This is a genomic window from Comamonas testosteroni, from assembly GCF_014076415.1.
Lineage (GTDB): Bacteria > Pseudomonadota > Gammaproteobacteria > Burkholderiales > Burkholderiaceae_C > Comamonas > Comamonas testosteroni_F.
Genome location: NZ_CP043568.1, coordinates 282799 through 339206 on the forward strand (window position 1 = coordinate 282799; position 56408 = coordinate 339206).

50 protein-coding genes and 1 pseudogene (2 of these 51 only partly in view) are annotated in these 56408 nt (G+C 64.9%); 30 read left to right on the top strand and 21 right to left on the bottom strand.

Annotated elements, in window-relative coordinates; translation table 11 throughout:
• A protein-coding gene (locus F0P97_RS01215; protein WP_182287064.1) for a MaoC family dehydratase crosses the window boundary here: on the bottom strand, positions 1 to 316 show its 5' portion. The gene continues 578 nt to the left of window position 1, outside the view; only the first 316 of its 894 coding nucleotides appear in the window; it begins with the start codon at positions 314 to 316; its stop codon lies beyond the left edge, outside the window.
• 171 nt (positions 317 to 487) lie between these two features.
• Complete coding sequence (locus tag F0P97_RS01220) at positions 488 to 1405, bottom strand: SDR family NAD(P)-dependent oxidoreductase (RefSeq protein ID WP_182287065.1); 918 nt, start codon at positions 1403 to 1405, stop codon at positions 488 to 490.
• A 284-nt stretch (positions 1406 to 1689) separates the two neighbouring features.
• Here F0P97_RS01220 and F0P97_RS01225 point away from each other — a divergent pair.
• Positions 1690 to 1926, top strand: a pseudogene (locus F0P97_RS01225) (nitronate monooxygenase); the annotation flags it as partial.
• Positions 1927 to 2022: 96 nt separating this feature from the next.
• On the opposite strand, the gene F0P97_RS01230 reads toward F0P97_RS01225, so the two are convergent.
• The 4 genes from F0P97_RS01230 to F0P97_RS01245 are packed head-to-tail and all read right to left on the bottom strand — an operon-like array spanning position 2023 to position 6987.
• On the bottom strand, positions 2023 to 3828 hold the full coding sequence (locus tag F0P97_RS01230) for a feruloyl-CoA synthase (protein ID WP_182285315.1): 1806 nt from the start codon (positions 3826 to 3828) through the stop codon (positions 2023 to 2025).
• 20 nt (positions 3829 to 3848) lie between these two features.
• Positions 3849 to 4796 (bottom strand): 3-hydroxyacyl-CoA dehydrogenase NAD-binding domain-containing protein, encoded by a 948-nt coding sequence (locus F0P97_RS01235; protein WP_182285316.1) that lies wholly within the window; start codon positions 4794 to 4796, stop codon positions 3849 to 3851.
• On the bottom strand, positions 4793 to 6001 hold the full coding sequence (locus F0P97_RS01240; protein WP_182285317.1) for an ABC transporter substrate-binding protein: 1209 nt from the start codon (positions 5999 to 6001) through the stop codon (positions 4793 to 4795). Before F0P97_RS01240 ends, F0P97_RS01235 begins: the two co-directional genes overlap by 4 nt.
• 47 nt (positions 6002 to 6048) lie before the next feature.
• Positions 6049 to 6987, bottom strand: a complete 939-nt coding sequence (locus F0P97_RS01245; RefSeq protein WP_182285318.1) for a 3-keto-5-aminohexanoate cleavage protein — start codon at positions 6985 to 6987, stop codon at positions 6049 to 6051.
• Positions 6988 to 7100: 113 nt separating this feature from the next.
• On the opposite strand from F0P97_RS01245, the gene F0P97_RS01250 reads away from it, so the two are divergent.
• Entirely contained in the window at positions 7101 to 7823 is a 723-nt protein-coding gene (locus tag F0P97_RS01250; protein ID WP_182287066.1) for a Crp/Fnr family transcriptional regulator, read from the top strand.
• Positions 7824 to 7842: 19 nt separating this feature from the next.
• On the opposite strand, the gene F0P97_RS01255 is transcribed toward F0P97_RS01250, so the two are convergent.
• A complete protein-coding gene (locus tag F0P97_RS01255) occupies positions 7843 to 8748 on the bottom strand; it encodes a LysR substrate-binding domain-containing protein (protein WP_182285319.1) in 906 nt (301 codons plus the stop codon).
• Between the two features lie 134 nt (positions 8749 to 8882).
• On the opposite strand from F0P97_RS01255, the gene F0P97_RS01260 reads away from it, so the two are divergent.
• From F0P97_RS01260 to F0P97_RS01305, 10 genes are all read left to right on the top strand, one after another.
• On the top strand, positions 8883 to 9896 hold the full coding sequence (locus F0P97_RS01260) for a Bug family tripartite tricarboxylate transporter substrate binding protein (RefSeq protein WP_182285320.1): 1014 nt from the start codon (positions 8883 to 8885) through the stop codon (positions 9894 to 9896).
• A gap of 21 nt (positions 9897 to 9917) precedes the next feature.
• Positions 9918 to 10808 carry an FAS1-like dehydratase domain-containing protein gene (locus F0P97_RS01265; protein ID WP_182285321.1) on the top strand — a complete coding sequence of 297 codons (891 nt, stop codon included), beginning with the start codon at positions 9918 to 9920 and terminating at the stop codon, positions 10806 to 10808.
• A gap of 62 nt (positions 10809 to 10870) precedes the next feature.
• Positions 10871 to 12121 (top strand): acyl-CoA dehydrogenase family protein, encoded by a 1251-nt coding sequence (locus F0P97_RS01270; RefSeq protein ID WP_182285322.1) that lies wholly within the window; start codon positions 10871 to 10873, stop codon positions 12119 to 12121.
• A 176-nt stretch (positions 12122 to 12297) separates the two neighbouring features.
• Positions 12298 to 13494, top strand: coding sequence for a CaiB/BaiF CoA transferase family protein (locus tag F0P97_RS01275; protein WP_182285323.1), 1197 nt, complete (start codon positions 12298 to 12300; stop codon positions 13492 to 13494).
• A gap of 34 nt (positions 13495 to 13528) precedes the next feature.
• Positions 13529 to 14893: an MmgE/PrpD family protein gene (locus F0P97_RS01280; RefSeq protein ID WP_182285324.1), complete on the top strand. Its 1365-nt coding sequence runs from the start codon at positions 13529 to 13531 to the stop codon at positions 14891 to 14893.
• 182 nt (positions 14894 to 15075) lie between these two features.
• Complete coding sequence (locus F0P97_RS01285; protein WP_182285325.1) at positions 15076 to 16071, top strand: tripartite tricarboxylate transporter substrate binding protein BugD; 996 nt, start codon at positions 15076 to 15078, stop codon at positions 16069 to 16071.
• Between the two features lie 79 nt (positions 16072 to 16150).
• A complete protein-coding gene (locus F0P97_RS01290; RefSeq protein WP_182285326.1) occupies positions 16151 to 17023 on the top strand; it encodes an HpcH/HpaI aldolase/citrate lyase family protein in 873 nt (290 codons plus the stop codon).
• A gap of 69 nt (positions 17024 to 17092) precedes the next feature.
• Positions 17093 to 17950 (top strand): SDR family NAD(P)-dependent oxidoreductase, encoded by an 858-nt coding sequence (locus tag F0P97_RS01295; protein ID WP_182285327.1) that lies wholly within the window; start codon positions 17093 to 17095, stop codon positions 17948 to 17950.
• A gap of 82 nt (positions 17951 to 18032) precedes the next feature.
• Positions 18033 to 18461: a DUF4878 domain-containing protein gene (locus F0P97_RS01300; protein WP_182285328.1), complete on the top strand. Its 429-nt coding sequence runs from the start codon at positions 18033 to 18035 to the stop codon at positions 18459 to 18461.
• A complete protein-coding gene (locus F0P97_RS01305) occupies positions 18458 to 18784 on the top strand; it encodes a hypothetical protein (RefSeq protein WP_232538086.1) in 327 nt (108 codons plus the stop codon). Before F0P97_RS01300 ends, F0P97_RS01305 begins: the two co-directional genes overlap by 4 nt.
• A 32-nt stretch (positions 18785 to 18816) precedes the next feature.
• Here F0P97_RS01305 and F0P97_RS01310 read toward each other — a convergent pair whose 3' ends face one another.
• From F0P97_RS01310 to F0P97_RS01325, 4 genes are all read right to left on the bottom strand, one after another.
• Positions 18817 to 19587, bottom strand: coding sequence for an ABC transporter ATP-binding protein (locus tag F0P97_RS01310; RefSeq protein WP_182285329.1), 771 nt, complete (start codon positions 19585 to 19587; stop codon positions 18817 to 18819).
• Positions 19584 to 20345, bottom strand: coding sequence for an ABC transporter ATP-binding protein (locus tag F0P97_RS01315; protein ID WP_182285330.1), 762 nt, complete (start codon positions 20343 to 20345; stop codon positions 19584 to 19586). The genes F0P97_RS01310 and F0P97_RS01315 overlap by 4 nt, the downstream gene beginning before the upstream one ends.
• Positions 20342 to 22267: an ABC transporter permease gene (locus F0P97_RS01320; protein ID WP_182285331.1), complete on the bottom strand. Its 1926-nt coding sequence runs from the start codon at positions 22265 to 22267 to the stop codon at positions 20342 to 20344. Before F0P97_RS01320 ends, F0P97_RS01315 begins: the two co-directional genes overlap by 4 nt.
• A gap of 94 nt (positions 22268 to 22361) precedes the next feature.
• Entirely contained in the window at positions 22362 to 23564 is a 1203-nt protein-coding gene (locus tag F0P97_RS01325) for an ABC transporter substrate-binding protein (RefSeq protein ID WP_182285332.1), read from the bottom strand.
• Positions 23565 to 23962: 398 nt separating this feature from the next.
• Between F0P97_RS01325 and F0P97_RS01330 the strand changes: the two genes are divergently transcribed.
• Entirely contained in the window at positions 23963 to 24736 is a 774-nt protein-coding gene (locus F0P97_RS01330) for a ferredoxin--NADP reductase (RefSeq protein ID WP_003059561.1), read from the top strand.
• 105 nt (positions 24737 to 24841) lie between these two features.
• On the opposite strand, the gene F0P97_RS01335 is transcribed toward F0P97_RS01330, so the two are convergent.
• Positions 24842 to 25822 carry a YihY/virulence factor BrkB family protein gene (locus F0P97_RS01335; protein WP_182285333.1) on the bottom strand — a complete coding sequence of 327 codons (981 nt, stop codon included), beginning with the start codon at positions 25820 to 25822 and terminating at the stop codon, positions 24842 to 24844.
• Positions 25823 to 26184: 362 nt separating this feature from the next.
• Between F0P97_RS01335 and F0P97_RS01340 the strand changes: the two genes are divergently transcribed.
• Entirely contained in the window at positions 26185 to 27723 is a 1539-nt protein-coding gene (locus F0P97_RS01340; RefSeq protein WP_182285334.1) for an acetyl-CoA hydrolase/transferase family protein, read from the top strand.
• 233 nt (positions 27724 to 27956) lie between these two features.
• On the opposite strand, the gene F0P97_RS01345 is transcribed toward F0P97_RS01340, so the two are convergent.
• The gene (locus F0P97_RS01345) at positions 27957 to 28739 is read right to left on the bottom strand and encodes an IclR family transcriptional regulator (RefSeq protein ID WP_182285335.1); all 783 of its coding nucleotides are present in this window, start codon (positions 28737 to 28739) and stop codon (positions 27957 to 27959) included.
• 93 nt (positions 28740 to 28832) lie between these two features.
• Between F0P97_RS01345 and F0P97_RS01350 the strand changes: the two genes are divergently transcribed.
• The 5 genes from F0P97_RS01350 to F0P97_RS01370 all read left to right on the top strand — a co-directional run bounded on the left by F0P97_RS01350 (position 28833) and on the right by F0P97_RS01370 (position 35123).
• Positions 28833 to 29633 (top strand): enoyl-CoA hydratase, encoded by an 801-nt coding sequence (locus F0P97_RS01350; RefSeq protein ID WP_182285336.1) that lies wholly within the window; start codon positions 28833 to 28835, stop codon positions 29631 to 29633.
• Positions 29634 to 29636: 3 nt separating this feature from the next.
• On the top strand, positions 29637 to 31760 hold the full coding sequence (locus F0P97_RS01355) for an acetate--CoA ligase family protein (protein WP_182285337.1): 2124 nt from the start codon (positions 29637 to 29639) through the stop codon (positions 31758 to 31760).
• Between the two features lie 32 nt (positions 31761 to 31792).
• Positions 31793 to 32761, top strand: coding sequence for a tripartite tricarboxylate transporter substrate binding protein (locus F0P97_RS01360; RefSeq protein WP_182285338.1), 969 nt, complete (start codon positions 31793 to 31795; stop codon positions 32759 to 32761).
• Positions 32762 to 32890: 129 nt separating this feature from the next.
• Complete coding sequence (locus F0P97_RS01365) at positions 32891 to 34090, top strand: acyl-CoA dehydrogenase family protein (protein WP_182285339.1); 1200 nt, start codon at positions 32891 to 32893, stop codon at positions 34088 to 34090.
• A 4-nt stretch (positions 34091 to 34094) separates the two neighbouring features.
• A complete protein-coding gene (locus tag F0P97_RS01370) occupies positions 34095 to 35123 on the top strand; it encodes an acyl-CoA dehydrogenase family protein (protein ID WP_182285340.1) in 1029 nt (342 codons plus the stop codon).
• A 2-nt stretch (positions 35124 to 35125) separates the two neighbouring features.
• Here F0P97_RS01370 and garD read toward each other — a convergent pair whose 3' ends face one another.
• The 3 genes from garD to F0P97_RS01385 form a co-directional block, all read right to left on the bottom strand.
• Positions 35126 to 36691, bottom strand: coding sequence for a galactarate dehydratase (gene garD / locus F0P97_RS01375; RefSeq protein ID WP_182285341.1), 1566 nt, complete (start codon positions 36689 to 36691; stop codon positions 35126 to 35128).
• A 176-nt stretch (positions 36692 to 36867) separates the two neighbouring features.
• Positions 36868 to 37869: a Bug family tripartite tricarboxylate transporter substrate binding protein gene (locus F0P97_RS01380; RefSeq protein WP_182285342.1), complete on the bottom strand. Its 1002-nt coding sequence runs from the start codon at positions 37867 to 37869 to the stop codon at positions 36868 to 36870.
• Positions 37870 to 37987: 118 nt separating this feature from the next.
• Positions 37988 to 39283 (bottom strand): glucarate dehydratase family protein, encoded by a 1296-nt coding sequence (locus F0P97_RS01385; RefSeq protein ID WP_182285343.1) that lies wholly within the window; start codon positions 39281 to 39283, stop codon positions 37988 to 37990.
• A 143-nt stretch (positions 39284 to 39426) separates the two neighbouring features.
• Between F0P97_RS01385 and F0P97_RS01390 the strand changes: the two genes are divergently transcribed.
• The 7 genes from F0P97_RS01390 to F0P97_RS01420 all read left to right on the top strand — a co-directional run bounded on the left by F0P97_RS01390 (position 39427) and on the right by F0P97_RS01420 (position 47728).
• Positions 39427 to 40182: a FadR/GntR family transcriptional regulator gene (locus tag F0P97_RS01390; RefSeq protein ID WP_182287067.1), complete on the top strand. Its 756-nt coding sequence runs from the start codon at positions 39427 to 39429 to the stop codon at positions 40180 to 40182.
• A gap of 295 nt (positions 40183 to 40477) precedes the next feature.
• The gene (locus F0P97_RS01395; RefSeq protein ID WP_063662772.1) at positions 40478 to 41455 is read left to right on the top strand and encodes a Bug family tripartite tricarboxylate transporter substrate binding protein; all 978 of its coding nucleotides are present in this window, start codon (positions 40478 to 40480) and stop codon (positions 41453 to 41455) included.
• Positions 41456 to 41495: 40 nt separating this feature from the next.
• On the top strand, positions 41496 to 42407 hold the full coding sequence (kdgD, locus tag F0P97_RS01400; protein ID WP_182285344.1) for a 5-dehydro-4-deoxyglucarate dehydratase: 912 nt from the start codon (positions 41496 to 41498) through the stop codon (positions 42405 to 42407).
• Positions 42408 to 42463: 56 nt separating this feature from the next.
• On the top strand, positions 42464 to 43423 hold the full coding sequence (locus F0P97_RS01405) for a Bug family tripartite tricarboxylate transporter substrate binding protein (protein WP_182285345.1): 960 nt from the start codon (positions 42464 to 42466) through the stop codon (positions 43421 to 43423).
• A 294-nt stretch (positions 43424 to 43717) separates the two neighbouring features.
• Positions 43718 to 44683, top strand: coding sequence for a 2-hydroxyacid dehydrogenase (locus F0P97_RS01410; RefSeq protein WP_182285346.1), 966 nt, complete (start codon positions 43718 to 43720; stop codon positions 44681 to 44683).
• Positions 44684 to 44731: 48 nt separating this feature from the next.
• The gene (locus F0P97_RS01415; protein WP_182285347.1) at positions 44732 to 46069 is read left to right on the top strand and encodes an enolase C-terminal domain-like protein; all 1338 of its coding nucleotides are present in this window, start codon (positions 44732 to 44734) and stop codon (positions 46067 to 46069) included.
• Positions 46070 to 46279: 210 nt separating this feature from the next.
• Complete coding sequence (locus tag F0P97_RS01420) at positions 46280 to 47728, top strand: aldehyde dehydrogenase family protein (protein WP_182285348.1); 1449 nt, start codon at positions 46280 to 46282, stop codon at positions 47726 to 47728.
• A 109-nt stretch (positions 47729 to 47837) separates the two neighbouring features.
• Here F0P97_RS01420 and F0P97_RS01425 read toward each other — a convergent pair whose 3' ends face one another.
• Positions 47838 to 48533: an LrgB family protein gene (locus F0P97_RS01425; protein ID WP_182285349.1), complete on the bottom strand. Its 696-nt coding sequence runs from the start codon at positions 48531 to 48533 to the stop codon at positions 47838 to 47840.
• Positions 48534 to 48536: 3 nt separating this feature from the next.
• Positions 48537 to 49013 carry a CidA/LrgA family protein gene (locus tag F0P97_RS01430; RefSeq protein ID WP_003070342.1) on the bottom strand — a complete coding sequence of 159 codons (477 nt, stop codon included), beginning with the start codon at positions 49011 to 49013 and terminating at the stop codon, positions 48537 to 48539.
• A 77-nt stretch (positions 49014 to 49090) separates the two neighbouring features.
• On the opposite strand from F0P97_RS01430, the gene F0P97_RS01435 reads away from it, so the two are divergent.
• Together F0P97_RS01435 and F0P97_RS01440 are read left to right on the top strand one after the other, a co-directional pair.
• A complete protein-coding gene (locus F0P97_RS01435) occupies positions 49091 to 50005 on the top strand; it encodes a LysR family transcriptional regulator (RefSeq protein WP_182285350.1) in 915 nt (304 codons plus the stop codon).
• Positions 50006 to 50054: 49 nt separating this feature from the next.
• Positions 50055 to 50726 carry a pseudouridine synthase gene (locus tag F0P97_RS01440; protein WP_182285351.1) on the top strand — a complete coding sequence of 224 codons (672 nt, stop codon included), beginning with the start codon at positions 50055 to 50057 and terminating at the stop codon, positions 50724 to 50726.
• Here the strand turns inward: F0P97_RS01440 and F0P97_RS01445 are convergent.
• The 3 genes from F0P97_RS01445 to F0P97_RS01455 all read right to left on the bottom strand — a co-directional run bounded on the left by F0P97_RS01445 (position 50723) and on the right by F0P97_RS01455 (position 53145).
• The gene (locus F0P97_RS01445) at positions 50723 to 51808 is read right to left on the bottom strand and encodes a hypothetical protein (RefSeq protein WP_182285352.1); all 1086 of its coding nucleotides are present in this window, start codon (positions 51806 to 51808) and stop codon (positions 50723 to 50725) included. The genes F0P97_RS01440 and F0P97_RS01445 overlap by 4 nt on opposite strands.
• 124 nt (positions 51809 to 51932) lie before the next feature.
• A complete protein-coding gene (locus F0P97_RS01450) occupies positions 51933 to 52415 on the bottom strand; it encodes a hypothetical protein (protein WP_232538087.1) in 483 nt (160 codons plus the stop codon).
• Between the two features lie 91 nt (positions 52416 to 52506).
• Entirely contained in the window at positions 52507 to 53145 is a 639-nt protein-coding gene (locus tag F0P97_RS01455) for an MBL fold metallo-hydrolase (RefSeq protein ID WP_182285353.1), read from the bottom strand.
• Between the two features lie 342 nt (positions 53146 to 53487).
• On the opposite strand from F0P97_RS01455, the gene F0P97_RS01460 reads away from it, so the two are divergent.
• Positions 53488 to 55146 carry a Re/Si-specific NAD(P)(+) transhydrogenase subunit alpha gene (locus F0P97_RS01460; RefSeq protein ID WP_256495484.1) on the top strand — a complete coding sequence of 553 codons (1659 nt, stop codon included), beginning with the start codon at positions 53488 to 53490 and terminating at the stop codon, positions 55144 to 55146.
• 27 nt (positions 55147 to 55173) lie between these two features.
• A protein-coding gene (pntB, locus tag F0P97_RS01465; RefSeq protein WP_182285354.1) for a Re/Si-specific NAD(P)(+) transhydrogenase subunit beta crosses the window boundary here: on the top strand, positions 55174 to 56408 show its 5' portion. 181 nt of this gene lie beyond the right edge of the window; 1235 of the gene's 1416 nt are visible here — the first part of the coding sequence; the start codon lies at positions 55174 to 55176; its stop codon lies beyond the right edge, outside the window.

Consider the following 56408-nt stretch of genomic DNA (forward strand, 5'->3'; position numbering starts at 1 on the left):
GGCCCACCACGTCGGCGCTGGCCGGCAAGGGTCGGTGAAGCCGCATGCGCTGCTCGCCATGCAGCAGCTTCACCCAGTCGATGCCCGTATCGGCCTCGCGTGCCCAGAAACCCGGGTAGCCCAGCACCACGGCCTGCGAGGGCAGGGCGCGCAGCCCGCCCGGCGTCCCTTCGTAGAAGAAGGGCAGGGCTGCATCCGACAGCGGATCGCTGCCCAGGCCCAGGCTCAATGCATAGAGCATGGTGTCGCGCTCGCCATAGTGCTGGCGCACGGGCTCGAAGGGGCGCTGTTTCAGGTGGTCGTAGCGAATGGTCATGGAACGGGTCATCTCGGTAATTGATTGCGCTGGCGCAATACCAACAGCCTTCAAAACCGGCGCACCCCAACCCAGGGTCGCCGAGCAAGAGCCGCCTCGCGGCGAGGGCGCCGTCCCCCTCCCGCGAAGCGAGAGAGGGGGAAGCGGCGCAGCCGCTCAGGGGGTGCTTTTCTAGACAGGATCCCAGCTGAAAACGTCGGCGGATCGGTCCAGCGGCACGAACGAGGCCTTGAGCGCGGGCATGCCGTGCTCGGCAATGAACTCGGGTGTCCAGCCTTCGCTGCGATGCACCGATCGCAGCGGCCGGGGCTGGCTCATCAGAAACAGCTCGTTGTTGCGTACGGCAAAGACCTGGGCGTTCACATCCCTGGCCTGGTCGGACAGCAGATAGACCGCCAGCGGCGCGATCTTGTTGGGCGTCATCTGCTGGATCTTGGCCACACGTGCCTGCTGCTCGGGGGTATCGGTGGGAATGGAGCCGATCATGCGGCTCCAGGCAAAGGGCGCGATGCAGTTGGAGCGCACATTGAACTTGGCCATGTCCAACGCAATGGATTTGGACAGGGCGGTCAGGCCCAGCTTGGCAGCGCTGTAGTTTGCCTGGCCCAGGTTGCCGATCAGGCCGGAGGTGGAAGTCATGTGGACCAGGGCGCCGCTTTCCTGCTCCTTGAAGTGGTTGGCGGCGGCGCGGCTCATGAAGTAGCTGCCGTAGAGATGAACCTTGATGACGGCGTCCCACTCTTCCAGGCTCATCTTGTGGAAGAACCGGTCGCGCAGGATGCCGGCGTTGTTGACCACGCCGTCGATGCGGCCGAAGCTGTCCACGGCGCACTGCACGATGCGGGCCGCGCTGGCGGCCTCGGCCACGCTGTCGGTGTTGGCCACGGCCTGGCCGCCTGCGGCCTTGATCTCATCGACCACCTTCTGCGCCGGGCCGGCGTCCGTGCCCTCGCCCGTGGTGGAGGTGCCGATGTCGTTGACCACCACCTTGGCGCCCTCGGCCGCCATGGCCAGCGCCATGTCGCGCCCGATGCCGCCGCCGGCACCCGTCACCACCACTACCTTGTCCTGCATCATTTTCTGCGCCATGGCTTGCCGTTCCCGTTCAGTGTTCGTTGGAAAGAAGTCGGAACCAAGCATGCCGGCAAACGCCGGGCCGCGCCATTCGGCAATCGCAAGGGCGGACTTCGCGGGAATGAAAGCGGCGGCGGCCAGCATGCGCCAGCCCAGCCTTCAGCGGGGCCAAAGGCATGCCTAAGAAAACGCGGATTGCGGGCCGCTGCGCTTGTCCCGACCATGATGGCCATGACAGAAAAGCAAGCTACCGACACCATCGACGCCGCAGCGCTGGCGCAACTTAAGTCCTGGCAGGCCACCGCGCCGAGTTGCAAAGCGACAGCGCGCAGCACACGGCCATTACCGCCGCCATTTCCGGGCGTCCTGCGCGCGGCATGTTCAACCGCCTGCACCAGCTGGGGCGGGACTATGCGGGAGCACTGCCCGCCTATCCCATGGTGTATGACGCAGGCAAGGCGCTGCACCAGGCCGCCAGCGCGCAGGGCAGCAGCGACTATGCCGCGCACTGGGCCGGCCAGGGTGCGCCTGCAGCGATCATCTGATCTGATAGCTGTCATCGCTTGTGATGCATCAAATTTGGAATGTCTTAGTCAATTTTTGATTACTGACTTGCGATGATTGCTATGGTTTCAGTTGTTCCAGCGAATGACCGATGCATCCTTTGACGCGAACAGACGTCGCACCGCATCGGCGCGCCGCGCCAGCACCGCGCGCTGGTTGACGTAGCCCTTGTCGGTGATCTCTCCGGCCTCTGCATCCGGCGGCTCGGCCAGCACCAGCGCGCAGCCGGGGCTTTGCGAGCTGCCCGCGCCTGCGTCGCGCTGCTCGTGCATCACGCGGCGCAGTGCCTGTGCCAGGGTTTCGGGGGCGGCAGCGCCCGCGGGCGTGGCAAACACCAGCAGACCCAGCTCGTCGCGGTCGTGGCCTGCGATGACGATGTCCTGCACCCAGGGTGCCAGGCGTGACACCAGTTCCACGCGCAACGTTCCCACCGAGACCCAGGTGCCGCTGGAGAGCTTGAAGTCCTCGGCCACCCGGCCGTTGAAGATGACGCCTCGTTCAGGGCGCAGCTCGTCGACCATGAAGCCAGCGTCGCCTATGCGGTAGTAGCCTTCTTCGTCGAAGGCTGCGGCCGTTTCGCGCGCTGCATCGCGGTAGCCGGGAAACACCGAAACGCCCTTGACGCGCATTTCCTGCTTGTTGCCGTTGGGCACGAACTTGAGCTCCAGTCCGGGCAGCGGCGCACCTATGCAGCCTGCGCCGTCGAGCTGCCAGTGGGCCGAGGTGATCGCGGGCGAGGTCTCGGTGCAACCCCAGGACGTGGTCAGCCACAGGGGGCGGCCCGGGCGCACGCGCAGGGCTACCGCCTCCAGCCGCTTCCAGGTCGAGGGGGCCAGCGCCGCAGCCGCGTAGAAGGCCAGGCGAAGGCGCGAGAGCATGTCCGCCGCCAGCTTGTCGTCGGCCTCCATCAGCGGCAACACCATATCGAAGCCGCGCGGCACGTTGAACCACAGCGTGGGCCGAACTTCACGCAGATTGCGCACCGTCTTCTCGATCAGACCCGGTGCGGGCCGGCCCTCGTCGATGTAGAGCGTGCCGCCGTGCGCCAGCACCAGATGCAGGTTGTGGTTGCCGCCGAAGGTGTGGCTCCAGGGAAGCCAGTCCACGAGCACGGGTTTTTCCTGCTCGAGGAAGCGCCAGGTCTGCGCCATTTGCTGCTGGTTGGCGCACAGCATGCGGTGCGTGTTGATGACCACCTTTGGCGTGCCTGTGGAGCCCGAGGTCAGCAGGTATTTGGCATGCGTGTCGGGGGCGATGGCCTCATAGGCGGTGCGCACGGCGGCCGTCTCGGGTCTGGCCATGAGCGACTCGAAATCCTGCCCGCCAGGCCAGTGCTGCGCATGTGCGCTGAAGACGCAGGGCGCGTGGGTTTCGCAGGCCGCCAGCGCTGGTCCGTAAAGGCGCGCGTCCGCTGCGTAGATCAGCGCAGGCTGCAGCGCCTGGAGCATCTGGCGCAGCCGCCCGAAGTCGCGCGCCGTGCGCGAGTAGGCACTGGACAGCGAGCAGGCTGCCCGGCCCACGTGCATGGCGGCCAGCATCAGCACCGCGTGATCGATGGCGTTGTCCGACAGGATGACCACAGGGCCGGGGGGCAGATCCAGGTCCAGCAGCCCCTGCGCCGTGCGTCCCACGGCCTCGCGCAGCTCGCCCCAGCGGAGCATGCGCCAGCCGCAGCCGTCGGGCGTGCGTTCGGCCAGGGCCGGGGCCTCGGGTGTTTCGCACGCCCAACGTTCCAGCCACTCGCCCACGCAACGTGCATAGGGCTTGAGCGCCACGGGCGATCGCAGTACGAAGCTGCCGTCGTCGAGATTGATGCGCAGGCTTCGCGGCGGGGCGACCTGCTGCGGATCGGACAGGAAGTCTATGGCTTGCATGGGTGCTCCTCCATGTGGGCTCAGAACAGCGAGCCCTGGGCCTTGGCGCGTATCAGGTCGGTCAGCAGTTCGTCGCGCGTGCGCTCCAGCTCCTCCTCGCGGCGCATGCCGCGCGCCTCTGCCACGCCCTGCACCACTCTGTCCTTGAGCGCCGCTGTCATGGCCGGATTGCCAAGATCGCGCCACCAGCTTTCGATGGGGCCGCCCAGGTGCTCCAGCAGATGCTGCATGCCGCCCTGTCCACCAGACAGATGCAGGTTCATGAATGGCCCCATCAGCGCCCAGCGCAGGCCGGGGCCGTGGGCGATGGCCGTGTCGATGTCGCTGACGCTGGCCACCCCCTGGTCAACAAGGTGAAAAGCCTCGCGCCACAGCGCGGCCTGCAGACGGTTGGCAATGTGGCCAGCGATTTCGCGCCGCACATGAATGGGGCGCTTGCCCAGCGCTGCATAGAAGTCCATGGCGCGCTGGATGCTGCCTGGCGAGGTGGACTCTCCTCCGCCCACTTCCACCAGCGGAATCAGGTGCGGCGGATTGAAGGGATGACCCAGAACCACGCGCTGCGGCGTCTTGCAGCGTACCTGCATGCCGCTGACCGGCAGGCCCGAGCTGCTGCTGGCCAGCAGTACCTGCGGCGGCGTGGAAGCGTCCATGCGCGCATAGAGATCGGCCTTGAAGTCGGCGCGCTCGGGGCCGCTTTCCTGCACGAAGTCGCAGCCGTCCAGTGCACGCTCAAGTTCGGCGTCAAAGCGAAGGCGTCCGGGCGAGGCTCCATCCACCAGCCCCATGCGTTGCATGGTCGGCCAGTGGCGCTGCACCGCTTCGCGCAGGCGCTGTTCGGCGCCGGGTGCGGGATCGGTGGCCATCACATCAAGGCCGCGCGCCAGGAAGAACGCAGCCCAGCTGGCACCGATCACGCCGGTGCCAACCACGGCCACGCGCCGTATCGCGGGTGCGGCCGCGCTCATGATGTCTTCCATTGCGCGCAGCGTGTCTCGGCGCGTGTGGTCCAGGCGGCCTCGCCCCGGATGGTCTCGACCACCTTGTAGTAGTCCCAGGGTTCTCTGGATTCGGCCGGTGTCTTTACCTGCATCAGATGCATGTCATGCACCATCAGGCCGTCGGCGCGCAGCCAGCCGTCCTTGACGAACATGTCGTTGAAGCGGGTCTTCCTGAGCTGTTCCATCACCTTGGTGCCATCGTCCGTGCCCGCGGCCTGCACGGCCTTGAGGTACTGCAGCGTGGCAGAGTAGTCGCCCGCATGGAAGGAGGTGGGCATGCGCTTGTGCTTGTCGAAGAAGCGCCGTGCCCATGCGCTGGCCTCGGTGCTCTGGTTCCAGTACCAGCTGTCGGTGAGATACATGCCCTGTGCCGTCTTCAGGCCCAGGGCGTGCACGTCCTGAATGGTGATGATCATGCCCGCCAGCTTCATCTTCTGCGCCAGCCCGAATTCCGCCGCCGACTTGATCGCGTTGACCGTGTCGCCACCCGCATTGGCCAGGGCCAGTACATCGGGCTTGGCCGCCAGAGCCTGCAGCATGAAGGACGAGAAGTCGCTGGCGCCCAGCGGGTGCTTGACCGCACCGGCCACGTTGCCGCTGCCGGCTTCGAGCACCTTGGCGGCATCGGCCTGAAGCGCATTGCCGAAGGCATAGTCGGCCGTCACGAAGAACCAGCGCTTGCCGCCGCTCTTGAGCACGGCGCTGGCCGTTCCGCGCGCCATGGCCACCGTGTCGTAGGCATACATGACCGTGTAGGGCGAACACTGCTCGTTGGTGAGGCTGGAAGCCCCCGATCCGACCACAAAATAGGGCTTGCGCTTATCGCGCGCCACGCCTGCCATGGCAATGGCCGCGCCCGAGTTCACGCCGCCGATCAGCATGTCGAAGCGTTCCACGTCGAACCATTGGCGCGCCTTGGCGGCGGCGATGTCGGCCTTGTTCTGGTGGTCGGCCGCCACGAGCTCGATCTTCTTGCCGTTGATGGCGCCGCCCATGTCCGCGATGGCCATGCGTATGGCCTCTGCGCCTGCCGGTCCGTCGTAGTCGCGGTACACGCCCGACATATCGCTGATGAAGCCTATGCGTATCACATCGTCCGAAATCTGAGCTGCTGCCGTGGCCGCGCCGGCCAGCGTCACGGCGCCCGCCAGGGCCTTGCATGCGAAGTTCATGATGCTGTCTCCTCGTTGTTTGTGAACAGTGCTGCGCCGTGCGCGGCTCAGGCCGCCTGTGCCATGGCGGCGGGCGCGAACGCGGGTAGCGGCATGCCACTGCGTTGCAGTCCCATGATCTGACGTGCTTCCTCGGGTGTGGCAGGCTCCATGTCGAGCTCGCGGATCAGCCGCACAATGCGCTCGGTCAGCTGTACATTGGTGGCCAGCTCGCCCTGGCAGTAGTAGAGGTTGTCCTCCAGGCCCACACGCGCATGGCCGCCCAGCAGCAGCGCAGCCACATTGGCCTCCAGCTGCGAGGGACCGATGCCGCTGACGCAGAAGATGCTGTTGGCGGGCAGAACGTCCACCATCTGTTGCAGGTAGCGTGGAGAAAACGGCATCGCATTCTGGAAATTCCGGTGGACGTTCATCACCAGGTTGATGAAGTGCGGTGCGGCATCGTGGTCTTCCTCGATCAGCGTCGTCACGTCCTGCAGGATGTGGGTGTGGGCGAAGACTTCCCACTCTGGCTTGATGCCGCGCGCCTTCATGCCTACGGCCAGCTCGCGGCCCCGGGACAGCGGCGTGTCCATGAGGATCTCGCGCCCGCCGAAGCTCAGATTCAGCGTGGTCGCATCCAGCGTGCACATTTCAGCGCCTGCGTCCATGCCCTTGATGCGTTCCTCCCAGGCGATTTCCCAGCGCCCGCCCTGCAACTCGCGCACCATGTCGCCGTGCACGCCGCCGCCCGTGGAGTTGTTGATCACGATGCCGCAGCCCGCAGCGCGGATGCGGGTGTTGATGTCGCGGTAGATGTCTGCATTGCAGGTGGCACCGTCGTCGGGCCGGCGCGCATGGATGGCCGCCACGCTGGCGCCCGCATTGCAGCAGCGCACCACGTCTTCGGCGATCTCGTCCGGCTGGGTGGGGAGATGGGGGTTCTGCGATTTGTGGGCCATGCCGCCCGTGGGGGCAATGGTCACGATCACCTTGCGCTTGCTCATGGCGTCTCCTGATGCGTGGGGTTGGGTCGTCCGCTATTATTTTTTTCACCCCCGCATGAATCAGTCGTTGCGATGACATTTGACCTCGGGGTAAGTACGCAAGGAGTTTCACCATCGCCCGCCATCACCGCTCAACGGCCGCGGCCCGCCCCACTCTCGACGAGCTGCTGTCCGGCTCGGCCTGGTTTCCCGCGCTCGACGTTGCCGTGCGAGAACGCGTGCGTGCCGAGATGCGCGAGGTGGACCTGCCTGCGGGCACTGCGCTGTGCCGTATGGGCGATGAGCCCCGGCACTGGTATGGCGCTATCGAAGGTCTGCTCAAATGGTCGGTGAGCAGCGCCGATGGTCGCTCGGTTACGCTGGGAGGACTGTCGGTGGGAAGCTGGTTCGGCGAGGGAACGGTGCTGCGCGGTGTGGCGCGCACGGCGGACGTGATTGCACTGCGCGACAGCCGCGTGGCCTTGATGCCTGCCGAGGTCTTCGAGTGGTTGCGCGGCAGCGAGCGCAGCTTCGAAGCCTTTTTGCTGCGTCAGATCAACGAGCGAATGCACTGGTTCCTGGGCAACTTCGCGGCCCATCATCTGCTCGATACCGATAGCCAGGTGGCGCGCGCGCTGGTGGGCCTGTTCCACTCATGGCTGCATCCGGGAAGCGACCCGCGCCTGAGGGTGTCCCAGGAGGAGATCGCCAACCTCTCGGGCCTGTCGCGCCAGCGCTGCAACGCAGCGCTGCGCCGCCTGGCGGCGGCGGGCCTGATAGAGATCGAATACGGCGGCATCACCGTCATCGATCTGCCGCGTCTGCGCACGCGTGTGCTTGCAGCGGCATCGTTCTAGCGGCCAGATTCGCGCTGCCTCACATGCTCTCGCCGAGCTCATGGTAGGCAGCGATGGCGTCCATCAGTTCCTGCAACTGGGCCGATACCTGCTGCTCCTCGCGCACCAGCATATAGCGCGGGCGTACGGCCCAGGCGTCCGTCAGCGGCACGCGACAGACGCGCGGCAGGCCGCGGTAGCGCTGGGCCACGGTCTCGGGCACCACGGCCACGCCCACGCCTGCCGCGACCATGCGGCACATGGAGTCGAAGCTGGACAGCTGTATGCGCAGCTTCAGCGTGGTGCCCAGCTGCTGGCTCAGCCGTTCCAGAAAAGTCTGCAGAGTGCTGCCACGGTGCATGCCCACAAAGCGCTCGTGCAGCACATCGGCAAAGGCCACGCTGCTCATGTCCGCCCAGCGCGCGGTGTCGGGGGTCACCAGCACCAGCCGGTCGGTGCTGAAATGCAGCGCGCGCAGGCCGTGCGTGTCCACCTCTCCGGCCACGATGCCCAGGTCGGCGCGGCCGTCGCGGATGTCGGCGGCAATGCCGGCATTGGGGCGCTCCTGCAGGTCCACGCTGATGTGCGGGTGCTGGGTGAGGTAGGCCGCAAGTATGTCGGGCATGAACTCCGTCACGGCCGTGGTGTTGGCGAATACGCGCACATGGCCGCGCAGGCCCGCGCCGTACTCCTGCAGGTCGGCTTGCAATTGCTGCGAATGCTGCAGCATGGCACGCGCATGGTGCAAAAAGGCCTCGCCGGGTGCCGACAGCTTTACCCCTCTAGCCTCTCGTATCAGCAAAGGCATGCCGGCCTGCTCCTCCAGTGCCCTGACACGTGCGCTGGTGGCTGCAAGCGATAGGTGAGACTGTTCAGAAGCCCTTGTCAGGCTTCCTGTCTGTGCTATCAAAACAAAGAGTCTTAAATCCTTGAGATCGAATTGCATGGCGGCTCATGGTTTATACCAATCAAGTCAAGGCTTCGGAAAAACAAAAGGCTTGATTCCAATATCAGAGATTGTGCACAGAGCTGGCGCCAGCGAGCATAGGCCCATCAACCCCAAAAGAGGAGACAGTCGCCGTGCCAGTCCGATCAGCCCCGCCCTCCACTCCATCGGTATCGCGCCGCAGCCTCTGCGCCGGCGCCCTGCTGACCCTGGGCCTGCCGACCTGGGCGCAGACCTCCTATCCCGCCCGCCCCATCGTGCTGGTGGTGCCCCAGGCAGCGGGCGGAACCAATGACATCGTGGGCCGCATCGTGGCACAGAAATTGGGCGAGAAGCTGTCCGTGGGCACGGTGGTCGAGAACCGCCCCGGTGCGGGCGGCAACATCGGTACCCAGGCCGTGGCCAAGGCCGCCAGGGACGGCCATACATTGCTGATGACCATCAGCAGCAGCCAGGCCATCAATCCCGCACTCTACAAGTCGCCGGGCTTCGATCCCGTGGGCGACTTCACGCCGGTGAGCATGATCGGCGCCGTGCCCAATGTGCTGCTGGCCCATCCATCATTTCCCGCACGGACCGTTCCCGAGCTGCTGGCCCTGGCCAGGTCCAAGCCCGGCGAGCTGCAATATGCATCGGCAGGCAACGGTACGCTCAACCACCTGCTGGGCGAGATGCTTAACCAGATGGCCGGCGTGCAGCTGCAGCATGTCCCCTACAAGGGCGTGGCGCCGGCACTTAACGATGTGCTGGGCGGGCAGCTGCCGCTGCTGTTCGGCAGCCTGCCGTCCACGCTGCAGTACATCAAGTCGGGCAAGCTGCGGGCACTGGCGGTCAGCAGCGCAGCGCGCTCGCCCTTGCTGCCCGACGTGCCATCGCTGGGTGAGTTCGTGCCCGGCTACAACGGCACGCTGTGGATTGCCCTGTTCGCGCCGCGCGGCCTGCCGCCTGCGGTGATGAGCCGGCTGCGCGAAGGCATGCAGCAGGCCATGGCGGACAAGGACATGCGCACCCAGTTGCAGGCCCAGGGCGTGGAGCTTGCGGGCACGCCAGAGCGTCAAGTCACGCCCGACGAGCTGGCTGCCGTCCTCAGGCAGGACATCGCCAAATGGGCGCAGATCGTGAAGACCTCCGGCGCCACGGTGAACTGAATCCCTTCATCACTTTCATCCATGAATCCGAACACTGTCCAGATCGACGCTGCCGCCCTGACCAAGCTCCAGTCTTGGCAGGAGCGCAGCGAGACCATGTCCGACATCATCACCGCCGCTCCGCTGCGTGCCCTCTCGGCCACGCTGGACCGTGACGACCCGGTGCCTGGAGATGGCTCAGCCGTGCCTGCGTTATGGCACTGGCTGTACTTTCTGCCGCATGCCCGTCAGAGTGAGATCGGCCCCGACGGGCATCCCCGGCGCGGTGGCTTTCTGCCGCCTGTGCCGCTGCCGCGCCGCATGTGGGCGGGAGGGAGGATTCGCTGGGAAGCGGGCAATCCGCTGCGCGTGGGGCAGCAGGTGCAGCGCGTCTCCACCATCCGCAGCGTGCAGCACAAGACCGGACGCTCGGGCGAGCTGCTGTTCGTGCTGGTGGAGCATCGCTTCTCGAACCAGGACGGTCTGGCGCTGGTCGAGGAGCACGACATCGTCTACCGGGCCGCCGCCAGGCCCGGCGATCCGGTGCCGCCACCGCAGCAGCCGCCGCTGGCGGGCCAGGCTGCCTGGTCGCGCACCATCGTGCCCGACGACATCTTGCTGTTTCGCTACTCGGCGCTGACCTTCAACGGCCACCGCATCCACTACGACCGCCAGTATGTGACACAGGTGGAGGGCTACCCGGGCCTGATCGTGCATGGTCCGCTGATTGCCACGCTGCTGCTCGATCTGCTGCGCCGCCAGCTGCAGGGCGCCAGGGTGGTCGCGTTCGACTTCAAGGCCTTGCGGCCGACCTTCGACCTGCACCCTTTCAGCGTGCACGGCAAGCCGCGCGAGGACGGCAGGACCATCGACCTGTGGGCGCGGGATCACGACGGCTTTCTCACCATGCAGGCTACGGCCACGGTGGCTTGAAGACTGAAACCCATAGCTGATAACGCTTTATGAGTAAGCGTTTGAGGTCAAAAAGGCTTGAAATGATAGAACACACCAGCTCCAATAACCACCACGAAATCCGCGATGCCATCCGCGCGCTGTGTGCGGAGTTTCCCGACGAGTATTTCCGCAAGATCGACGAGCAGCGCGTCTATCCCGAGACCTTTGTGGACGCGCTGACCAAGGCCGGCTGGCTGGCCGCGCTGATTCCGCAGGAGTACGGTGGCAGCGGCCTGGGCCTGACCGAGGCCAGCGTCATCATGGAGGAGATCAACCGCTGTGGCGGCAACTCGGGCGCCTGTCACGGCCAGATGTACAACATGGGCACGCTGCTGCGCCATGGCTCGCAGGCGCAGAAGGAGAAATACCTGCCGCGCATCGCCTCGGGCGAATGGCGGCTGCAGTCCATGGGTGTCACAGAGCCCACCACGGGCACGGACACCACCAAGATCAAGACCAGCGCCGTGAAGAAGGACGGGCGCTATGTGATCAATGGCCAGAAGGTCTGGATCAGCCGCATCCAGCACAGCGACTTCATGATCCTGCTGGCGCGCACCACGCCGCTGGCCGAGGTGAAGAAGAAAAGCGAGGGCATGTCCATCTTCATGGTCGACCTGGCCGAGGCGCAAGGCTTGCCCCCACGCTCCCCTGCTGCGCAAGGGTCGCTGCCCCCCGAGGGGGCAGCTTTGGGCCTTGGGGCGGCCCGGCAGCCCAAAAAGGGCCTGACCGTGCGTCCCATTCCCAACATGGTCAACCACGAGACCAACGAGCTGTTCTTCGAGGACCTGGAGATTCCCGAGGAGAACCTGATCGGCGAGGAAGGCAAGGGCTTCAAGTACATCCTGGACGGCCTCAATGCCGAGCGCACGCTGATCGCCGCCGAGTGCATAGGCGACGGCTACTGGTTCCTGGACCGCGTGACCAACTATGTGCGCGACCGCCAGGTTTTCGGCCGCCCCATCGGCCAGAACCAGGGCGTGCAGTTCCCGATCGCCGATGCCTTCATCGAGGTCGAGGCCGCCAATCTCATGCGCTGGAAGGCCTGCGAACTGTTCGATGCGAACCAGGCGATGGGCGCTCAGGCCAATATGGCCAAGTATCTTGCGGCCAAGGCCAGCTGGGAGGCCGCCAATGCCTGCATCCAGTTCCACGGCGGCTTCGGCTTCGCCTGCGAATACGACGTGGAGCGCAAGTTCCGCGAGACGCGTCTGTACCAGGTGGCGCCGATCTCCACCAACCTGATCTATTCCTATGTGGCCGAGCACATCCTCGGGCTGCCCCGCTCGTTTTGAAATGAAGTACCCCCCGAGTCGCTACGCGCCTTCCCGTTGCACGGCGCCCCCAAAGGGGGACGACACCCTCGGGGCGGGGCGGCGCGGCCGGCCCAGGCCCTTCCTCGGTGTCCCTGGCTTTGAGCGCGTCAGTTGTTCGGGTCGTGGGTTTCGCCAAAGTGCAATGGATCTCCAAGATGAAAAAGCATAGTCTTCGACCCCTCGACGGCATTACCGTGGTCTCGCTGGAACATGCGGTGGCTGCGCCTTTCTGCACCCGCCAGCTCGCCGATCTGGGTGCGCGCGTGATCAAGGTGGAACGTCCGGGAAGCGGCGATTTCGCGCGCGGCTACGACCAGCGCGTCAACGGCCAATCCTCGCACTTCACCTGGATCAACCGCAGCAAGCAAAGCCTGGCGCTTGATCTCAAACGCCCCGACGCACCGGAGGCGCTGATGCAGCTGCTCGAAGGCGCCGACGTGCTGGTGCAGAACCTGGCGCCCGGCGCGGCCGCGCGCATGGGCCTGTCCTATGCGGTGCTGCATGAGCGCTTTCCGCGCCTCATCGTCTGCGACATCAGCGGCTACGGCGCCGACGGCCCCTACCGCGACAAGAAGGCCTACGACCTGCTGATCCAGAGCGAGGCCGGCTTCCTCTCGGTCACGGGCACGCCCGAGGTGCCGTCCAAGGCCGGCATCTCGGTGGCCGACATCGCGGCCGGCATGTATGCGTACACCAACATCCTGTCGGCCCTGCTGCTGCGCGGCCGAACGGGCGAGGGAAGCCACATCGATGTCTCCATGCTGGAGGCGCTGGGCGAGTGGATGGGCTACCCCATGTACTACGCCTGGGACGGTGCGCCGCCGCCGCCGCGCACCGGCGCCTCGCATGCCAGCATCTATCCGTACGGCCCCTTCGAGGCAGGTGATGGCGGCACGGTGATGCTGGGCCTGCAGAACGAGCGCGAATGGAAGCTCTTCTGCGAGCAGGTGCTGCTGCAGCCCGCGCTGGCCGCGGATGCGCGCTTCGACAGCAATGCGCGCCGCAACGCCAACCGCGAGGAGCTGCGAGCGCTGATCCTGGATGTATTCAACGCGCTGGATGCCGCCCAGGTCGTGCAGCGGCTGGACGCGGCCGGCATTGCCAATGCGCGAGTCAACGACATGGCCGGCCTGTGGGCCCATCCGCAGCTGGCCGCGCGTCAGCGCTGGTGCAGCGTGGGAACGCCGGCCGGGCCGGTGCAGGCGCTGCTGCCGCCCGGCGTCAACAGTGCCTTTGACTACCGCATGGAGGCGGTGCCCTCCGTGGGTGAGCACAGCGAGGCCATCCTGGCCGAGCTGGGCTGGTCGACCGAGCGCATCCGTGCTCTTTACGCCGAAGAAGCGACTCTGTGAGAACTGTGCGCAGCGTATGCGCGGGAGTGATTCCATGAAGAACGAGACCCAAGTGAGCATTCATCCGCTGGCCAGGTTCGCGGCCACGCTGTGCTGGGAGGACATTCCGCAGGAGGTGCAGCGGCGCGCCGAGGATCTGTGGGTGGACTGGTTCGGTTCGGTGATGGCGGGCCAGGGCGCGCGTCCCGTGCAGAGCATCACGCACTTCGCGCTGTCCCAGGGGCCGGCCGCGGGCCCCTGCGAGATACTGGGCAGTGCCGCCACCAGCTCGCCGCTGATGGCGGCCCAGGCCAACGCCGCAGCCTCGCATGTGGCCGAACAGGACGATGTGCATAACGGTTCGGTCTTCCACCCCGCCGCCGTGGTCTTCCCGCCCGCGCTGGCCGTGGCCCAGAGCATCGGCGCCAGCGGCGTCGAGCTCATGGCCGCCTGCGTGGCCGGCTATGAGGTCGGCATCCGGGTCGGCGAGTTTCTGGGCCGCAGCCACTACCGAATCTTTCACACCACGGCCACGGCCGGAACGCTGGCGGCGGCCGCCGCCGTGGGGCGCCTGCTCAAGCTGACGCCAGAGCAGATGCAGCATGCCTTCGGCTCGGCCGGCACGCAGTCGGCGGGGCTGTGGGAGTTTCTGCGCACGGGCGCCGACAGCAAGCAGCTGCACACGGCGCATGCCGCCTCAGCGGGACTGACGGCCGCCTTCCTGGCGCAGGACGGATTCACGGGCGCACAGGACATCTTCACGGGGCCGCAGGGACTGGCGGCAGGCATGTCCACGGATGCCGACCCGGCCCGGCTCAGCGATGGGCTGGGCACGCGCTGGGCCACGGCCGAGACCTCGTTCAAATGGCATGCCTCCTGCCGCCACACGCATCCGGCCGCCGATGCGCTGCTGCAGGTCATGCAGGACCACGGCCTGACCCCCGCCGATCTGGCCCAGGTCACCTGCCATGTGCACCAGGGCGCCATCGATGTGCTGGGCCCCGTGCTCAGGCCGAGCACCGTGCACCAGAGCAAGTTCTCCATGGGCACCGTGCTCGCGCTGGCGGCGCGTCACGGCCATGCGGGTCTGACGGAGTTCGACCGCGACTATCTGGCACAGGAAACCGTGGAGCTGCGCGACAAGGTGAGCATGGAGCTTGATGCCGAGGTCGACGCGGCCTATCCCCGGCGCTGGATAGGCAAGGTCAGCGTACAGACCACGGATGGCCGTCTGCTCAAGGGCCGTGTCGACGAACCCAAGGGCGACCCCGGCAACACGCTGTCGCGCGAGGAGATCACGGCCAAGGCGCTGCGGCTGATCGCCTATGGCGGCCATGTGCCCGCCGAGCGCGCCCAGGCAACGGTGGCAAGGCTGTGGCAGGTCGCGCAATGGCCGCAGGTACGGCATCTGCTGGATTGACACGACCTACGCAAATAGGTTCAGGCCATACCACTGCCCCAGGAGGCAGGCCGTTGCTGCACTCTTGTTTGCGCAAGTCTTAAGAGTTTCTTTCTGCCGGTGCAGGCAAGGCCGGCATCCCTAGTGCAAAGGCGCCACTACAGAGCGCCTCCCGCTTTCACAAAGTGCAAAGGAGACAATGCATGCCATATCGATCCATCCGCCGCCGCCTGATCTGCGCCGCGGCCGCAGCCTGCGCGTTCGCCGCGAGCAGCGGCGTCATGGCCGCTGGCTGGCCGGACAAGCCCGTGACCCTGGTCGTTCCCTACAGCGCTGGAGGGCCTACCGATGTGGTGGCGCGGCTGCTGGCCATGCCGATGGGGCAGTACCTGGGGCAGTCGGTGCTCGTCGAAAACACCGTGGGCGCAGGCGGCACGCTGGCGCCGGCGCGCATCGTACGCTCCAAGCCCGACGGCTACACCATATTGATCCACCACATGGGAATGGCCACGGCACCCGCGCTGTACAAGAAGCTGCCCTATGACCCGCTCAAGGACTTCGAGTACATCGGCCAGGTGCTGGACGTCCCCATGACCCTGCTGTCGCGCAAGGACTTCCCGGCCAACAACTTTCCCGAGCTGCTGGACTATGTGAAAAAGCACCAGGATAAGGTGTCGCTGGCCAATGCCGGCGTGGGCGCCGTGTCGCAGCTGTGCGGCATGCTGTTCATGCACCAGGCGGGTGTGAAACTGACCGTCGTGCCCTACAAGGGGGCCGGTCCCGCCATGAACGATCTGATGGGCGGGCAGGTCGACCTGCTGTGCGACCAGACCACCCAGACCGTGCCCGTGATCCAGGACGGCAAGCGCGCGAAGGTCTTCGGCGTGACCACACCTCAGCGCCTGTCGTCGCTGCCCAATATCCCGACGCTGGACGAGCAAGGCCTCAAGGGCTTTGACGTCAAGGTCTGGCATGGCATGTATGCGCCCAAGGGCACGCCCAGGGAAGCGATAGAGCAGCTGAACAAGGCGCTGAATGTGGCGCTCAAGGACGATAACGTCAGAAAGCGCATTGCCGAACTCAGCTCCGATCTCGTCACACCCGACAAGGCCACGCCAGAAGGACTGCGCAAGCACCTGGAGGCCGAAGTCGCGCGCTGGCGCACCGTCATCAAGGCCGCTGGCGTATCGGCCGAGTGAGGCTGCGCACGGCATGAGGCCCGCGCCCCGGCGCGGAGCCCCGTCTGTCGATTGAAATCCCGCATTCCCAAGAGACGCCATGAGCACCTTGCTGCATAACGCCTGCACTTTTCTGTTCGTTCCCGCCAACCGGCCTCAGCGGCTTGCCAAGGCCCTCGCCAGCGGCGCCGATATGGTGATTGCCGACTGCGAGGATGCCGTGGCGCCGGGCGACAAGGCGGCCGCCAGATTGGCCCTGGAGCGGGCCGTGCAGCAGCTTTCCATGTCCGAGCGCGAACGGCTGCTGGTACGTATCAATGCCTGGGGAACGCCGTGGTTCGATGAAGATCTGCAGGCGCTGGCGCGGCTGGTGGCCGTTGGCGTGGCCGGGGCTGTGGTGCCCAAGGCGGAAAGTGCGGCGGTGCTGCAGCAGATTGCCGGCGCAGCCGGCCCGCGCTGTGCGTTGCTGCCCCTGGTGGAAAGCGTGGCGGGCCTGGACGCCTGCGATGCGCTGGCCGGTGCCGCGCAGGTGGTGCGGCTGGCTTTCGGACATCTGGACTTCCAGGTCGATGCCGGCATGCAGTGCGAGCCGGACGAAGCCGAGCTTCTGCCGGTGCGTCTGGCGCTGATCCTGGCATCGCGCCGGGGGGGCCTGGCCCGTGCCGTGGATGGCGTCACCATCGACACCAAGGATGCGGCCCGCCTGGAGAGCGACACCCGGCGCGCACTGCGCATGGGTTTTGGCGCCAAGCTGTGCATACACCCGGACCAGGTCGGCACGGCCAACCGCGTGTTTGCGCCTTGCGATCCGGCCGTGGTCCAGGCCAGTGCGGTGGTGCAGGCCATGCAGGCCTCTGGCGGCGGCGTTTGCACCGTCAACGGCAAGATGGTCGATGCCCCCGTGCTCCATCTGGCGCAGCAGACACTGGCCCGCCACGCCTGGGCCCTGCAGCGCATGCAGCGCAACACCTAGTCTTATCGGACGTTGCCGGGTGCCGCCGTCTGGTTCAGATTCATGCTGCTTCATGAAACAGGGGACGGCATGAACCAGGCTTTGGTATGTGTGGTGACGGGGGCCAGCCGTGGCGTGGGCCGGGGTGTGGCGCTGGCGCTGGGTGCGTCGGGGGCAACCGTTTACGTGACGGGGCGCAGCGTGAAGGAGGGCGACTCGCCGCTGCCCGGCACGGTGGGCAGGACGGCTGCTGATGTGACGGCAGCCGGCGGCCACGGCATTGCCGTGGCCTGTGACCATGGCGATGATGCCCAGGTGGCAGCGCTGTTTGAGCGCGTGCGCCGCGAGCATGGCCGTCTCGACATTCTGGTCAACTGTGCGATTGCAATTCCCGATCCGCTGACCGTACCCGGCCCGTTCTGGCAGAAGCCGCTGGAGATGACCGGGCTGCTCGATGTGGGACTGCGCTCCACCTACGTGGCCAGTCATTGCGCGGCTGGCCTGCTGATCGCGGCGCGCGGCCTGGTGGTCAATATCTCGTCGGCAGGCAGCCGCTGCTATATGCATGGGCCGGCCTATGGCGCAGGCAAGGCAGGCACGGACAAGATGAGCTTCGACATGGCCCACGATTTCAAGCCTGTCGGCGTAAGCGTGGTTTCGCTCTGGCCCGGACTGGTCAGGACCGAGCGCTCCGAACGCGTCTGCGCGGCCGAACCCGACAAGTACGGCAACAGCTTCGACAGCGCCGAAACGCCGCAATTCATCGGCCGGGTGGTGCTGGCCTTGCATGGCGATGCCGACTGCCTGGAAAAGCGCTCTGGCGGCGTGTTCTATACGGCCGAACTGGCCAGCCAGTATGGCGTGCAGGACATCGATGGCGCGCAGCCGCCGTCGCCGCGCGCCTACTTCGGCGCGCCACCGGAGTTCAGCCCGGTGGTGGTCGATTAAGCCGGTGCACTGACAGCACGCAAGAGCAGGGCCGCCGTGGCGACTACACTGCGGCCTTCCTTGTTTTTGCGGTACCCGGTCCGTGTCTGCTTCTGTCTTCCTTTCCCGCCGCTGCTGTCTGTATCTCTCCTTCTCGCTGCCCCTGGTACCGGGTTTGTCGGCCTGTGCCACGACCACCCCCGAACAAAGCCAGGACGAACTGATCCAGCGCTTTTACGTGCTGATGGCGGCCGGCGATTTCGACGCCTGCATTGCCCTGATCTCGGCACGCAATATTTCCAGGAAGCAGCTGGCGAGTTTTGAGCACAAGCTGCGCCGCATGCTGGCAGGCGCCAAGGGAATGATCGACTCCAAGGGTGGCCTGGCCAAGGTGGAGGTGGTGGAAAGAAAGGTTTCCGAGGAGGAACAGGTCATCAAGCTCAGGGTGCTGGTCAGCTATCGCGATGGCAGCACCCGCCGCGAGCGCATCAATCTGGTCCAGGAAGAAGGTGTCTGGAAAGTGCTGCTGTGATACTTCTGCGGCTGGCAACGGCCGCTGTGGTCGCGGTGTCGGCCTGCTCCGCGGGCCTGGCTTTGGCAATGCCGCCGTTGCCGCCGCAGGCTGCGCCCGGTGATCTGATCTTTCGCCGGGGGACGGAGCACGTCAGCCACCTGGTGCAGGCCGTGGACCATGGTGACTTCAGCCATGTGGGCATGCTGGTGGGTCGGCCCGGTCAGTGGAAGGTGTTGCATGCCACGCCGTCCGAGCGCCCTGGTCAGGCGGATGCCGTGGTGCTGAATTCGCTGGACTTCTTTCTGGACGCTCGGCGCGCTCATCCCGTTTGCGCCCGCTGACGCCCTTGCTGTCCTTGCACTAGGCCCGGACTCTATACGCCCAGATATTGCTGGCGCACGGCCTTGTCGCCAGCCAGTTCGGCCATGCTGGCTGCGTGCACGATCTGGCCTTTTTCCAGCACATAGGCACGGTCGGCCACGACCTCGGCAAATGGCAGGTTCTGCTCGCTGAGCAAGATGCCTATGCCCTGTGCCTTGAGTTCGAGAATCGTGCGCGCCATCTGCTCGACGATCAGCGGGGCTACCCCTTCTGAAGGCTCGTCCAGCAATACCAGACAGGGCTGGCCCATCAACGTGCGGGCCACGCTCAGCATTTGCTGCTCGCCACCGCTCATGCGCCCGCCAAGACGGTCTGGCATCTCGCCCAGGTTGGGGAACAGCGAAAAAAGCCTTGCCGGCGTCCAGTGCGGCATGGCGGAGCCATCGGGCCATCGGCGAGGCTTTTGCTTGCCGACCTCGAGGTTTTCCAGCACCGTCAGCTCGGTAAAGATGCGGCGGTCCTCGGGCACATAGCCCAGGCCGCGCTGTGCGATCTGGTGCGAGGCTTTTTTCTCTATCGACTCTCCCATGAAGCGGATACTGCCCTCGCGGTGCGGCACCAGGGCGGCAATGCTTTTGAGCGTGGTGGACTTGCCAGCGCCATTGCGACCCATCAGCGCCACGACTTCGCCGCGCCCAACGGCCAGCGATACCCGATGCAGGATATGGGCCGCGCCATACCAGGCATCGAGGTTCTGGACTTCAAGCAATTTGGGGCTCTTGACCTTATCCATCAAGCGCTGGTTGCTATGCATTTGATTCATTGCTGTTTTTCAAGAACGAGGCCGGTACCGAGGTAGGCCTGCTGCACGCGCGCGTCGTCGCGAATGGCTTGCGGCCTGCCTTCGGCCAGCAACTGGCCGCGTACCAGCACGGCCACGCGGTCGGCCTGACCGAAGACCACATCCATGCTGTGCTCGGTAAACAGCACGCCCATGCGGCGCTGCTGCGCCAGCTGGCGTGTCAGCTGCATCAGCGCGACACGCTCGCCCGGGGCCATGCCGGCCGTGGGTTCGTCCATGAGCAGCAGCAGCGGATCATGGGCCAGCGCCATGGCCAGCTCCACCCGTTTCACATCGCCATAGGCCAGGGCGCTGCAGGGGCGGTCGGCCTGAGCCGCCATGCCCACCTGTTCCAGCAGGGCCAGAGCATCGGCACGCCGGTGGCTGGCGGCACGCGGCCACCAGCTGAAGATCCTGCGATCGGCCGACAGCAGAGCCATCTGCACGTTTTCCGCCACGCTGAGCGAGGCAAAAGTCTGTGCAATCTGAAAGGTGCGTCCCACGCCCTTGCGCCAGATGGTGCGCGGCGGCAGGCCGGTGATGGACTGGCCATTGAGCAGCACCTGGCCGCTGTCGGGCGGCAACTGGCCGCCGACCATATTGAAGGTGGTGCTCTTGCCGGCGCCGTTGGGGCCGATCAGGGCCAGCAGCTCGCCCGCCTGGAGGTCGAATGAGACCTGCTGCACGGCCTTCACGCCGCCAAAGGCCTTGCTGACGTTCTGTACCTGCAGCAGGCTCATGTTCTTGCTCCTGCCTTGTCCTTGGCGCATACCTTGCCACATGTGCGCGACCACAGCCGCTGTGCATAGCCTGCAATACCCTGCGGTGCCAGCAGCACCAGAATCAGCATGGTTGCTCCCATCAACGCGCGCCAGTATTCGGTGTTGCGCGCCACGGTGTCGTGCAGCCAGGTGAAGGCTGCCGCACCCACCAGGGGGCCGGCCAGTGTCTGCACACCGCCCAGCAGCACCATGACCAGTGCATCCACCGACTTGCTGACCGACATCGCGTCGGGCGCAACGCCGCCCTTGCTGAAGGCAAACAGCGCTCCGGCCAGGCCGGCAAACAGCCCGGCGATCACGAACGCCGTCCACTGCACGCGGTGCACGTCGATGCCGATCGCATCGGCCCGCAGAGCCGAGTCGCGCGATGCGCGCAGCGCATAGCCCAGAGGAGAAAACAGCAGGCGACGCAGCAGATAGATGCCCAGCGTGCAGATTCCCAGAGCCAGCCAGTAGAACGCCGGGCCTTGCGATGCCCATTCGGGGGGCCAGACGCCGGTCAGGCCGTTGCTGCCCCCGGTGAAGTCATCCCACTGAAAGACGATGGCCCAGCTGATCTGCGCAAACGCCAGCGTCAGCATGGTCAGATAGACACCCGACAGCCGCACGCAGAACCAGCCATAGAGAAGGGCGCCCGCAGCGGCGGCCAGAGGGCCGAGCAGCAGCGCGGCTTCCATGGGCAGATCCAGGGTACGCACCAGCAGGGCCGCGCCGTAGGCACCCAGGCCAAAGTAGGCCGCGTGGCCGAAGGAGTGCATGCCGCCGGGCCCGAGTATGGAGTGCAGACTGCTTGCGAACAGCGCGGCGACAAAGATGTCTGCCAGCAGCACGGTGGCGTAGCTGCCGCCTTCGGCGCCGCTTGCCATCAGCGGCAGCAGCACTAGTAGGGTCAGCAGGCCCAGCCATGCGGCTGCTGCTCCACGGCCAGCAGGATGCAGCGGTTGTTCAGGCTCGCCAGCGCTGCGTGCCAGCGCCTGGGGCTTGCCCAGCAGGCCCCAGGGCCGCCAGATCAGCACCACAGCCATGACCAGGAACTCCACCACCAGCGTGAGCTTGGAGAACGATAGCTCAATGCCCGCGATCTCCTGCACGCCCAGCCAGATGCAGACGGCCTTGAGCTCTGCCACCAGCAGCGCCGCAATGAAGGCGCCCGGTATGCTGCCCATGCCGCCGACCACGACCACCACAAACGCGGCGCCAATGGTGAGCATGTCCATCTCCAGGCTGGCGGGTTCGCGCGGCAGCTGCAGCGCGCCGCCAAGGCCTGCCAGCAGCGTGCCCAGTGCGAAGACGGCGGTGAACAGCCAGGCCTGGTTGACTCCCAGGGCTCCAACCATTTCGCGGTCCTGCGTGGCGGCACGCACCAGGGTTCCGAAACGGGTCCTGGTCAATAAAAGCGTCAGGCCCACAAGTACGCAAGGGCCGACCGCTATCAAGAACAGATCGTAGGTGGGGAACTGGCGGCCCAGAATCTCCACCGAGCCTTCAAGCCCTGCGGCACGTGGGCCGAACAGTTCCTCGGGGCCCCACTGCCACAGCGCCGCATCCTTGATGACCAGCACCAGTGCAAACGTGGCCAGCAGTTGGAACAGCTCGGGCGCCTTGTAGATGCGGCGCAGAAGCAGTGTCTCGGTCAGCGCCCCCAGTGCACCGCAGACCACCGGAGCCAGCAGCAGTGCGGGCCAGAAGCCGATATGGGGCGAGAGCCGGTCCACGCTGCTGTAGGCGATGAAGGCACCCAGCATATAGAACGAGCCGTGGGCGAAGTTGATGGTGCGGGTGACACCGAAGATCAGCGACAGCCCGACCGAAACCAGAAACAGCGACGATGCGCTGGCCAGTCCGTTGAGCAACTGGGCCAGCAGGCCGGATGCACTCATGCTGCGTAGCTCCTGAAGCTCGACATAGTGTGTTCAGAGATGAAAAAGCCACCTGCTGCAGTGCAGGTGGCCTGGCATTTTCGCCGAAGCGAAATCAGTTCGCTGTCGCGGGGCGCAGCTTCTTCACTTCCTCGTCCGTAGGCTGGTAGTTCTTGCCGTCGGCATAGTGGTAGTTGACCAGCACGCCGCGCCCCAGCTTCTCGTCATAGGCGGTCTTGCCGATATAGGCTCCCATGGTGGACTGGTTGTCCTGTGCCCGGTAGGTGATGGGGCCGAAGGGCGTGGCGACTTCCAGGCCCTTGAATGCCGCAATCAGCTTTTCGGTGTCAGGGTCGCCCTTGGTCTTGCGCAGGCCCGCAGCAATCGACTGGATGGCGTTGTAGCCCACGATGGTGCCCAGGCGCGGGTAGTCCTTGAACCTGGCCTGGTAGGCCTTGAGGAAGGCTGCGTGCTCGGGGGTGTTGATGGAATACCAGGGGTAGCCGGTCACGGTCCAGCCGATAGGCGCTTCCTTCTTGAGCGGGTCCAGGTATTCGGGCTCGGCCGTCAGCAGGCCCACGACTTCGCGGCCATTGAACAGGCCGCGTGTATTGCCTTCGCGCACGAACTTGCCCAGGTCGGTGGCGAACAGCACGTTGAAGATGGCATCGGGCTTGGCGTCAGCAAGCGCCTGCACGACGGAGCCGGCGTCAATCTTGCCCAGCGCAGGTGCCTGCTCGGCCACAAACTCGATGTCGGGCTGCCTGGCCTTCATCAGCGTCTTGAAGGTGGCAACAGCGGACTGGCCGTATTCGTAGTTGGGGTAGACGATGGCCCAGCGCTTCTTCTTGAGCTTGAGTGCTTCCTCCACCAGCATGGCGGTCTGCATATAGGTGGAGCCGCGCAGACGGTAGGTGTAGTGATTGCCGTCGGCCCAGACGATCTTGTCGGTCAGCGGCTCGGAGGCGAGGAAGAAGCGCTTTTTCTGCTTGGCGTAATCGGTCAGTGCCAGACCCACATGCGAGAGAAAGCTGCCCGTGAGCACATCGATTTTTTCGCGCGTGTAGAGCTCTTCGGCGGCGCGCACGGCATCGCCCGGAGTGGCGTTGTCGTCGCGCACGATGAGCTGCAGCCTCTTGCCGGCAATGCCGCCTGCGGCATTGACCTGCTCCACCGCCAGTTCCATGCCCTTTTTGTAGGGCTCCAGAAACGCGGGTTGAGCCTTGTAGCTGTTGATTTCGCCAATCTTGATCACGCCCTGCGCCCAGGCGGGCAGGGCGGCCAGTGTCAGCAGGGGCAGGGACCAGCGCAACTGCATTGTCATTCTCCTTGGTGCTAGATGGGTGACCATGGTCTGAGAGACTGGGTCATCGCAATCATTAATGCTCAATTTGAGTATTTATATAGACAAATAAAGCGCTTGTTCAAAGCGCGTGGGAAATGATCCTAGAGCAGCGTTTTCCCTGAGTCAAGATGGGCGAGACAGTTTTTCGGCGATCAGGCGGTATCTGAGCGCTTCATTCTGCTTATCACTATTCGATCTCAAGACATTCATGTGTGATTCACCCGTTTCTGTGCAATTGCCGGACAATATAGGTCTTGTCCCGCTTGGCAACCGGCAGCCAACGCGCTAGCAGCTCTGACCTGCAGTGCCCCGCCACCGCCCAGCATTTGCCGCGCAGGTTTTCTGCTTCGAGTTTTTATTTCAGACGAATCATGAGTGCTTTTCTTGAAGAACGCGTGCTGTCCGTCCACCACTGGACCGACCGTCTTTTCTCCTTCACCACCACCCGCGACACATCGCTGCGCTTTTCCAACGGCCACTTCACCATGATCGGCCTGAAGGTGGATGGCAAGAACCTGCTGCGCGCCTACTCCATCGCCAGTCCCAACTACGAAGAGCATCTGGAGTTCCTGTCGATCAAGGTACCCGAAGGCCCTCTGACCTCCAAGCTGCAGAACATCCAGGTGGGTGACACCATCATCGTGGGCAAGAAGCCCACGGGCACGCTGCTGATCGACTATCTGCTGCCCGGCAAGAATCTGTATCTGATCGGTACGGGTACCGGCCTGGCTCCCTGGCTGGCCGTGGCGCGCGACCCCGAGACCTATGAGCGTTTCGACAACGTGGTTGTGGTGCATGGCGTGCGTCAGGTGCAGGAGCTGGCCTATCAGGAGCTGTTCGAGAAGGAATTGCCCGAGCATGAATTCCTCGGCGATATCGTCAAGGGCAAGCTGCATTACTACCCCACGGTGACACGCGAGCCCTTCCGCAATCAGGGCCGTATCTCGGCCCAAATCAACAACGGCACCTTCCCGCAGAATCTGGGTCTGCCCGATCTGAATCCCGAGACCGATCGCGTCATGCTGTGCGGCAGCCCCGCCATGCTGTCCGAACTCAAGGAACTGCTGGAAAAGCGCGGTTTCAAGGAAGGCAATACCACCACGCCCGGCGACTTCGTTATCGAGCGCGCCTTCGTGGAAAAGTAATTCCACCTTGCCCCGAGCAAAAGGCCTGCATCAGCAGGCCTTTTTACATTTTCGACATGACGCAGATGGTTGCGAGCGCAGGTATGGCAGTCGATCTCGGCCGCTTCATATGTTCTCCCCTGCATTTTCGGGAAGACGCTGCAAATCCATGGGCCTGGCGCTGGATGCCTTGCGCGCGACAAAAGGGACGGCAAACTGGACCCGGGACTTGCTGCAGGCCTTGGCCGTGGCGGCCGAGAACAGCAGGATGGCCGAGGTGAAGTAAAACCACATCAGCACCACAACCAGCGAGCCGGCTGCGCCATAAGCCGAGACCACGGCGGCGGTGGACAGATACCAGGCAAGGGCCTGCTTGCCTATGGTGAATAGGGCGGCGCCCGTCAGCGAACCCAGCAGCAGGTATCTGGTGGAAGGCTTGATGCCGGTCCCCATGCGCATCAGACCCCAGAACAGCAGCACCGCAATGCCAAAGGACAGGCCCTCGTTGATCAGCCCCATCAGCGGGCCCAGCGGCACAAGCTGCAGCTCGTCATTGGCCCATTTGGTGATCATCTGGATGGCGGTTGAAAGCACCATGGACACCAGCAGCAAGAAGCCCAGGCCCACGACATAGCTCAAACCCCAAAGACGGGAGATGGCCATGCTCCACCAGGGCTTGTTTTCCTGCGGGCGAGACTCTTCGCCCATGGACCAGAGCTTGTCCAGCGAAGCCTGCAGCTCCACAAACACCCCGGTTGCGCCCGAGAGCATCATCACCAGACCGAGTACGGACGCGAGCGAGCCCTGATTGGCATTCTGGGCGCTGGCCAGAGCGCTCCTGACGACCTGTGCCGCGCGCTCTCCGACCACGCTCTGTATCTGGCTGATCAAGGTGCTTTCCACATAGCTGCGATCCAGCCACCAACCCAGCAGCCCCACGACGGCCAGCAACAGCGGTGCCAAGCTCAGCATGCCGTAAAACGACATGGCGGCACTCATGCGCAGACCGTCGGCCTGCAGCCAGAGTTGTACGGAGTCAATCAGCGGTTGCAGGGGGTGGGCGAGGCGTCGCAGCTTGTGCTGCCAGCCGGAGGTATCAAAAGCCATGTGTCGAATTCTGGTTGCTGAACCATGGTGGTTTTGTCAGCCTATGTCTGCTGGCAGTGAGTACAGGCAAATATTTTGTAATTTCCGCCTGCATTCTGGCAACTTTGCCATGGCGGTTGATTTCAGCGGTTTTAAGTTTTCATCCTTTATCCGTTGAGCGATGAATGCTCACTTTTTTGAGTTATGCATCCAATTTCGTGGGCTTCTTTCAAGAAAGCACATCGGGGTTTTCTCTAGTCAACTACGCTTGGCGACTCTCTGTGTGTCGTAGTTCAATCCGGGTTTGCACCAGTCAAAGTGCAACTCTTTAACTACAAAAAACTATCCCGCTTCACGAAAGCTGGCGAGACGAGACACATTTCATGAAGACTTCCTTCACCACCGCTTCTCCTGCAGATCGCGTGCTTTGCCCTGTCTTGCGCGAACGCATCATGACGGCGGATCAGGCCGCCGACCTGATTCAATCCGGCATGACACTGGGTATGAGCGGCTTCACTCCCGCTGGCGCACCCAAGGCCGTGCCTCAGGCACTGGCACGCCGGATCGAAGCGCAGAACGCCAGTGGCGGAAACTTCCGCATCAGTCTATGGACGGGAGCTTCGACCTCACCAGAACTCGATGGCGCACTGGCCAAGGTGCATGGCATCGAACGCCGTCTGCCCTATCAGTCGGACCCCACGGTGCGCAAGGAGATCAACGAGGGACGCATGCAGTATGTGGACATCCACCTCTCGCATGTGGCACAGCACGTGTGGTTCGGCTTCCTCGGCCATCTTGACGTGGCGGTGATCGAGGTGGCGGGTGTTTTGCCCGATGGCCGACTGATTCCATCGACCTCGGTGGGCAACAACAAGACCTGGCTGGAGCAGGCCGACAAGATCATTCTCGAAGTCAACAGCGCCCAGCCTGCCGAGCTCGAGGGCATGCACGACATTTACTACGGTGCAGCCGTGCCTCCAAAGCGCAAGCCCATACCCATGGAGCATCCGTTCGACCGGATTGGCGAGCCTTATCTGCATTGCGATATGAGCAAGGTGATTGCCGTGGTACCAACGGCCCAGCGTGACAGGTTGGCCGCGTTCACGGCACCCGATGAGGGCTCCATGCGCATTGCCGAGAACATCATCGACTTTTTGCAGCACGAGGTGAAAGTGGGCCGCCTGCCGCCCGAGTTGCTGCCGCTGCAGTCGGGCGTTGGCAATATCGCCAACGCCGTGCTGGCGGGGCTGAACAACGGCCCGTTCGACCATCTGAACGCCTATACCGAGGTGCTCCAGGACGGCATGCTGGACATGCTGGAGTCGGGCAAGCTCGATACCGCATCGACCACCTCGCTGGCGCTGAGCCCTGCGGCCATGGAACGCTTTCTGGCCAACATCGACTATTACCGTCAGCGCATCATGCTGCGCCCGCAGGAGATATCGAACCACCCCGAGCTGATCCGTCGCATGGGTTTGATTTCGATGAACGCGCTGATAGAAGCCGATATGTACGGCAACGTCAACAGCACGCATGTCATGGGCTCGTCCATCATGAACGGCATTGGCGGCAGCGGCGACTTTGCGCGCAACGCCTATCTGTCGATCTTCATGACACCTTCCACGGCCAAGGACGGCAAGATCAGCTGCATCGTGCCCATGGTCTCCCATGTCGATCACACCGAGCATGACGTGCAGGTCATCGTGACCGAGCAAGGCCTAGCCGATCTGCGCGGCCTGGCACCGGTACAGCGCGCACGTCTGATCATCGAGAAATGCGTGCACCCCGACTACAAGGTGGCGATGAGCGAGTATCTGGAGCGCGCGCTGCGCGATGCACCGGGCAAGCACACGCCACATTTGCTCGATCAGGCTTATGCCTGGCATCAGCGCTATCTGAAGACGGGCTCCATGCAGGCCTGAGGGAGCATGCGCAAACCAGAAACGCTGCCATGGCAGCGTTTCTGGTGATTCTGTCTGAGCCCTTGTGATTGCTTCGCGAAGCGCTCTGGATTCGAGAGCGTTCTTGAGGTGAGGGCAGTCCCGCCTTTGGCGGCACGGCCTTCGCGGCCGGCCTGACTCTCACACACTCCCCTGAACGCAGACGCCGGCGAAATCCCAAGTCGCCAGACCTCGCAGCATGGCGCGGGCGCGGTTCAGCGCCTTGCCGCGCGCGCCTTCTGCGCCACCGACACCGATGCCAGCTCCGCCTTCAGCAGCGCGGCCAGCTCGCGCTTGCGCGCCGCCGGCAGGCGCGGCGTGATGGCGCCGAAGCTGATGGCCGCCAGCGTGGTGGCCGAGGCCGCAAAGGTCTGGCCCACGCCGCAGACGCCCACAGTGATCGTGTCCTCTATGTCCGCATGGCCCGCGGCGCGCGTGCGCTGCACGGCGCGGCGCAGCTGCGTGCGCGTGAAGCCGGCCTGCGCGTACTCGGCCGCGTGGCGCTCGAAGATACGGTCGTTCTCCTCGTCGCCCAGCGCCGCCATCAGCGCCAGGCCGCCCGCGCCCACGCCTAGCAGGCGGCGCCCGCCCACATCGGTGGTGAACACCTTGACCGGAAAGTGCCCTTCCTCGCGGTGCAGGCACAGGCAGTAGTCGCCCTGGCGTATCACCAGGAACACAGTGTCGCCCGACATGCGCGCGAGCTTGTGCATCAGCGGCCGGTACGAATCCACCAGCGGCACGCGCCGCATGGAGGAGAAGCCCAGTTGCATGGCGTCTATGCCCAGCCGGTAGGACCTTGTCTCGGGATCGCGCTCGGCGAACTGCTCCTCGACCAGGCATGACAGCAGCCGGTGCACGGTGGAGCGCTCCAGCCCCGAGGCCTGCATGGCCTGGGTCAGCGTGATGCCCGCTTCATGGTGCTCGGCCAGCAGCCGCAGCAGGTTCAGCGAGCGGCGCAGGCTTTGTGCGCCGGCGGTTCCGGTTGCTTTGTCCATATTGTGGGAAAAACTCAAAGTTTGTTTTGCAATGCAGGAAACCATGAGTCTAGACTGAATCACAACCTGCAAACGGACTACCGGAGACAAGGCATGGCCTACGAAACCCTCGCCCTAGAAAACCATGGCGCGGTGCGCCGCATCCTGCTGGCGCGTCCCGCCCAGCGCAATGCCCAGAGCCAGCAGATGCTGGACGAGCTGGCCGTCGCCCTGGACGAGGCCCAGGGCGACACCCAGGTGAACGTGGTGGTGATCGGCGGCCAGGGCGAGCACTTCTCGGCCGGCCACGACCTCAAGCAGGCCCAGGCCGAGCGCGCCAATTTCACGGTGGAGGAGCGTTGGGCCTACGAGGAGCTGCGCTACTTCGACTACTCGCTGAAGATCTGGGACTTTCCCAAGCCCACCATCGCCCAGGTGCAGGGCGCCTGCGTGGCCGGCGGCTTCATGATCGCCAACATGTGCGACCTGGTGGTGGCCAGCGAGTCGGCCTACTTCTCCGACCCGGTGGGCCACACGCTGGGCGCGGCCGCCACCGAGGTGCTGATCCATCCCTGGGTGATGGGCGCGCGCAAGGCCAAGGAGCTGTTGTTCACCGGTGCCAGGCTGAGCGCCCAGGAGGCAAGGGAGATCGGCATGGTCAACCGCGTGGTGGCAGATGCTGACCTGGCCGACGCCGCGCTGGCCCTGGCCCAGCAGATCGCCAAGGCGCCGCCCTTCGGCCTCAAGCTCATCAAGCGCTCCATCAATCGCTCGCTGGACGCGCAGGGCCTGCGCACGGCGCTGGCGGCGCACTTCGACACCCACCAGCTCTCGCACCTGTCCGAAGGCTTTCTCACGGCACGCGACCGTGGCCTGGCCAACGCCATCCAGAAGAACCCTGAAAAGAACGCCTGACCCATGCTCGCACCCGTGCAATCCACCCACCGCCTCGAGCCCCTGCTCAACCCCGCGTCCATCGCCATCGTCGGCGCCAGCAACAACGCCGCACGCATAGGCGGCATGCCGATCGCCCATCTCACGAAATTCGGCTACCAGGGCAGGATCTACCCCATCAATCCCAAGTACGAGGAAGTCTTCGGCCAGCGCTGCTACGCCGACCTCGAATCACTGCCCGAGGCGCCCGACCTGGTGGTGCTGGCGATCGCCGCAGCCGATGTCACTCCCATGCTCAAGCGCTGCCACGCCAGGGGCGTGCGTGCCGTCATCGTCTACGCCGCCGGTTTTGCCGAGGAAGGCGCGAAGGGCCAGGCCTTGCAGGACGAGCTCGAGGCCTACGTGGCGACCACCGGCATGGTGGTGGCCGGCCCCAACCTGATGGGCTTTGCCAACCTCAACCGCCAGGTGCACACCAGTTTCGCATCGGTGTTCAACACCGCGCCCATGCAGGGCGGCAGCGGCGCGGTGAGCCTGCTCACCCAAAGCGGCAATGTCTGCGCCGCCGTGTATGCGATCGCGCGCCGCCTGGGCGTGGAGTTCAGCCACTTCATCAACACCGGCAACGAGGCCTGCGTGGACTTCGCCCAGTACCTGGAATATCTGGCGCAGGACGCCGGCACCGAGGTCTGCATGGGCTACATCGAGGAGCTGCGCGACGGCCCGCGCTTCATAGCCGCGGCCCAGGCCTTTGCGCAGCAGGACAAGCTGCTCGTCCTCTACAAGGCCGGCGAGACCGACAAGGGCTCGGAGGCCGTGCGCTCGCACACCTCGGCGCTGGCCGGCGACCAGCAGATCTACAGGGCGGCCTTCCGTCAGCTCGACATCATCCAGAGCAGCGACTTCGTGCAGATGGCGCAGCTCGCCAACCTCGCGCAGTACCGCCAGCGCAGCGCCGGCAGGCGCGTGGCCATCATCACCATCTCGGGCGCGCTGGGCGCCATCCTGGCCGACAAGTTCTTGCTGCAGGGCCTGGACGTGCCCACGCTGCCCCAGCAACTGCAGGATGTGCTGCGCGCCGGCATTCCCGACTATGGCATGGTCAGCAACCCGGTGGACGTGACCGGCAACGCGGTGAACGACCCCGGCTTCGTGCGCACCGCGATGGAGGCGCTGGCGCAAAGCGATGCGATCGACGCCGTGGTGGTCTATGCGCCTGGCTACATGCTCGACCGGATGGCCGATGACCTGTGCGCCGTGGCGCAGCAGTACCCGCGCCTGTTCGTCGCCATCGACACCGGCGCCGCGCAAAAGCGCGAGCAGCTGCGCAGTGGCGGCGTGCCGGTGTTCGAGGACATCGGCGTGGCAGTGTCGGCGCTGTCGCCCTTTTTGCTGTGGCAGGAGCGCCGCAAGCACAACCGCTGGCTGGGCGTGCGCCGCGAGGCTGCGCCGGCGCCATCTGCACGCTGCACGCTGCCCGCGGTGCTGGATGAGCATCGCTGCAAGCAGTGGCTGGCCGCGTTCGGCGTGACCAGCGTGGCCGAGCGCGTTGCAACGACTGCGGACGAGGCCGTGCAGGCCGCAGAGGCGCTGGGCTACCCGGTGGTGCTGAAGGTGCTGTCCGCCGACATCACGCACAAGACCGAGGCCGGCGGCGTGAAGCTGCGCCTGGGCTCGGCGGCCGAGGTGCGCACGGCCTTCGACGAGGTCATGGCTTCGGCGCGCCGCCATGCGCCCGACGCGCACATCGAAGGCGCGCTGGTGCAGAAGATGGAAACCGGCATTGCCGAGCTGATCCTCGGCGCCACGCGCGACCCGGTCTTCGGCATGACGCTGACCGTGGGCCTGGGCGGCGTGCTCACCGAGATCTACCAGGACGTGAGCCACCGCATGCTGCCCGTCGATGAGGCCATGGCGCGCGAGATGCTGGGCGAGCTCAAGGCCTTTGCGCTGCTCGACGGCTTTCGCGGCAAGCCCAGAGGCGATGTGGACGCGGCCTGCCGCGCCATCGCGGGCTTTTCGCGCGCAGTGCTGTCGCTGCAGGAGCAGGCCGGCGAGATGGAGGTGAACCCGCTGCTCGTCAAGCCCGTGGGCGAAGGCGTGTGCGCGCTCGATGCGCTGGTGATTCCGGCACCGGCCCAGGCCTGACGCATCCGATTTTTCAGAGAAGGAGACAAACCATGTTCAAGAAGCTGATCTCGGCCGTTGCCGTTGTCGTTGCCGTTGTCGCCTGCGGCGTGGCGCAGGCGCAGACCTACCCCAGCAGGCCCGTCACCATCGTCGTGCCGTTCTCGCCTGGTGGCGCCACCGACATCATGGCGCGCTCGCTGGCCGAGCGCATGGCCACCCGGCTGGGCCAGCCGGTGATCGTCGAGAACAAGCCCGGCGCGGGCACGGTGATCGCCTCCGACTACGTGGCGCGCGCCACGCCCGACGGCCACACGCTGCTGCTGGCGGCCTCTTCGCTGGGCATCGCACCGGCGTTGTACAGAAAGGTGGGCTACGACCCGATCAAGGACTTCACGCCGGTGACACAGGTCGCCTCGGTGGTGCACGTGCTCGAAGTGCACCCCAGCGTGCCGGCGAACAACGTGGCCGAGCTGGTCGCCTGGCTCAAGGCCAACCCGTCCAAGGGCAGCTACGGCTCGGTGGGCGCCGGCACCTCCACGCACCTGGAGTCCGAGCTGTTCAAGACCATGGCCGGCGCCCCCATGGAGCACGTGCCCTACAAGGGCAGCGCCCCGGCGCTGATGGACCTGGTGGGCAGCAACATCAATGTGATGTTCGACGCCTACGCCTCGTCCAAGCCTTTCATCATCGACAGGAAGGTACGCCTGCTGGCGGTGACCACGGCCAGGCGTTCCAAGCTGCTGCCGGACACCCCCACCGTCGCCGAGTCGGGCCTGCCCGGCTACGAGGCCATGCCCTGGCTGGGCCTGGTGGCGCCAGCGGACACGCCCGCACCGGTGGTGGGCAAGCTGTACACGACGCTGCAGGACATTCTCAAGGAGCAGGCCATCCAGGAGAAGTTCGCCTCGCTGGGGCTGGAGATCATCGGCAACAAGCCCGAGGAGTTTGCAGCCTTCCTCAAGAACGACATCACCAAGTGGAACAAGGTGGTCAAGGAATCCGGCGCCAAGGTGGATTGAACCACATCCATTTTGATAGCTTCCAGCGCTTGCCATACAGCGTATTCAAAGGGAAAACCATTTGAACTCCTTTGAAGGTGGGCGCCATATGCTCTCTTTTTTGCAAACTCCCATACAAGGAAAGCCTCCATGCAAGTGGGCTATTCGGCGGAAGACGAAGCCTTCCGCCTGACCGTGCGCGAGTGGTTCGAAACCGAGTATCCGCGCTTCCAGGCCGCATGGACCCAAGACCATGGCGAGCCCGATTCCAACGACCTTGCCTGGCGCCGCGCCTGGGAAGACCATGTCAGCCGCGCCGGCTGGGCGGGCCTGGGCTGGCCAGAACAGTATGGCGGCAGGAACCTGCCGCTCACGCGCCAGGCCATCTTCCACGAAGAGCAGGCCCGCATCGGTGCGCCGCTGGGTGTGAACATCATCGGCCACGGCATCCTCGGCCCCACGCTGATCCACTTTGCCAGCGAGGCGCAGAAGCAGCGCTTTCTGCCCGGCATCCTGGCCAACCGCGACATCTGGTGCCAGGGCTATTCCGAGCCCGCAGCGGGCTCGGACCTCGCGGCACTCACTACGCGCGCCGAGCGCCGGGGCGACCACTACCGGCTCAACGGCCACAAGATCTGGACCTCGTTCGCTCACATCGCAGACTACTGTTTCGTGCTGGCGCGCACCGATGCCACGGCCCAGCGCCACAAGGGCATCAGCTTCCTGCTGGTCGACATGAAGCTGCCCGGCGTGCGCGTATCGCCCATCCGCCAGATCACCGGCGAGGCTGACTTCAACGAAGTCTTCTTCGAGGACGTGAAGGTCCCGCTGGACGCCCTGGTCGGCGAGGAAAACGGCGGCTGGCGCCTGGCCATGGCGGCGGCCAGCTTCGAGCGCGGCACCTACTTCATCCCGCGCCAGGTGCGCTTTGCGCAGGAGGTCGAGGCGCTCAAGCAACTGGCTGCGAAAACGCAGGACGACAGCGGCACAAGCATGCTGGACAGCCCGCACCTGCGCCGCGACATCGCGCGCCTGGCAGTGGACAGCCATGTGCTCCAACTCAAGTCCTGGCGCGCACTGACCCATGCGCTGCGCGGTGGCCCACCCGGGCCCGAGGGCTCGGCCACCAAGCTGCACTGGAGCGAATCGCACCAGAAGCTGCTCACGCTGGCCACCGAGCTCCTGGGCGAGCGCGCGCTGGCCGGGCCCTCGCCCCAAGGTACCGACAGGGCCGCGGTCGCTTGGGTGCGCGACGCGCTGTGGACGCGCGCCGAAACCATTCTCGCCGGCACCTCCGAGGTGCAGCGCAACATCCTGGCCGAGCAGATGTTGAAACTACCGAAGGGCTGAATCCATGGACTTCGCACTCAACGCAGAGCAGCAGATGCTGCACGAATCGGCCACGCGTTTCTTCGCCGACCACCACCCGCCGGCCCGCGCCCGGCAGGCCCTTTCCTGGAGCGACGCAGCGCAGCAGCAACTGTGGCGCGACATGGCCGAGATGGGTTGGATGAGCCTGCTGGGCTCCGAGGAACAAGGCGGCCTGGGACTGGGCTTGACCGAGGCCCACCTGATCGCCGAAGCCGCCGGCACGCAGTTGCTGAACCTGCCCTGGGCCTCCAGCGCTGTGCTGCTGCCGCTGTGGCTGCGGGCCGCGCCGGATGACGCGCCGGCGCTGCGCGAGCTGGCCCGATCTGCGGCCGCTGGCGAACGAGCCGTACACTGCGTGTCAGCGCGTGACCGGATCTGGGACCATGCGGGGCAATGCACCGACCTCGTGGTGGTGCGCGGGCTCGAAGACGAAGGCCAGCCGCTGGAATGGTCTGTGCTGCCCTGGACGCCGGCCGATGTCCAGGCTGGCCTGGACCCGACGCTCACACAAGCTCCTGCCGTGGTGCCATCCACTGTCTGCTGGCAGGCGTTGGCCGTGCCTGCTGAAGCCCGCGCCCATGCACGCGCGGCCTGGCGGCTGATGAAGTGCGCCGAGCTTATCGGCCTGGCGCAGGCCGCGCTGGCGCTGGGCAGCGGCCATGCCATCGAGCGCGTGCAGTTCGGCAAGCCCATCGGCAGCTACCAGGCCATCAAGCACCAGCTCGCGAATGCCTGGATGGCCGTGGACAACGCACGCCTGGCCGCGCTCTATGCCGGCGCGGCGCTGGACGGCCATCTGCCCGATGCGCGCTTTGCCTGCGCCGCGGCCGAATACACCGCCATCGAGGGCGCGCTGCAGGCCACGCGCACCGTCATCCAGGTCTGCGGTGGCATGGGCTTCACCTGGGAGCACGACGCCCACCTGTACCTCAAGCGCGCCCAGCACCTGGCCGCGCGCCTGGGCGGTGCCTCGCGGGCGCTGACGCGGGTGGAGGAGCTGGTGCTGGCCTGAGATCAGGTCACCGGAGCCGGGTTGAACAGCACCAGTGCGTTATGCAACTGCCAATGCTCGGCCCAGGTCTTTTTGCGGCCGCTGGCGACATCGAGCATCAGCCTGAACATTTCCCAGCCAATGTCTTCGATCGTGGCCTCGCCGTCGGCGATGCGTCCGGCGTTGATATCCATCAGATCGTGCCAGCGCCGCGCCAGGTCGCTACGCGTGGCCACCTTGATTACCGGCACCTGTGCCAGGCCGTAAGGCGTGCCGCGGCCCGTGGTGAAGACATGCAGGTTCATACCCGCTGCCAGCTGCAGCGTGCCGCAGATGAAGTCGCTGGCCGGCGTGGCCGCATAGACCAGGCCCTGGCTGATGTCGCGATCGGCCAGCCGCTGACCCGGCGACAGCACGCCGGTGATGGGGGCCGTGCCGCTCTTGATGATGGAGCCCATGGCCTTTTCGACAATGTTCGACAATCCGCCTTTTTTATTGCCGGGCGTGGTGTTGGCGCTGCGGTCCGCCTTGCCCTTGTCGAGATAGGCGTCATACCAGGCCATTTCTTCGATCATGGCTTCGGCCACTTCGGGGCTTGCCGCACGTGAGGTGAGCTGGTCGATGCCGTCGCGCACCTCGGTCACCTCGCTGAACATCACGGTGGCGCCCGCGCGCACCAGCAGGTCGGTACAAAAGCCCACGGCTGGGTTGGCCGTGACGCCGCTGAAGGCGTCGCTGCCCCCGCATTGCACGCCCACGACCAGGGCGCTGGCAGGCACGGTCTCGCGGCGGCGGGCGTCGAGGCGGCACAGATGCTGCTCGGCCTGGCGCATGATGGAGTCGATCATGGACATAAAGCCCACATGGGCCTCGTCCTGCAGACAGACCACGTCCAGTTCAGGTTCACGCTCGTCGACGATGGGAAAGCTGCCCGGCGGCAGCAGGCGCTCGGGTTGCAGCTTTTCACAGCCCAGGCTGACCACCATGACCTCGCCGCCGAAGTTCGGGTTGCGGCTGATATTGCGCAGCGTGCGCTGCGGGATCTCGGCACCCACGGCATCGATGGCCACGCCGCAGCCATAGCTGTGCTCCAGGCCCACCACGTCGTCCACATGGGGGTAGCGGGGCAGCAGCTCGGACTTGATGCGGCGCACGGCAAAGTCGAGCACCCCGGCCACGCATTGCACCGTGGTGGTGATGGCCAGGATGTTGCGCGTGCCCACGGTGCCGTCCGCATTGCGGTAACCCTCGAAGGTATAGCCTGCCAGCGGCTCCAGCGCGGGCGGCTTGACGGTGGCGATGGGCAGGCCCTGCAGCGAGCGAGCCTCGGGCATCTGCAACAAGCGCTCGTGTACCCAGCTGCCGGCGGCAATGGGCTTGAGCGCATAGCCGATGATCACGTTGTAGCGCCGCACCTCGCCGCCCTCGGGAATGTCCACCAGCGCCACCTTGTGCGCCTGCGGCACCTTGTCGAGCAGCATGAGGCCGGACGGCAGCACGGTGCCCGCAGGCAGCCCGCCGTCGTTGGCAACAATGGCCACGTTGTCGGCCGGATGCATGCTGATGGAAAGCGGAAGTGGGGTACTCATGACAATGTCTCAATTTTCTAGAGGGCCAGCACGGCTACGGCACAGCCTGAGCAAACGGCGCAGCCCAAGGCGAGGGACACCGAGCAAGGGCCGCCCCGCAGCGATGGTGTCGTCCCCCTCCCTTGCGAAGCAAGTTAGAGAGGGGGAAGCCGCGAAGCGGCTCAGGGGGGCTTTACTTACTCAGCCTTTATTCCAGCAGACTTGATCACCTTGGCCCACTTGCTCACCTCGGCCTTCTGATAATCGGCCAGCTCGACGGTGCTCATGTTCGACGGCAGCATGCCGAAGTTCTTGAGGCGGGCCTGGACTTCGGGGGTGGCGACGATCTTCAGGATTTCCGCATGCAGGCGGTCCACGATGGGCTTGGGCGTGCCCGCAGGGGCGAAAACGGCCTGCCAGGAGCCCATGTCGAAACCCTTCTCGCCGGCTTCTGCAATCGTGGGTACATCGGGCAGCGATTCCAGGCGCTTGGAGCTGCTCACAGCGATGGGGCGCAGCTTGCCGGACTGGATGTGGGGGCCGACAACCAGGGCCGTGTCGAACATCATGTCCACCTGTCCCCCCATGACATCCTGCACGGCGGGACCGCTGCCCTTGTAGGGCACATGGGTGAACTTCACGCCGCTCTGGTAGGCCAGCAGTTCCAGCGCCATGTGATTGGAGGTGCCGTTGCCCGGAGAGGCCGAGGTCAGACCGCCCGAGGAGGCCTTGGCCTTGCTGCCGGCCAGCACGTCGGCCAGAGTCTTGTAGGGGCTGGAGGCAGGCACCACCAGCACCAGAGGACCGGAGCCGAGCATGGCGACGGGCGTGAAGGACTTGACGGGGTCGTAGTCCAGCTTGGAGTACAGGCTGACATTGATGGCGTGCGAGCTGATGGTGCCGCCCAGAATGGTGTAGCCGTCGGCCGGGGCACGTGCCGCCAGAGCCGAGCCCACGCTGCCGCCGGCGCCGCCCTTGTTCTCGATGACCACGGGCGTGCCCAGGGCCTTGCTCAGCGGCTGCGCAATCACGCGTGCCAGGGTGTCGGTATTGCCGCCGGGTGGAAACGGAACCAGATAGGTAATGGGCTTGCCCGTGGGCCAGTTGCCCTGTGCGAGCGCGGGTGCGGCGACAAGGGATGCGCCCAGCAGCAGGGCGCTGGCGGCAAGGGGGGATTGAAGCAGGGTGCGGCGTTGCATGATGGTTGTCTCCGGTTGAAAAGCGTCTTTTTGCGCTGTGGAAAAGGGGACGAGTGAACCAGCTCGGCTTGGGCTGGATATGTGCTCTGTGCGGTCTTTTTTGTGCAGGGGCTGGAATTCAGAAGCGCGGTTGCTTTCCGGTGAATTCCGGGTCGTATTTGCGCATCTGTCCAAGGTCGTCGCGGTTGCGAATGCCGCAATGCAGATAGTTGTCGTGCAGTCGGGCCAGGGCCTCGCGGTCCAGGGTTACGCCCAGGCCGGGCGTGGTGGGCACGCGCAGGCTGCCCTGCTCGAACTGCAGGCGGCCGCCTTCGACGACCTCCTCGTCCTGCCATGGATAGTGGGTGTCGCAGGCATAGGTCAGCAAGGGAACGCTGGCGCACAGATGCGTCATGGCCACCAGGCTCACGCCCAGATGGGAGTTGCTGTGCATGGACAGGCCCAGGTCGAAGGTGCGGCACAGCGTGGACAGGCGCTGTGTGGCGCGCAGGCCGCCCCAGTAATGGTGGTCGCTGAGCACGATCTTCACGGGGCAGCCCATGTCGGCATTGCGGCGGAACTCGGCAAAGTCCGTCACCACCATATTCGTGGCCAGGGGCACATCGCACTCGCGTGCCACGGTGGCCATGCCGTCCAGGCCCGGGGCAGGGTCCTCGTAGTACTCGAGCACGCCGCGCAACTGCTGCACGATCTTCAGGCTGGTTTCCACGGTCCAGTTGCCATTCGGGTCAATGCGCAGCGGTGTGCCAGGGAAAGCCTCTGCCAGCGCCAGGATGCCGGCGGCCTCCTGCTCGGGCTGCATCGTGCCGGCCTTGAGCTTGATGCTCTGGAAGCCGTATTGGTCGATCATGCGCCGGGCCTGGGCCACCAACTGGGCCGGCGTCAGGGCCTCGCCCCAGGCGTCGGGTGCATAGGGCTGGCCCACATGCTCGGCGTACTTGTAGAACAGATAGGCCGAGTAGGGCACGCGGTCGCGTGCGGGTCCGCCCAGCAGGTCGACGATAGGTGCCCGGGCCATCTGGCCCTGCAGGTCCAGCATGGCGACCTCGAAGGCGCTGACCACCTTGGCCACGGTCTTGGAGACATGGGTGCCAGGGGCCAGCGAGACCTGCTGACCCAGAAATTCCGAGGCCGTGAGCTTGGGCGGGGTGACCAGGGCAGCGACACGGGCCTCCATTTCATTGAGCGCCCAGGGCGAAAGCCCGACCAGGGCCGGTGCGGCCCTGGCCAGAGCGTCCAGCATGGGCTGGTCGCCATAGCTCTCGTTGATGCCGACCAGGCCGGAAGCAGTCTCGATCTCGATGATGGAGCGCAACGCCCAGGGCTCGTGAATGCCGGCGGCGTTGAGCAGCGGCGGATCACGGAAGGCAATCGGCGTGATGCGGATGTGGCGGATCTGGTGAGAAGTGCTCATCTTGAGATGACTGGTGCGGCGCAGGAGCTGCGGGCCGATGTTGAAATAGGGAGTCTTTGTGGTATGTTGTCGTACAACTGAAAGCCATTATCATCAGGCTCATGAGTACCCAGACATCGGAATTACCCCAATCGACCCCGTCTTTGCCGCTGACGGAGGGGTACGCGCTGCGCAGCAAAACCAGCAAGGGCAGCCGCAGTCTGGCGAATCTGTTGTCCGAGGAGTTCGAGCACAAGATCCGCCAGGGCCTGCTGCATGAGGGCGACAAGCTGCCCACCGAGTCCGAACTCGTGCGCAGCTACGACGTCAGCCGCACCGTGGTGCGCGAGGCGCTGTCCAAATTGCAGGCTGCTGGGCTGGTCGAGACCCGCCACGGCATAGGCACTTTCGTGCTGCCGGCGCGCCAGAGCGCAAGCCCCATGCTCAGCGCGCGCGAGCTGAGCGAGTCCGTCGACGTGCTGGCCGTGCTGGAGCTGCGCATCAGTCTGGAAACCGAGGCGGCCGGTCTGGCAGCCCAGCGCCGCAGCGAAGCCCATCTGCAGGTCATGAGCGAGGCTCTACAGGAGTTCGAACATCATTTCGCCCTGGGGCATGACACTGTCGAGCATGATCTGGCCTTTCATCTGAGCATCGCGCAGGCCACTGGCAACCGGTATTTCCAGGATATCCTGCAGCACTTCGGAACGCTGCTGATTCCGCGCAATCGCATCGCCTCCATGCATACGCCGGCACGCGACCCCGACTATCTGCGTCGTGTGAACCGTGAGCACGAGGAGATCTATGCCGCCATCGCGCGCCAGGATGCCGATTCGGCCCGCGCCGCCATGCGCATCCATCTGACCAACTCGCGGGAGCGTTTGCGCCTGGCCCAGCGCCTGAGCCTGAGCGCCGAGTCCTGAGCCCGCCTGGGCGGGCGCTTGATGGAAGAGCCTGACCGCAGCAAAGCGCGGCGGACTGCCCGCGGCATGCGGCGGTCGCTGTGACCCCGCTGCGCCAAACATATGAAGGTGCTTTAAAAATAATAGCTTGAAGCGCTTTTCGGTATTGAGCTTGAAGCGCATTTAATGGATGAAAGTGGCACGCGCTGAAGTCTGTTCAACAGCGGTGGCCCGTGCTTACCCTTAGAAAAAATCTCTTGGTGTTCAAAAAAACCTAGTTGTATGATGACTGACCACAACAAGGAGACATTTCACCATGGTCCGACGCTCGCACTTTCTGCGCTCTCTGCTGGCCCTGGCGGCAGGCGGTTTGCTGTCGTCCACATTGCTGGCTGCCGATGCCTGGCCGAGCAAGCCCATCCGCCTGGTCGTTCCCTACCCTCCCGGCGGCAGCTCCGACATCATTGCGCGCTCCATCGGGCAGCTGATTTCCCAGGAGCTCAAGCAGACCGTGGTGATCGACAACAAGCCCGGTGCCAATGGCAATCTGGGCGCTGAATTCGTCGCACGTGCACCCGCCGATGGCTATACCTGGCTGCTCTGCGATCTCGGTGCACTGGCCATCTCTCCCTCGATCTATACCAAGCTCAGCTTCGATCCTTCCAAGGCTCTGCGCGGTGCGGCCATGCTGGCCTATTCGCCCCATATGCTGGTGGTGCACCCCTCCGTCCAAGCCAGCAATCTCAAGGAGCTGGTGGAGCTGTCCAAGAAGCAGGACCTGAACTTTGCCGTCACCGCATCGGGCAGTGCTCCCCATCTGGCCGGCGTGGAGCTGGCCCGCATCACCGGCGCCAAATGGGTGTATGTGCCCTACAAGGGCGGCGTGCAGTCGGTGCAGGACACGGTGGCAGGCCAGACTCAGGTGCTGATGAACGGCATGCTGGCCACCTATCCGCATGTGCAAAGCGGCAAGCTCAAGCTGCTGGGCATTTCCAAGAACACCCGCATGCCACTGATTGCCGATGTGCCGACGCTGGCAGAGCAGGGCGCACAGGGTTTTGCCTCGGGCACCTGGCAGGGTGTGGTGCTGCCCGCCAAGACGCCTGAAGCCGTGGTGCAGCGTGTGAACCAGGTGCTGCTCGCTGCCATCCGCTCCACCGAGGTCCGCTCCCGGCTGACCGGTCAGGGGGCCGAGGTCGTCACGATGACGCCCGCCGAAACCGACAAGTTCTTCAACGCCGAACGCGCGCGCTGGCGCGCCGTGGTGCAAGCCGCCCAACTGCAGCTGGATTGAGCTGCCAGATCTTTTTTGCTCCCTCTATTCAAGGATTACCATGACACCCCAAGACCTCAAAGACGTGATGAGTTCCGGCCTGCTGTCCTTCCCCGTGACGGACTTCGATGCCCAGGGCAACTTCAATGCCAAGGGTTATGCCGCGCGCCTTGAATGGCTGGCTCCCTATGGTGCCAGTGCCCTGTTCGCCGCCGGTGGCACGGGCGAATACTTCTCGCTGTATGGCGAGGAATACGGCCAGATCATCAAGACCGCCGTGGATACCTGCTGTGGCAAGGTGCCCATCATCGCCGGCGCCGGCGGTCCCACCCGCAATGCCATCGCCCATGCCCAGGAGGCTGAACGACTGGGTGCCCACGGCATTTTGCTGATGCCTCATTACCTGACCGAAGCCGGCCAGGAAGGCCTGATCGCCCATGTGGAGCAGGTCTGCAGGAGCGTGAAGTTCGGCGTCATCGTCTACAACCGCGACCGCTCTCGCTTCACGCCTGAATCCCTGGCCATCCTGGCCGAACGCTGCCCCAACCTGGTGGGCTTCAAGGACGGTCTGGGCAATATCGAGACCATGTCCTCCATCTTCATGAAGATGGGTGATCGCTTCGCCTATCTGGGCGGCCTGCCCACGGCCGAGGTCTACGCGGCCGCCTACAAGGCTCTGGGCACGCCCGTGTATTCCTCTGCAGTCTTCAACTTCATCCCCAGGACGGCGATGGCGTTCTACGAAGCCGTGCGCACCGATGACCAGGCCACGCAGCACAAGCTGCTCAAGGAGTTCTTCATGCCCTACCTGAAGATCCGCAACCGTGTCGAAGGCTACGGCGTGAGCATCATCAAGGCCGGCGCCAAGCTGGTCGGCCACGATGCCGGTCCCGTGCGCGCTCCCCTGACCGACCTCAAGCCTGCCGAGATGGAAGAACTCAAGGTCCTGATCGACAAGCTCGGCCCCCAGTAAGACCCGATGCAGGGGTCAGGCCAAGAACCGGACCCCGCGTCTTCAGGAGACAACGCATGAAAAAGATACTGATCACGCTGGGCGCCACCCTGGCCCTGGCCGCCCAGGCGGCCGGCAACTTTCCCGACAAGCCCGTGAACATCATCGTGCCGTTCCCGGCTGGCGGCTCCACCGACACAGTGGCGCGTGCGGTGGCCCTGAGCATGGCCGAGCAACTGGGCAAGCCCTTTGTCGTGGAAAACCGTCCTGGAGCCACGGGCACCATCGGTGCGGGAGCCGTCAAGCGCGCCGCAGCCGATGGCTACACCTTGCTGGTGGCTTCGCTGGGCCCTTTTGTGGTGACCCCTCATATGGTGAAGAACGTGCCTTATGACGCCAGCAAGGATTTCGACTACATCACCATCCCCGTGCAGGCTCCCAATGTGCTCGTTGCCAGCCCGACACAAAAGGCCCGCAGCGTGAGCGAGGTGATTGCCGCGCTCAAGGCCAATCCCGGCAAGATCAGTTTTGCAAGCTCCGGCAATGGCTCTTCGGATCATTTGTCGGCCGAGCTGTTCTGGCAGCAAACGGGCACCGAAGCCGTGCATGTGCCCTACAAGGGCGGAGCACCGGCCATCACCGATCTGCTGGGTGGGCAGGTGGATTTTTCCTTCCAGAACGTCAACGCCGTGCTACCTCATCTGCGTAGCGGCAAGCTGCGCGCCATTGCCGTGACCGGCAGCCAGCGCTCGCCCGTGCTGCCCGACGTTCCCACACTGGCCGAGTCCGGCGTCAAGGGGGCCGAGGTCTACTCCTGGCAAGGCATGGCCGCACCCAAGGGCCTGCCGGCCGATGTCAAGGCCAGACTGGCCAAGGCCGCCATTGTCGCCGTGCAGCAGCCCGAAATCCGCAAGCGCTTTGTGGAGCAGGGACTGGAAATCGTGGGCAACACGCCCGAAGAATTCACGCGTTTTCAGGCACAGGAGAACGAGCGCTGGAAGCGACTGATCGAGACCCGAAAAATCACTGCTGATTGACATGAAGCACCCCTTGAGTCGCTTCGCGCCTTCCACCGTGTGCACGGCGCCCTCTCTCGCTTCGCGGGAGGGGGGCGTCCGGGCAACCGGCGACACCCTTGGTGCGGGGCGGCCCTTCCTCGGTGTCCCTGATCTCTGGCCGCGCCAGTTTCGAACGGCCTTTTTTACACAGAGCACGGTGGGCAACTGAGATAGAAATGTGGGTTGGCCTCGGGCCAACTCAGCAGGCCTGCCATCCGGCAGGCCCTTTCCACAGGGGCTTCAGACCCCCGCAAATTCCAAGGAATTCCCGGCATGGCGACCACCCGACCACGCGTTCTTCAATACGGCAAGATGCCGCTGACCCAGCTTGATGCCGAACTGGCTCAGGCCTACGAGGTGAGCATCCTCTCCGAGCAGCCCGATCCCGGGCGCTTTCTTGCCGAGCATGGCGGACAGTTCGAATATGCGGTCACATCGGTCGCCATGGGCCTGCCTGCGGACGTGGTCGATGCTCTGCCCAATCTCAAGTTCGTGAGCTGCTTCGGCGTGGGCTTCGATGCCCTGGACAAGGACGCCCTGCTGCGCCGCGGTGCGCGTGTGGGCTATACGCCCGGCGTTCTCGACGATTGTGTGGCCGACCTGGCTTTTGCCCTGCTGCTGGACGCCACGCGTGGCCTCAGCGAATCCGACCGTTTCGTGCGTCGCGGCGACTGGAGCCAGGGCCGCTTCGGCATCCGCACGCGCGCCAGCGGCAAGCGCCTGGGCATCTTCGGCATGGGCCGCATCGGCAGCGCCGTGGCGCGCCGCGCCTCGGGCTTCGACATGGAAGTGGCCTACCACAACCGCCGCCCCGTTGAAGGCTCGCTCCACCAGTACCTGCCTTCGCTGCTGGAGCTGGCGCGCTGGGCCGACATCCTGGTCATCACTGCCGCCGGCGGCGAAGGCACACGCCACCTGGTGAACGCCGAGGTGCTGGCTGCTCTGGGTCCGCAGGGCTTTCTGGTCAATGTGGCACGTGGCAGCGTGGTCGACGAAGCCGCCCTGGCCGATGCCCTGGAGAGCAAGCGCATCGCCGGCGCCGGCCTGGACGTGTTCGAGGACGAGCCCCGCCCTCTGCCCGCCCTGCTGGCCCTGGACAACGTGGTGCTGGCCCCCCACATCGCCAGCGGTACCCACGAAACCCGCAGCGCCATGGCCGACCTGGTTCTGCTGAATCTGCAGCAGTTCATCGCCACGGGCCGGCCTGCGGCAGAAGTGCCCTGGTCTGCTGCGCAGTGATCGCCCTGTGATCCCCTTTTTTCTCCGCGTCTGTTGAAGAGCCTTTCTATGTCCACTACCCCGACCATCACCGCCATCGAAGTCATTCCCGTCGCTGGCCGCGACGGCATGCTCATGAATCTCAGTGGCGCCCATGCGCCTTACTTCACCCGCAACATCGTGCTGCTGCACGACAGCGCGGGCCACACGGGGGTGGGCGAGGTGCCGGGCGGCGAAGGCATTCGCCAGGCGCTGGAGGACAGCAAGCAGGTGTTGATTGGCCGCTCCATCGGCCAACACCTGCAGCTGCTGCAAGAGGTGCAGAAATCCCTCGACGGCCGTGACACCGGCGGCCGCGGCCTGCAGACCTTTGATCTGCGCATCGGCGTGCACGCCGTGACCGCCATCGAATCCGCCCTGCTGGATCTGATGGGTCAGCACCTGGGCGTGCCCGTGGCCGCCCTGCTGGGCGAAGGCCAGCAGCGCGATCGCGTGGAAATGCTGGGTTACCTGTTCTTCGTGGGCCCCAGCGACAAGACCGGCATGGACTACGTCAAGGCCGGCGAAGACAAGCTGGGCACGGATGACTGGACCCAGGTGCGCCACATGACGGCCATGACGCCCGAGACCATCGTGCGCCAGGCCGAAGCCGCCTACGCGCGCTACGGTTTCAACGACTTCAAGCTCAAGGGCGGCGTGCTGGCCGGCGAGCAGGAGGTCGAGGCCGTGACAGCCCTGGCGAAACGCTTCCCCGACGCCCGCGTCACCCTGGACCCCAACGGCGGCTGGCTGCTCAAGGACGCCATCCGCCTGATGCGCGACATGCGCGGTGTGCTGGCCTATGCCGAAGACCCCTGCGGCGCCGAAGGAGGCTTCTCGGGCCGCGAAGTCATGGCCGAGTTCCGCCGTGCCACGGGGCTGCCCACGGCCACCAACATGGTCGCCACCGACTGGCGCCAGATGGTGCACGCCCTGTCGCTGCAGTCCGTGGACATCCCCCTGGCCGACCCCCATTTCTGGACCATGGCCGGCTCGGTGCGCGTGGGCCAGACCTGCCGCGACTGGGGGCTGACCTGGGGTTCGCACTCCAACAACCACTTCGACATCTCGCTGGCCATGTTCACCCACGTGGCCGCCGCCGTCCCCGGCAAGGTCACGGCCATCGACACGCACTGGATCTGGCAGGACGGCCAGTACCTCACGCAGAACCCGCTGCAGATCAAGAGCGGTTTTGTGGAAGTACCCAAGACCCCAGGCCTGGGCGTGACCGTGGACCGCGCCGCGCTGCAGCGCGCCAACGCCCTGTACCTGGAACACGGCCTGGGCGCGCGTGACGACGCCATTGCCATGCAGCACCTGATTCCCGGCTGGAAGTTCGACAACAAGCGGCCCTGCATGGTGAGGTAGAGCACCCCCTGAGGCGCTACGCGCCTTCCCCCCGTGGCACGGCGCCTCTCTACTCGCTTCGCGAGGGAGGGGGGCGACACCCTCGGTGCGGGGCGGCGCGGCCGGCTTAGGCCCTTCCTCGGTGTCCCTCGTTTTGGGCCGCGCCAGTTGCGCAGGCCTCGCCCTTATCGCAGCCCTCTTCAGTCAGCTCTTTTTCTTACGGAGTACCCCATGTCCCGCTACGACAACCTCATCAACGGCCAATGGACGGCCGCCATCAGCTACAGCACCAACACCAACCCCAGCGACCTGTCAGATGTGATCGGCGAGTACGCCCAGGGCGGTGCATCCGATGTGCAGGCCGCCGTGGCCGCCGCCGCGGCCGCGTTTCCGGCCTGGTCCACCTCGGGCATCCAGGCGCGCTCCGATGCCCTGGACAAGATCGGTACGGAAATCCTGGCGCGCAAGGCCGAACTCGGCGAGCTGCTGGCCCGCGAAGAAGGCAAGACCCTGCCCGAAGCCATTGGCGAAGTCGGCCGCGCCGGTCAGATCTTCAAGTTCTTTGCCGGCGAGTGCCTGCGCCTCACTGGCGAGACCGTGCCTTCGGTGCGCCCCGGCATCGGTGTGGAGATCACGCGCGAGCCCATCGGCGTGGTCGGCCTGATCACGCCCTGGAACTTCCCCATCGCCATCCCGGCCTGGAAGATCGCTCCGGCCCTGGCTTTTGGCAACTGCGTGGTCCTGAAGCCCGCCGATCTGGTGCCCGGCAGCGCCTGGGCCCTGGCCGACATCATCCACCGCTCGGGCATCCCCGCCGGCGTGTTCAACCTGGTCATGGGCCCGGGCCGCGTGATCGGCGAAGCCCTGGTGAATCATGCCGATGTGGCGGCCATCAGCTTCACGGGTTCGACGGGCGTGGGCCGCGGCATTGCCGAAGCCTGCGTCAAAAGCGGCAAGAAGGTGCAGCTGGAGATGGGCGGCAAGAACCCCCAGATCGTGCTGGACGATGCCGACCTCGCCCAGGCCGTGGAGCTGTCGGCCCAGAGCGGCTTCTACTCCACCGGCCAGCGCTGCACGGCATCGAGTCGCCTCATCGTCACCGACAAGATCTACCCGGCCTTCATCGAAGCCCTGCAGGCGCGCATGGCGCGCATCAAGGTCGGCGATGCACGCGCCGCCGGCACCGACATGGGGCCCGTGGTCAGCCAGGCCCAGCTGGAGCAGGATCTGAGCTATGTGGAAATCGCCAAGGCCGAAGGCGCGCGCCTGGCCGCTGGCGGCATCCGCGTCGCCTGCCACACGGGCAGCGGCAAGGACGGCTTCTACATGGCGCCCACGCTGTTCGTGGACACCGAAGCCGGCATGCGCATCAACCGCGAAGAAGTCTTCGGCCCCGTGGCCAGCGTGATCCGCGTCAAGGACTACGAAGAGGCCCTGGCCATGTCCAACGACACGCCGTTCGGCCTGTCGGCCGGCATTGCCACAACCAGCCTCAAGTACGCCACCCACTTCAAGCGCCACAGCCAGGCCGGCATGGTCATGGTCAACCTGCCTACGGCGGGGGTGGACTACCACGTGCCGTTTGGCGGTCGCAAGGGCAGCAGCTACGGCCCGCGCGAGCAGGGCCGCCATGCCCAGGAGTTCTACACCACGGTGAAGACGGCCTATACGCTGGCCTGAGCGCGGCCCTGAAGGACTCTCCGGTTTGCTGCTTCTCCTTGCCGGGCCTTGTGCCCGGCTTTTTGATGGTGCCGCAGCGCCTGCAACGTCTGCGTTGCAAGCTATGGCTTCAGAAGAAGATCACACGTACCCAGGGAGCTGCCAGCACGTTCACGGCGCCAGCAATCATCATCACCAGCGATGCCATCACGGCCTGCACCTCGCCGGCCTGGCGCGCGCGGGCCACTCCGCTGCCATGGGCGGCTCCGCCCCAGCTGGCGCCCGTGGCCAGCTTGCTGCGGATGCGGGGCAGCACACGCAGCACGGTCTCGCCCAGCAGCATGGCACTGACACCGGTCAGCAGCACGAACAGCGCCGCCAGATCGGTGGGGCCGCCCAGCACTTTCTCGGCCTCGATTGCAAACGGTGTCGTGATGCTGCGCACGGCCAGGCCTTTTTGCAGCGCCTCGGACAGGCCGAACATATCGGCAAACGCAATGGTGGTGGAGATGGAGACCAGGCTGGCCACGACCACGCCGGTGGCTATCGACATCCAGTGCTTGCGCAGCAGCTTGCGGTTCTCGTACAGAGGCAGAGCAAATGCCACCGTAGTGGGGCCCAGCAGCCAGACCAGCCAGTGGGTCTGGGCAATGTACTGCGGGTAGCTGACATGGGTCAGCAGCGACAGACCGATCAGCACCATGGGGGTGGCGACTATGGGCATCAGCAGCGGGTGGGGATGCTTGCGATACAGGCGCTTGTTGACCCCGTAACAGGCCACGGTGGCCAGCAGCGACAGCAGGCCGATGACTTCATTCGACAGCATGGCTTAGTCCTCGTTCAGGGCAGCGGCATCGCGGCTGGACTTGCGCCTTGCCAGCCACAACTCGAAGCGATAGACACGATCGACCGCCAGCGCGGTCACAGCCATCACGCAGGCTGTGCTGGCCACGATGACGGCCAGAATGCGCAAGCCCTGGTGGCGGATCAGATCGGGGTATTCGGTGACCACCAGCATGGCGGGCACGAAGAACAGCAGCATCTCTGCCAGCAGCCAGTTGGTGCCGCCTTGCAGCCAGCGTGCTTTGACCAGGCCCGAAAAAAGGCCCACGGCCAGCAGGCCGAAACCGATCAGACCGGCCGGCATGCTCCAGCCGAAATGCTGGCGCAGCACATCCATGGCAATCCAGATGGCGCTGAGCAGGCACACTTGCAGCACGGCCTTGAGCAGTTGCCAGAGTGTCTGGGCAAAAGAATGGCTGTCGCCCTGGGCGCGAGGAGCGACAGCTTCCGTAATCTGTGACATGGGTGAAATTCTAGGGTTTTCACCTATATTCATAAAATGACTTATTTTCATTTTTTCCATGCGTAAAAGGAATTGTCATGGACTTGCGTGCCCTGCGTTACTTCATTGAGGTCGTGCGCCAGAACGGCTTCACCCGCGCGGCCGAAACCCTGCATGTGACCCAGCCCACCATCAGCAAGATGGTCAAGGCGCTGGAGGACGAATTCGGTGGTCGCCTGTTGCTGCGCGAAGGCCGGGGCGTGCAGCTGACCGACGCAGGTCAGGTGGTCTATGACCGCGGACTGGAGATTCTGGAGCAGGCCCAGCTGCTGCGCCGACAGGTGGCCGAGGTGGATCACATCACGCGCGGCGAGCTGTCCCTTGGCATCATGCCCACCACGGGCCATTACATGGCGCCGGTGATTGCGCTGTTCCAGCAGCGCTATCCGGGTGTGAACCTGCAGGTCAACGAGCAGGGGGCGCGTGCCCAGTACCAGCTGATCCAGGAAGGCAAACTGGACATGGCGCTGGGCCTGTTCGCGGCCCCCGATCCGGCGCTGGAGCGCTACACCGTGGCGCGCCAGAAGACGCGTGTGGTGCTGCCTGCCCAGCAGGTGTCGGACCCAGGTCAGCCCATGCGCTGGAGCGATCTGCGCGACCTGCCGTTTGTGCTCTACACCTCGGACTTTGCGCTGCACGAGCATGTGCTGCAGCAATGCGAGGCAGCGGGCTTCACGCCACAGGTCAAGCTGCAGACGCGCTACTGGGATTTCATAGGCCATCTGGTCGCGGCCCGGGTGGGCGTGGCCGTGATGTTCGAGCATGTCATCGCCCGCTATGACCCGCAGCGCGTGGCCAGCCGCCCCCTGGTGGAGCCCGAGATCCCCTGGGATGTGGCGCTGATGTGGCGGCCCGGCTATCTGTCGCGTGCGGCCCAGGCCTGGCTCAACTGCGTGCGTGAGGTGTATCCACAGCCGCTCCTCGGTGCTGCGTTCCCGGATTTTCAAAACTAATAGCTGTATTCCTATGTCCAGTAAGCGATACAAGGCATTCTGATGCTTGATGTCAGCCCTGGCCTTTGTTGCTAAGCTCGTCGCCATGCCCCGCCCGTTCTCTTCCAATCGCTCCAGCAACTTGCGCCGCAGCACCGTGGTGCGCCAGCCCGCGCCCCGGCCTGAGGTCACACGTCTGCTGTGCTTTCACAAGCCCTATGGAGTGCTCAGCCAGTTCACGCCCGAGGGCAAGTGGCAGGGCCTTAAGGACTGGATCGATGTGCCCGGTGTCTATGTGGCGGGCCGGCTCGATGCCGACAGCGAAGGCCTGCTGCTGCTGACCAATGACGGCCAGTTGCAGGCCCGCATTGCCGACCCGCGCCACAAGATGGAGAAGACCTACTGGGTGCAGGTCGAAGGGGTGCCGGACGAGACGGCGCTGCAGCGCCTGCGCGAGGGCGTGGAGTTGAGCGACGGCAAGACCCTGCCCGCGAAGGCCCGCCTGATAGACCCCCAGCCCGGCATGTGGCCGCGCAACCCGCCGATTCGCGTGCGCCAGAACATTCCCGATTGCTGGATCGAGCTCATCATCCGCGAGGGCAGGAACCGCCAGGTGCGCCGCATGACGGCAGCCGTCGGCCACCCCACGCTGAGGCTGGTGCGCATGGCCGTGGGGCCTTATTCGATTGAAGGGCTGGAGCCTGGCCAGTGGCTGGATGTGTTGCCGCTCAGTGGTTCTTAGCGCAGAGTATCGAGCCGCTGCAGCTCATCTTCATCTTCCGGCAAGGCAGCAGCCTGCCAGCGCGGCAGAGCCGGCCAGGGGCGAAAGCGATTCCAGCCCATTTGCACCTCCTGCAGGTTGCCCCGTAGCAAGGGAAGAGCGGTCGTCAGCTCGGATTGGCGAGTGCGCACGCATTCGCGCAGCGATTGCATGGCTTGCTGGCCACGCCCGAAAAAGCGCTGTCTGCCCAACCAGTCGGGGGAGGGCTGGCATTGGGCATAGGCCAGTGGCAGGCTGCTGGCCTCTCCTTCCACCACGGAAATCAGGGCCTGCAGATGCATGTTGAGCTGCTCATACGGCATCAGGCCCGCCAGTTGCAGCTCCAGCGCATCCTCATGAAAACGATAGCGTGCGGGCAGGGCGGCGCTCAGGGTATAGCTGCTGCCGCTGCGCGAGCGGGCACGGTGACTCAGGATGCGGCTGCCTTGCTCCAGTATCGGGCGGACCAACTGCAACAAGGCCTGCTGGTGCTCGGCATCGTTGTGCTTCAGGGGGATGCGCAGCCGCGTGCTGTCATAGCCGCGCCATTGCTCGCGCCAGACCATCCAGCCCGCCGTATGCGGTACGAAGAAAATCAGGGTGATCAGGCAGAGCATGGGCACAATGCCCGCCCCTAGCGACCAGGCCGCCCTGATCTCGGCAGCGGCAGCGGCCTCCTCACCCAGGCTGACGAGATTGCCGCTCAGCTTGATGAGGGTGGCAAGACTGATGGCAAACACCAGACCACAGATCAAAGAAAGCTGCTCGGGCGAATAAAGGCTATCGGGCAGATGAATCAGGGTGGCCAGTGCGGCAGCGCATCCCAGCAGGGTCACGGCTGCGGACAGCAGATAAAACAGGGCGCAAGGGGCCTGCTGCTGGATATCGAGAGCCGGGTTCTGTTCCAGCTCGCGCCGCAACTGCCTGTGGCGCCACCAGCGCAGCGGCTGCCAGAGCAGGGCTCTGACCGCCAGGCCGGCGAGCATGCTGATGAACAGCGCCGAAAAAGCCCATAGCAGCAAGGCTGCCACCAACAAGATACCCAGTCCGACCAACCAGTTCATTACCGCGATTGTCCTTTTGAATTGATAGCTGCTTGCGCTTGATGAGCAATCGTTTCAGCGTGTCTTACATGAAAAAACGCGCTGCCTGCAACCGCAGGTCAGCGCGATGCTTGAAGGCTGCAGGTCAGTTGCAGGTCTTGTTGTTGGCGCCGTGCATGCCGGCGGCCTTGGCATCGGCTTCGCTCATGTACTTGCCGTTCTTGGTCGTGCCGTAGAAACGGGTGCCGGGGCAGTGATAGATCTTGCTGTCCTCATTGGCCCAGACCTTGCCTGCACCGCCGCCTGGTGCTGCAGTCTTGGCAGGCTTTGCGCCTGCAGCAGCCTTGGCCGTGGCATCCTGATCAATGCCCTTGCGGCCCGAGCAAGCTCCCTTGGAGGACGCAGCGCTCATGGTGGAGCCATCCTTGCAGACAAAGGTCTGCATGTCCGCCTTGGCAGCAGCAGGGGCCGGCGCAGCCTTTGCTGCCGGTTCTGCCGCCGGCTTGGCGGGCATGGGGGCTGTTTTGGCGGCCGGCGCAGCAGGAGCCGCCGCCGGTGCCTGGGCAAGGCTCGCCCATGAGCTGCTGACCAGGGCTGAAGCCAGGCAAATCTTCCATAAATTGCGCATACGAACTCCCTCCAGTGATGTGATGTCACAAGGCGTGACAGGCGCATGCTGCTACGGAAGACCTGATTCCGCAAGCCTCGGCCGTCAGGATTCAGGTCCCGCTGACATAGGGGTTCAGCTTGCGCTCGCGGCCGAAGCTGCTTTCCGGGCCGTGCCCGGGGATGAAGATCGTCTGATCGCCCATGGGCCACAGGCGCTGCACGATGGAGTCGATGAGCTGCTGATGGTTGCCCTGCGGGAAGTCCGTGCGGCCTATGCTGCCCGCAAACAGCACATCGCCGACAAAGGCGCGGTCGATCTGCGGTGAGTGGAACACCACATGGCCGGGCGTGTGACCTGGGCAGTGGCGCACGTTCAGCGTTTCCTGGCCGATGCTCACCGTATCGCCATCATGCAGCCAGCGTGAGGGCACAAAAGGCTCGGAGTGGGGAAAGCCGAACATGGCGCCCTGTTGAGGCAGACCGTCGATCCAGAACTGGTCGCCCTCATGCGGGCCGATGATGGGCAGCTCGTGCTTGGCCGCCAGCTCGCTGGTGCCGCCCGCGTGGTCGATATGGGCGTGGGTGATCCAGATGGCCTTGAGATTCAGGCCCAGGCGCTCCACCTCCCACTCGATCTGCTCGATATCTCCGCCAGGGTCGATGACGGCCGCATCCATGGTCTGGTCGCACCAGACGAGAGAGCAGTTCTGTTGGAAGGCGGTGACGGGGACAGTGTGATATTGCAACATGGGTGACTTGTATTTTTCGGGCGTTTGCGTAGTCTCGCGGTCAGCGAACCCCGCAAGCATGACACGGCATGACACGCGCATCAAAAATGCCCGCTCAGATTCTGGCGTCATCCCTCATATGAGCTAGCATGGATGCGAGTGCCCCATTTTGGTGCGGGCTGCTAAAACGTATTTGTGCTGCAAGGCAGCGGGCAGTCGCTTCATGGGAAGCGGCCCGACACAGTTTCAAGATCGTTCAGGCCGTGCCAATGCCCATGCAATACAAGTTCCTCCCACGGGCAGGAATGGCAGGAGATGGGGCGGTCTGGAGGAAAACCGTTTTTAAACTCCAGGAGACTCTGCATGTCTACCTCTTCCAACCCGCCGACCGACGTCCAGCGCTCTGGCGCCCAACGTAGTGACGTCCAACGTGGTGACGTCCAACGCATCGGCATCCCACGGGAAACCTTTCCGTTGGAAAAGCGCGTGGCCTCCGTGCCCGATGTGGTCGAAAAGCTCATCAAGCTGGGCTTTTCGGTCGCCATCGAATCGGGTGCCGGCGATGCCGCCAACTTCAGCGATGAGGCTTATCGCGCAGTGGGTGCCGAGGTGCTGCCCAACGCTGCTGCGCTCTGGGCCGCTGCCGACATCATCTTCAAGGTGCGCCCGCCCACCCAGCAAGAAGTCGCTTCGATGCGCGAAGGCCAGATCCTGATTGACTTTCTCTGGCCCGCTCAGAACCCCGATCTGATGCAGCAACTGGCCGCCAAGAAGGTGACGGTGCTGGCGATCGACTCGCTGCCCCGGACATTGAGCCGCGCGCAGAAGATGGATGCACTGACCTCCATGGCCGGTGTTTCGGGTTACCGCGCCGTGATCGAGGCAGCCAACGCCTTCGGTCGCTATTTCAACGGCCAGATCACGGCGGCAGGCAAGGTGCCCCCGGCCAAGGTATTCATTGCTGGCGCTGGCGTGGCCGGCCTGTCGGCCATCGGCACGGCCGCCAATCTGGGGGCCATCGTGCGCGCCAACGACACGCGCGCCGAAGTGGCCGACCAGGTCACATCGCTGGGTGGCGAGTTCGTCAAGGTTGACTACGAAGAGGACGGAGCTGGCGGCGGCGGCTATGCCAAGGTGATGAGCGAAGGCTTCCAGGCTGCGCAGCGTCAGATGTATGCCCAGCAGGCCAGGGATGCCGACATCATCATCACCACGGCGCTGATCCCCGGCAAACCCGCGCCCAAGCTCATCACGGCCGAGATGGTGCAGAGCATGAAGCCCGGCAGCGTGATCGTCGACATGGCGGCCGAGCAGGGCGGCAACTGCGAGCTGACCGTGCCCAATGAGGCCGTGGTGCGCCACGGCGTGACCATCATCGGCTACACCGACCTCGCATCGCGCCTGGCCAAGCAGTCGTCCACGCTGTACGCGACCAACCTGCTGCGCCTGACCGAAGAGTTGTGCAAGGCCAAGGATGGCGTGGCCGTGGTGAATATGGAAGACGATGCGATTCGCGGGCTGACGGTGGTCAAGGACGGCGAAATCACCTGGCCTGCTCCGCCCATTGCCCAGGCGCCCAAGCCAGCCTCCAAACCGGCTGCGGCTGTGGTGGAACAGAAGAAAAGCGGTCATGGCCATGGCGCTGCCGGCCCGCTGCCGGCAAAGACCTTGGCCATAATTTTTGCGATTGCCGCCGTGGCCTTCTGGTTCATCGGTGCCTATGCGCCGGCGGCCTTCCTGGGCCACTTCACGGTGTTCGTGCTGGCCTGCTTCATCGGCTACATGGTGGTGTGGAATGTGACGCCTGCGTTGCACACGCCGCTGATGAGCGTGACCAACGCCATCTCCAGCATCATCGCCATCGGCGCTCTGGTGCAGATCGCGCCGCCGGGCACGGCAGGCACGGGGCGCCCGGATGAACTGATCCGCTGGCTGGCCTTTGCCGGACTTGTGTTGACTGCAGTCAATATGTTTGGCGGCTTTGCCGTGACACGTCGCATGCTGGCCATGTTCCGCAAATAAGAAGAACGAGCACAAGAGAGAAACACCATGTCCCAAAGTCTCGCAACGGTAGCCTATCTGGGGGCTGCCATTCTGTTCATCCTCAGTCTCGGTGGGCTGTCGAACCCCGAAACCTCGCGCCGCGGCAATCTGTTCGGCATGGTCGGCATGGCGCTGGCCGTGCTGGCCACCGTGTTCGGCCCGCGTGTCGATGCCGGCGGTATCGCCTGGATCGTCGGTGCGCTGGTGCTCGGCGGCGGTATCGGCCTGTATGCGGCCAGGGTCGTCAAGATGACCCAGATGCCCGAGCTGGTCGCCCTCATGCACAGCCTGGTCGGCCTGGCGGCCTGTCTGGTGGGCTTTGCCAGCTATGTCGATACCTCCATCCAGCTCGCGGGCGCAGAAAAGGCCATTCACGAGGTGGAAATCTACGTAGGCATCCTGATCGGCGCCGTCACCTTCTCGGGCTCGCTGATCGCCTTCGGCAAGCTCAACGGCAGGATAGGCGGCAAGCCGCTGCTGCTGCCCGCACGCCACTGGCTCAATCTGGTGGCACTGCTGGTGGTGATCTGGTTCGGCCGCGAGTTTCTGCACGCCGAGACCGTGGCTGACGGCATGTTGCCCCTGGTCGTGATGACCGCCATTGCGCTGCTGTTCGGGGTGCACATGGTCATGGCCATCGGTGGTGCCGACATGCCCGTGGTGGTGTCCATGCTCAACAGCTACTCGGGCTGGGCGGCGGCGGCCACCGGCTTCATGCTGGGCAATGACCTGCTGATCGTCACCGGCGCGCTGGTGGGCTCATCGGGCGCCATCCTGAGCTACATCATGTGCCAGGCCATGAACCGCAACTTCATCAGCGTGATTGCGGGCGGCTTCGGCTCCGGGGCGCCGGCCAAGAAGGGCGGTGCCGCTGCGGCTGCCGAGCCCCAGGGCGAAGTGGCGCCCGTCAGCGCCGCCGAAACTGCCGAGATGCTGCGCGAAGCCAAGAGCGCCATCATCGTGCCCGGCTACGGCATGGCCGTGGCCCAGGCCCAGCACACCGTCAACGAAATCACCAGGACCCTGCGCGAAAAAGGCGTCGCTGTGCGCTTTGCCATCCATCCAGTGGCAGGACGCATGCCCGGCCACATGAACGTGCTGCTGGCCGAAGCCAAGGTGCCTTACGACATCGTGATGGAGATGGACGAGATCAACGAAGACTTCCCCGAGACCGATGTGGCCATTGTCATCGGCGCGAACGATATCGTGAACCCCGCGGCTCAGGACGATCCAGAGAGCCC

What these genes read in the sequence shown, in the direction of transcription:
- F0P97_RS01415 (WP_182285347.1), top strand. Translation starts at nt 44,732, where the DNA reads ATGTCCACTACCCCGACCATCACCGCCATCGAAGTCATTCCCGTCGCT.
- F0P97_RS01365 (WP_182285339.1), top strand. Translation starts at nt 32,891, where the DNA reads ATGCAAGTGGGCTATTCGGCGGAAGACGAAGCCTTCCGCCTGACCGTG.
- F0P97_RS01310 (WP_182285329.1), bottom strand. Translation starts at nt 19,587, where the DNA reads ATGAATCAAATGCATAGCAACCAGCGCTTGATGGATAAGGTCAAGAGC.
- F0P97_RS01405 (WP_182285345.1), top strand. Translation starts at nt 42,464, where the DNA reads ATGAAAAAGATACTGATCACGCTGGGCGCCACCCTGGCCCTGGCCGCC.
- F0P97_RS01280 (WP_182285324.1), top strand. Translation starts at nt 13,529, where the DNA reads ATGAAGAACGAGACCCAAGTGAGCATTCATCCGCTGGCCAGGTTCGCG.
- F0P97_RS01370 (WP_182285340.1), top strand. Translation starts at nt 34,095, where the DNA reads ATGGACTTCGCACTCAACGCAGAGCAGCAGATGCTGCACGAATCGGCC.
- F0P97_RS01360 (WP_182285338.1), top strand. Translation starts at nt 31,793, where the DNA reads ATGTTCAAGAAGCTGATCTCGGCCGTTGCCGTTGTCGTTGCCGTTGTC.
- F0P97_RS01350 (WP_182285336.1), top strand. Translation starts at nt 28,833, where the DNA reads ATGGCCTACGAAACCCTCGCCCTAGAAAACCATGGCGCGGTGCGCCGC.
- F0P97_RS01335 (WP_182285333.1), bottom strand. Translation starts at nt 25,822, where the DNA reads ATGGCTTTTGATACCTCCGGCTGGCAGCACAAGCTGCGACGCCTCGCC.
- F0P97_RS01320 (WP_182285331.1), bottom strand. Translation starts at nt 22,267, where the DNA reads ATGAGTGCATCCGGCCTGCTGGCCCAGTTGCTCAACGGACTGGCCAGC.
- F0P97_RS01235 (WP_182285316.1), bottom strand. Translation starts at nt 4,796, where the DNA reads ATGAGCGCGGCCGCACCCGCGATACGGCGCGTGGCCGTGGTTGGCACC.
- F0P97_RS01395 (WP_063662772.1), top strand. Translation starts at nt 40,478, where the DNA reads ATGGTCCGACGCTCGCACTTTCTGCGCTCTCTGCTGGCCCTGGCGGCA.
- F0P97_RS01355 (WP_182285337.1), top strand. Translation starts at nt 29,637, where the DNA reads ATGCTCGCACCCGTGCAATCCACCCACCGCCTCGAGCCCCTGCTCAAC.
- F0P97_RS01455 (WP_182285353.1), bottom strand. Translation starts at nt 53,145, where the DNA reads ATGTTGCAATATCACACTGTCCCCGTCACCGCCTTCCAACAGAACTGC.
- F0P97_RS01345 (WP_182285335.1), bottom strand. Translation starts at nt 28,739, where the DNA reads ATGGACAAAGCAACCGGAACCGCCGGCGCACAAAGCCTGCGCCGCTCG.
- F0P97_RS01380 (WP_182285342.1), bottom strand. Translation starts at nt 37,869, where the DNA reads ATGCAACGCCGCACCCTGCTTCAATCCCCCCTTGCCGCCAGCGCCCTG.
- F0P97_RS01425 (WP_182285349.1), bottom strand. Translation starts at nt 48,533, where the DNA reads ATGCTGTCGAATGAAGTCATCGGCCTGCTGTCGCTGCTGGCCACCGTG.
- F0P97_RS01385 (WP_182285343.1), bottom strand. Translation starts at nt 39,283, where the DNA reads ATGAGCACTTCTCACCAGATCCGCCACATCCGCATCACGCCGATTGCC.
- F0P97_RS01325 (WP_182285332.1), bottom strand. Translation starts at nt 23,564, where the DNA reads ATGCAGTTGCGCTGGTCCCTGCCCCTGCTGACACTGGCCGCCCTGCCC.
- F0P97_RS01275 (WP_182285323.1), top strand. Translation starts at nt 12,298, where the DNA reads ATGAAAAAGCATAGTCTTCGACCCCTCGACGGCATTACCGTGGTCTCG.
- F0P97_RS01245 (WP_182285318.1), bottom strand. Translation starts at nt 6,987, where the DNA reads ATGAGCAAGCGCAAGGTGATCGTGACCATTGCCCCCACGGGCGGCATG.
- F0P97_RS01435 (WP_182285350.1), top strand. Translation starts at nt 49,091, where the DNA reads ATGGACTTGCGTGCCCTGCGTTACTTCATTGAGGTCGTGCGCCAGAAC.
- F0P97_RS01230 (WP_182285315.1), bottom strand. Translation starts at nt 3,828, where the DNA reads ATGCAAGCCATAGACTTCCTGTCCGATCCGCAGCAGGTCGCCCCGCCG.
- F0P97_RS01270 (WP_182285322.1), top strand. Translation starts at nt 10,871, where the DNA reads ATGATAGAACACACCAGCTCCAATAACCACCACGAAATCCGCGATGCC.
- F0P97_RS01255 (WP_182285319.1), bottom strand. Translation starts at nt 8,748, where the DNA reads ATGCAATTCGATCTCAAGGATTTAAGACTCTTTGTTTTGATAGCACAG.
- F0P97_RS01445 (WP_182285352.1), bottom strand. Translation starts at nt 51,808, where the DNA reads ATGAACTGGTTGGTCGGACTGGGTATCTTGTTGGTGGCAGCCTTGCTG.
- F0P97_RS01240 (WP_182285317.1), bottom strand. Translation starts at nt 6,001, where the DNA reads ATGAACTTCGCATGCAAGGCCCTGGCGGGCGCCGTGACGCTGGCCGGC.
- kdgD (WP_182285344.1), top strand. Translation starts at nt 41,496, where the DNA reads ATGACACCCCAAGACCTCAAAGACGTGATGAGTTCCGGCCTGCTGTCC.
- F0P97_RS01450 (WP_232538087.1), bottom strand. Translation starts at nt 52,415, where the DNA reads ATGCGCAATTTATGGAAGATTTGCCTGGCTTCAGCCCTGGTCAGCAGC.
- garD (WP_182285341.1), bottom strand. Translation starts at nt 36,691, where the DNA reads ATGAGTACCCCACTTCCGCTTTCCATCAGCATGCATCCGGCCGACAAC.
- F0P97_RS01315 (WP_182285330.1), bottom strand. Translation starts at nt 20,345, where the DNA reads ATGAGCCTGCTGCAGGTACAGAACGTCAGCAAGGCCTTTGGCGGCGTG.
- F0P97_RS01330 (WP_003059561.1), top strand. Translation starts at nt 23,963, where the DNA reads ATGAGTGCTTTTCTTGAAGAACGCGTGCTGTCCGTCCACCACTGGACC.
- F0P97_RS01290 (WP_182285326.1), top strand. Translation starts at nt 16,151, where the DNA reads ATGAGCACCTTGCTGCATAACGCCTGCACTTTTCTGTTCGTTCCCGCC.
- F0P97_RS01340 (WP_182285334.1), top strand. Translation starts at nt 26,185, where the DNA reads ATGAAGACTTCCTTCACCACCGCTTCTCCTGCAGATCGCGTGCTTTGC.
- F0P97_RS01440 (WP_182285351.1), top strand. Translation starts at nt 50,055, where the DNA reads ATGTCAGCCCTGGCCTTTGTTGCTAAGCTCGTCGCCATGCCCCGCCCG.
- F0P97_RS01410 (WP_182285346.1), top strand. Translation starts at nt 43,718, where the DNA reads ATGGCGACCACCCGACCACGCGTTCTTCAATACGGCAAGATGCCGCTG.
- F0P97_RS01430 (WP_003070342.1), bottom strand. Translation starts at nt 49,013, where the DNA reads ATGTCACAGATTACGGAAGCTGTCGCTCCTCGCGCCCAGGGCGACAGC.
- F0P97_RS01420 (WP_182285348.1), top strand. Translation starts at nt 46,280, where the DNA reads ATGTCCCGCTACGACAACCTCATCAACGGCCAATGGACGGCCGCCATC.
- F0P97_RS01285 (WP_182285325.1), top strand. Translation starts at nt 15,076, where the DNA reads ATGCCATATCGATCCATCCGCCGCCGCCTGATCTGCGCCGCGGCCGCA.
- F0P97_RS01220 (WP_182287065.1), bottom strand. Translation starts at nt 1,405, where the DNA reads ATGGCGCAGAAAATGATGCAGGACAAGGTAGTGGTGGTGACGGGTGCC.
- F0P97_RS01295 (WP_182285327.1), top strand. Translation starts at nt 17,093, where the DNA reads ATGAACCAGGCTTTGGTATGTGTGGTGACGGGGGCCAGCCGTGGCGTG.
- F0P97_RS01460 (WP_256495484.1), top strand. Translation starts at nt 53,488, where the DNA reads ATGTCTACCTCTTCCAACCCGCCGACCGACGTCCAGCGCTCTGGCGCC.
- F0P97_RS01265 (WP_182285321.1), top strand. Translation starts at nt 9,918, where the DNA reads ATGAATCCGAACACTGTCCAGATCGACGCTGCCGCCCTGACCAAGCTC.